This window comes from Bradyrhizobium sp. WSM3983 (genome assembly GCF_000473045.1).
In the GTDB taxonomy this organism is placed as follows: domain Bacteria; phylum Pseudomonadota; class Alphaproteobacteria; order Rhizobiales; family Xanthobacteraceae; genus Bradyrhizobium.
In genome coordinates, this window is the sequence record NZ_AXAY01000044.1 from 1 (window position 1) to 56,095 (window position 56,095).

50 protein-coding genes, 1 tRNA gene and 3 pseudogenes are annotated in these 56,095 nt (G+C 62.8%); 18 read left to right on the top strand and 36 right to left on the bottom strand.

All coding sequences use genetic code 11. The features are described 5' to 3' along the window. Nucleotides 1-196 (top strand): annotated as a pseudogene (locus YUA_RS46290) (methyltransferase); the annotation flags it as partial. Between the two features lie 42 nt (nt 197-238). Here YUA_RS46290 and sbmA read toward each other — a convergent pair. The 10 genes from sbmA to fliD all read right to left on the bottom strand — a co-directional run bounded on the left by sbmA (nt 239) and on the right by fliD (nt 10,183). Then, nucleotides 239-1,459: a peptide antibiotic transporter SbmA gene (gene sbmA / locus YUA_RS0137385; RefSeq protein WP_027535233.1), complete on the bottom strand. Its 1,221-nt coding sequence runs from the start codon at nt 1,457-1,459 to the stop codon at nt 239-241. A 520-nt stretch (nt 1,460-1,979) separates the two neighbouring features. Further along, nucleotides 1,980-2,891, bottom strand: coding sequence for a flagellin (locus YUA_RS0137390; protein WP_027535234.1), 912 nt, complete (start codon nt 2,889-2,891; stop codon nt 1,980-1,982). An 18-nt stretch (nt 2,892-2,909) separates the two neighbouring features. Then, nucleotides 2,910-4,685 (bottom strand): flagellar hook-associated protein FlgK, encoded by a 1,776-nt coding sequence (gene flgK / locus YUA_RS0137395; protein WP_027535235.1) that lies wholly within the window; start codon nt 4,683-4,685, stop codon nt 2,910-2,912. Nucleotides 4,686-4,703: 18 nt separating this feature from the next. Next, entirely contained in the window at nt 4,704-5,177 is a 474-nt protein-coding gene (locus tag YUA_RS0137400) for a hypothetical protein (RefSeq protein ID WP_027535236.1), read from the bottom strand. Nucleotides 5,178-5,186: 9 nt separating this feature from the next. After that, the gene (locus YUA_RS0137405) at nt 5,187-5,447 is read right to left on the bottom strand and encodes a hypothetical protein (protein ID WP_027535237.1); all 261 of its coding nucleotides are present in this window, start codon (nt 5,445-5,447) and stop codon (nt 5,187-5,189) included. 3 nt (nt 5,448-5,450) lie between these two features. Next, nucleotides 5,451-6,716 (bottom strand): flagellar hook protein FlgE, encoded by a 1,266-nt coding sequence (gene flgE, locus YUA_RS0137410; RefSeq protein ID WP_027535238.1) that lies wholly within the window; start codon nt 6,714-6,716, stop codon nt 5,451-5,453. Between the two features lie 31 nt (nt 6,717-6,747). Beyond that, on the bottom strand, nt 6,748-7,416 hold the full coding sequence (locus tag YUA_RS0137415) for a flagellar hook assembly protein FlgD (protein ID WP_027535239.1): 669 nt from the start codon (nt 7,414-7,416) through the stop codon (nt 6,748-6,750). Nucleotides 7,417-7,677: 261 nt separating this feature from the next. Next, on the bottom strand, nt 7,678-7,950 hold the full coding sequence (locus YUA_RS0137420; RefSeq protein ID WP_027535240.1) for a hypothetical protein: 273 nt from the start codon (nt 7,948-7,950) through the stop codon (nt 7,678-7,680). A 170-nt stretch (nt 7,951-8,120) separates the two neighbouring features. Then, nucleotides 8,121-8,549 carry a flagellar export chaperone FliS gene (gene fliS / locus YUA_RS0137425; RefSeq protein ID WP_027535241.1) on the bottom strand — a complete coding sequence of 143 codons (429 nt, stop codon included), beginning with the start codon at nt 8,547-8,549 and terminating at the stop codon, nt 8,121-8,123. Continuing rightward, nucleotides 8,549-10,183, bottom strand: coding sequence for a flagellar filament capping protein FliD (gene fliD / locus YUA_RS0137430; protein WP_245285366.1), 1,635 nt, complete (start codon nt 10,181-10,183; stop codon nt 8,549-8,551). Before fliD ends, fliS begins: the two co-directional genes overlap by 1 nt. Between fliD and YUA_RS52170 the strand changes: the two genes are divergently transcribed. After that, on the top strand, nt 10,110-10,292 hold the full coding sequence (locus YUA_RS52170; RefSeq protein ID WP_245285367.1) for a hypothetical protein: 183 nt from the start codon (nt 10,110-10,112) through the stop codon (nt 10,290-10,292). The genes fliD and YUA_RS52170 overlap by 74 nt on opposite strands. Nucleotides 10,293-10,298: 6 nt before the next feature. Here the strand turns inward: YUA_RS52170 and YUA_RS0137435 are convergent, their stop codons facing one another. The 3 genes from YUA_RS0137435 to YUA_RS52175 form a co-directional block, all read right to left on the bottom strand. Beyond that, nucleotides 10,299-11,123 carry a flagellin gene (locus tag YUA_RS0137435; RefSeq protein WP_027535243.1) on the bottom strand — a complete coding sequence of 275 codons (825 nt, stop codon included), beginning with the start codon at nt 11,121-11,123 and terminating at the stop codon, nt 10,299-10,301. A gap of 141 nt (nt 11,124-11,264) precedes the next feature. Beyond that, nucleotides 11,265-11,963 (bottom strand): RNA polymerase sigma factor, encoded by a 699-nt coding sequence (locus YUA_RS0137440; protein WP_027535244.1) that lies wholly within the window; start codon nt 11,961-11,963, stop codon nt 11,265-11,267. A gap of 178 nt (nt 11,964-12,141) precedes the next feature. Continuing rightward, on the bottom strand, nt 12,142-12,768 hold the full coding sequence (locus tag YUA_RS52175; protein WP_245285361.1) for a hypothetical protein: 627 nt from the start codon (nt 12,766-12,768) through the stop codon (nt 12,142-12,144). A gap of 66 nt (nt 12,769-12,834) precedes the next feature. Between YUA_RS52175 and YUA_RS0137445 the strand changes: the two genes are divergently transcribed. The 3 genes from YUA_RS0137445 (at nt 12,835) to YUA_RS0137455 (ending at nt 16,829) form a co-directional block, all read left to right on the top strand. After that, nucleotides 12,835-14,880 (top strand): hypothetical protein, encoded by a 2,046-nt coding sequence (locus YUA_RS0137445; RefSeq protein ID WP_245285362.1) that lies wholly within the window; start codon nt 12,835-12,837, stop codon nt 14,878-14,880. 67 nt (nt 14,881-14,947) lie between these two features. Next, nucleotides 14,948-16,279, top strand: a complete 1,332-nt coding sequence (locus YUA_RS0137450; RefSeq protein WP_027535246.1) for a hypothetical protein — start codon at nt 14,948-14,950, stop codon at nt 16,277-16,279. A gap of 13 nt (nt 16,280-16,292) precedes the next feature. Beyond that, complete coding sequence (locus YUA_RS0137455) at nt 16,293-16,829, top strand: hypothetical protein (RefSeq protein ID WP_027535247.1); 537 nt, start codon at nt 16,293-16,295, stop codon at nt 16,827-16,829. An 11-nt stretch (nt 16,830-16,840) separates the two neighbouring features. Here YUA_RS0137455 and YUA_RS52475 read toward each other — a convergent pair. Next, nucleotides 16,841-16,945, bottom strand: a pseudogene (locus tag YUA_RS52475) (acetyl-CoA hydrolase/transferase C-terminal domain-containing protein); the annotation flags it as partial. Continuing rightward, nucleotides 16,900-17,040 carry a hypothetical protein gene (locus YUA_RS50645; RefSeq protein WP_156947554.1) on the bottom strand — a complete coding sequence of 47 codons (141 nt, stop codon included), beginning with the start codon at nt 17,038-17,040 and terminating at the stop codon, nt 16,900-16,902. The pseudogene YUA_RS52475 and the gene YUA_RS50645, both read right to left, overlap by 46 nt. 1,143 nt (nt 17,041-18,183) lie before the next feature. On the opposite strand from YUA_RS50645, the gene YUA_RS52430 reads away from it, so the two are divergent. Further along, nucleotides 18,184-18,312, top strand: a complete 129-nt coding sequence (locus YUA_RS52430; RefSeq protein WP_256375404.1) for a hypothetical protein — start codon at nt 18,184-18,186, stop codon at nt 18,310-18,312. A gap of 320 nt (nt 18,313-18,632) precedes the next feature. Here YUA_RS52430 and YUA_RS0137470 read toward each other — a convergent pair whose 3' ends face one another. The 10 genes from YUA_RS0137470 to YUA_RS46320 form a co-directional block, all read right to left on the bottom strand. After that, on the bottom strand, nt 18,633-21,569 hold the full coding sequence (locus YUA_RS0137470) for an AAA family ATPase (RefSeq protein WP_027535248.1): 2,937 nt from the start codon (nt 21,567-21,569) through the stop codon (nt 18,633-18,635). Further along, the gene (locus tag YUA_RS46300; RefSeq protein ID WP_051383603.1) at nt 21,566-23,173 is read right to left on the bottom strand and encodes a hypothetical protein; all 1,608 of its coding nucleotides are present in this window, start codon (nt 23,171-23,173) and stop codon (nt 21,566-21,568) included. Before YUA_RS46300 ends, YUA_RS0137470 begins: the two co-directional genes overlap by 4 nt. A 451-nt stretch (nt 23,174-23,624) precedes the next feature. Beyond that, nucleotides 23,625-24,782, bottom strand: a complete 1,158-nt coding sequence (locus YUA_RS49325; RefSeq protein WP_156947556.1) for a DUF3320 domain-containing protein — start codon at nt 24,780-24,782, stop codon at nt 23,625-23,627. A gap of 403 nt (nt 24,783-25,185) precedes the next feature. Further along, nucleotides 25,186-25,401, bottom strand: a complete 216-nt coding sequence (locus tag YUA_RS47320; protein ID WP_027535251.1) for a hypothetical protein — start codon at nt 25,399-25,401, stop codon at nt 25,186-25,188. Between the two features lie 81 nt (nt 25,402-25,482). Further along, nucleotides 25,483-25,950 carry a hypothetical protein gene (locus YUA_RS47325; RefSeq protein ID WP_210164575.1) on the bottom strand — a complete coding sequence of 156 codons (468 nt, stop codon included), beginning with the start codon at nt 25,948-25,950 and terminating at the stop codon, nt 25,483-25,485. A 213-nt stretch (nt 25,951-26,163) separates the two neighbouring features. After that, nucleotides 26,164-27,198, bottom strand: a complete 1,035-nt coding sequence (locus YUA_RS0137500; RefSeq protein ID WP_198029575.1) for an alcohol dehydrogenase catalytic domain-containing protein — start codon at nt 27,196-27,198, stop codon at nt 26,164-26,166. 48 nt (nt 27,199-27,246) lie between these two features. Beyond that, the gene (locus tag YUA_RS0137505; protein WP_027535254.1) at nt 27,247-29,139 is read right to left on the bottom strand and encodes an acyl-CoA synthetase; all 1,893 of its coding nucleotides are present in this window, start codon (nt 29,137-29,139) and stop codon (nt 27,247-27,249) included. A 37-nt stretch (nt 29,140-29,176) separates the two neighbouring features. After that, a complete protein-coding gene (locus tag YUA_RS46310) occupies nt 29,177-30,337 on the bottom strand; it encodes an MBL fold metallo-hydrolase (protein WP_051383605.1) in 1,161 nt (386 codons plus the stop codon). A gap of 88 nt (nt 30,338-30,425) precedes the next feature. After that, nucleotides 30,426-31,538, bottom strand: coding sequence for a VOC family protein (locus YUA_RS46315; RefSeq protein ID WP_063627847.1), 1,113 nt, complete (start codon nt 31,536-31,538; stop codon nt 30,426-30,428). Between the two features lie 16 nt (nt 31,539-31,554). Further along, nucleotides 31,555-33,171: a bifunctional 3-(3-hydroxy-phenyl)propionate/3-hydroxycinnamic acid hydroxylase gene (locus YUA_RS46320; RefSeq protein WP_051383606.1), complete on the bottom strand. Its 1,617-nt coding sequence runs from the start codon at nt 33,169-33,171 to the stop codon at nt 31,555-31,557. 48 nt (nt 33,172-33,219) lie between these two features. On the opposite strand from YUA_RS46320, the gene YUA_RS0137525 reads away from it, so the two are divergent. Further along, a complete protein-coding gene (locus YUA_RS0137525) occupies nt 33,220-34,224 on the top strand; it encodes a fumarylacetoacetate hydrolase family protein (RefSeq protein ID WP_256375408.1) in 1,005 nt (334 codons plus the stop codon). Between the two features lie 12 nt (nt 34,225-34,236). Here the strand turns inward: YUA_RS0137525 and YUA_RS46325 are convergent, their stop codons facing one another. Then, nucleotides 34,237-34,932 (bottom strand): TetR/AcrR family transcriptional regulator, encoded by a 696-nt coding sequence (locus YUA_RS46325; protein ID WP_051383607.1) that lies wholly within the window; start codon nt 34,930-34,932, stop codon nt 34,237-34,239. 191 nt (nt 34,933-35,123) lie between these two features. Between YUA_RS46325 and YUA_RS0137535 the strand changes: the two genes are divergently transcribed. Beyond that, entirely contained in the window at nt 35,124-35,339 is a 216-nt protein-coding gene (locus tag YUA_RS0137535; protein ID WP_027535256.1) for a hypothetical protein, read from the top strand. A 770-nt stretch (nt 35,340-36,109) separates the two neighbouring features. Here the strand turns inward: YUA_RS0137535 and YUA_RS0137540 are convergent. From YUA_RS0137540 to YUA_RS46330, 5 genes are all read right to left on the bottom strand, one after another. After that, nucleotides 36,110-36,382 (bottom strand): DUF3551 domain-containing protein, encoded by a 273-nt coding sequence (locus YUA_RS0137540; RefSeq protein WP_027535257.1) that lies wholly within the window; start codon nt 36,380-36,382, stop codon nt 36,110-36,112. A gap of 626 nt (nt 36,383-37,008) precedes the next feature. Next, the gene (locus YUA_RS0137550) at nt 37,009-40,146 is read right to left on the bottom strand and encodes an efflux RND transporter permease subunit (protein WP_027535259.1); all 3,138 of its coding nucleotides are present in this window, start codon (nt 40,144-40,146) and stop codon (nt 37,009-37,011) included. Next, nucleotides 40,143-41,219 (bottom strand): efflux RND transporter periplasmic adaptor subunit, encoded by a 1,077-nt coding sequence (locus YUA_RS0137555; protein ID WP_027535260.1) that lies wholly within the window; start codon nt 41,217-41,219, stop codon nt 40,143-40,145. Before YUA_RS0137555 ends, YUA_RS0137550 begins: the two co-directional genes overlap by 4 nt. Next, nucleotides 41,216-42,331 (bottom strand): efflux RND transporter periplasmic adaptor subunit, encoded by a 1,116-nt coding sequence (locus YUA_RS0137560; protein ID WP_027535261.1) that lies wholly within the window; start codon nt 42,329-42,331, stop codon nt 41,216-41,218. The genes YUA_RS0137555 and YUA_RS0137560 overlap by 4 nt, the downstream gene beginning before the upstream one ends. Then, complete coding sequence (locus YUA_RS46330) at nt 42,328-43,107, bottom strand: sensor histidine kinase (RefSeq protein ID WP_084293124.1); 780 nt, start codon at nt 43,105-43,107, stop codon at nt 42,328-42,330. The genes YUA_RS0137560 and YUA_RS46330 overlap by 4 nt, the downstream gene beginning before the upstream one ends. Nucleotides 43,108-43,355: 248 nt before the next feature. Here YUA_RS46330 and YUA_RS0137570 point away from each other — a divergent pair, with 248 nt between their 5' ends. Next, nucleotides 43,356-44,018 carry a TetR/AcrR family transcriptional regulator gene (locus tag YUA_RS0137570; protein WP_027535262.1) on the top strand — a complete coding sequence of 221 codons (663 nt, stop codon included), beginning with the start codon at nt 43,356-43,358 and terminating at the stop codon, nt 44,016-44,018. A 91-nt stretch (nt 44,019-44,109) separates the two neighbouring features. On the opposite strand, the gene YUA_RS0137575 is transcribed toward YUA_RS0137570, so the two are convergent. Next, nucleotides 44,110-44,481, bottom strand: coding sequence for a hypothetical protein (locus YUA_RS0137575; protein ID WP_245285364.1), 372 nt, complete (start codon nt 44,479-44,481; stop codon nt 44,110-44,112). A gap of 522 nt (nt 44,482-45,003) precedes the next feature. Between YUA_RS0137575 and YUA_RS46335 the strand changes: the two genes are divergently transcribed. The 7 genes from YUA_RS46335 to YUA_RS0137620 all read left to right on the top strand — a co-directional run bounded on the left by YUA_RS46335 (nt 45,004) and on the right by YUA_RS0137620 (nt 50,437). Further along, nucleotides 45,004-45,210 carry a hypothetical protein gene (locus tag YUA_RS46335; protein ID WP_035972767.1) on the top strand — a complete coding sequence of 69 codons (207 nt, stop codon included), beginning with the start codon at nt 45,004-45,006 and terminating at the stop codon, nt 45,208-45,210. A gap of 39 nt (nt 45,211-45,249) precedes the next feature. Beyond that, on the top strand, nt 45,250-45,528 hold the full coding sequence (locus YUA_RS46340; RefSeq protein WP_156947558.1) for a hypothetical protein: 279 nt from the start codon (nt 45,250-45,252) through the stop codon (nt 45,526-45,528). A 656-nt stretch (nt 45,529-46,184) separates the two neighbouring features. Then, a complete protein-coding gene (locus YUA_RS0137595) occupies nt 46,185-46,784 on the top strand; it encodes a PepSY domain-containing protein (protein WP_027535264.1) in 600 nt (199 codons plus the stop codon). 490 nt (nt 46,785-47,274) lie between these two features. Next, nucleotides 47,275-48,447, top strand: coding sequence for a DUF3734 domain-containing protein (locus tag YUA_RS0137605; RefSeq protein WP_027535266.1), 1,173 nt, complete (start codon nt 47,275-47,277; stop codon nt 48,445-48,447). A gap of 36 nt (nt 48,448-48,483) precedes the next feature. After that, nucleotides 48,484-49,275: an acetoacetate decarboxylase gene (locus YUA_RS0137610; protein WP_027535267.1), complete on the top strand. Its 792-nt coding sequence runs from the start codon at nt 48,484-48,486 to the stop codon at nt 49,273-49,275. A gap of 37 nt (nt 49,276-49,312) precedes the next feature. Beyond that, on the top strand, nt 49,313-50,101 hold the full coding sequence (locus YUA_RS0137615) for a 3-hydroxybutyrate dehydrogenase (RefSeq protein ID WP_027535268.1): 789 nt from the start codon (nt 49,313-49,315) through the stop codon (nt 50,099-50,101). 75 nt (nt 50,102-50,176) lie between these two features. Next, the gene (locus YUA_RS0137620; RefSeq protein WP_027535269.1) at nt 50,177-50,437 is read left to right on the top strand and encodes a hypothetical protein; all 261 of its coding nucleotides are present in this window, start codon (nt 50,177-50,179) and stop codon (nt 50,435-50,437) included. An 84-nt stretch (nt 50,438-50,521) separates the two neighbouring features. Here YUA_RS0137620 and YUA_RS0137625 read toward each other — a convergent pair whose 3' ends face one another. Next, nucleotides 50,522-50,737, bottom strand: a complete 216-nt coding sequence (locus YUA_RS0137625) for a hypothetical protein (protein ID WP_245285365.1) — start codon at nt 50,735-50,737, stop codon at nt 50,522-50,524. Between the two features lie 101 nt (nt 50,738-50,838). Continuing rightward, nucleotides 50,839-51,587, bottom strand: a pseudogene (locus tag YUA_RS46350) (carbonic anhydrase). 284 nt (nt 51,588-51,871) lie between these two features. Between YUA_RS46350 and YUA_RS0137635 the strand changes: the two are divergent. After that, on the top strand, nt 51,872-52,966 hold the full coding sequence (locus YUA_RS0137635) for a calcium:proton antiporter (RefSeq protein ID WP_027535271.1): 1,095 nt from the start codon (nt 51,872-51,874) through the stop codon (nt 52,964-52,966). A 77-nt stretch (nt 52,967-53,043) separates the two neighbouring features. Here YUA_RS0137635 and YUA_RS0137640 read toward each other — a convergent pair whose 3' ends face one another. Both YUA_RS0137640 and YUA_RS50650 read right to left on the bottom strand, forming a co-directional pair. Then, entirely contained in the window at nt 53,044-53,346 is a 303-nt protein-coding gene (locus YUA_RS0137640) for a hypothetical protein (protein WP_156947560.1), read from the bottom strand. A gap of 713 nt (nt 53,347-54,059) precedes the next feature. Beyond that, nucleotides 54,060-54,160: transfer RNA gene (locus tag YUA_RS50650), tRNA-Ser, on the bottom strand. Between the two features lie 238 nt (nt 54,161-54,398). Here YUA_RS50650 and YUA_RS0137645 point away from each other — a divergent pair. Further along, a complete protein-coding gene (locus YUA_RS0137645) occupies nt 54,399-56,072 on the top strand; it encodes a DDE-type integrase/transposase/recombinase (protein WP_027533615.1) in 1,674 nt (557 codons plus the stop codon). The last annotated feature ends 23 nt before the right edge of the window (nt 56,073-56,095 follow it).

The following is a 56,095-nucleotide window of genomic DNA, read 5'->3' on the forward strand; positions in this document are numbered from 1 at the left end:
GCCGACGGCAGAATATCCGGTGGCTTCGATCATACGCGCGGTGCTCCCGCGTCTGCTCAAGCACGGCATCGTGACGGAGACGGACGCCGACGTCGATACGCTCGACGAGCGCCTTCTGGCTGAGCGCAAGCAAAACAATGCCACCTGTCTGTGGGAATTGGTGTTCTGCGCTTGGGCGCGGAAGCCGGCAAGATGAGAGACCTGTNCCAGTTCGTTAGAGCTGGGCTGGGATTTCGCATCATCCCAACGACAATGGCTCCGTCTCTGTCTCAATTGAAGGCAGCGGCTCGCCATGGAGCTTGGCCTCGAAACTCCGAAGCCGTTGATAGATCGAGATCAGCTCGACGATCGTGCTCCAGGCGTTGACGAGATACTGAAACGAGGTTCGGACCTGCGTGAACGCGTTCAAAATCTGGTTCATCGCTCCCAGCGTGATCTTGCCGGCAATGATCGTCGGTGCGAGCAGGACGTAGGGAAAGATGACGTCGGTCTGCAGGTAGACAATGCGGCCAATGTTGAAATACATGAAGTTCAAATAGAGGCGAAAATAGTTCCTGCGAATATCGCCGAACAGCACGCTCAGGGTCGGTGGATCGGCGCGGGCCGGATCATCCTCACCGAGCACCAGTTCCTTGCGATAGGCGGCTTCGACCCGCTGGTTGAAAAACTCGATCGCAGGCAGGCGAATACCGATCAGAGCCAGAATGCCGGTGCCAAATACCGACCAGATCACCGCAGCAAACACCAACGGATACGGGATTGAGCCGATCACGGGTAGCTCCGTGACGCTGCTCGAAAGCTTCACGAGAACGGGCAGGAAAGCCAACAGCGTAAGCACGGCACTGATCAGATTGACGCCGAGACCTTCCATGGTGCTTGCAAAGCGCATGGTGTCTTCCTGGACGCGCTGCGAGGCGCCTTCGATGGTGCGCAGGCGCGGCCAGTTTGCGACGTAGAAGTCGTTCATCGCCGTCCGCCAGCGGAAGATGTAGTGGCTGACGAAGAACCGCGTCAGCACGCCGACCACGACCGCGACAAGGGCAATTCCGGCAAAGGTCGATAATTCGGCATAGAACCGTTCGACGGTGACCGGTGCCGATTTTGAAAGTGCAGCCTGGATAAGGTCGTAGAACGGCCCATACCAGCTGTTGATGGCGACGCTGACCTGCACCTGAAAGTACGAGGTGAACAGGATCAGCGCGGAGCCGAGAATGGACCAGTTCGCCCACGGATGCGGCGCGAGCAACATCCAGGCAGCCGCGAAAACCACGGCGCACACAGCGAAATAGAGGTCGAACCAGAGAGCCGGCGCCGACGAGAACGTCGCCAACCCGACCGGCCTTTGCGGCGCTTCGAACAGATTGCTCGCGAAGCCATACCAGACCAGCATCGCCAGCGCGGTCCAGACGATAGCCGAGAGAAAAAACAGTTTGGGTCGGGGGAAAAACGAGACGAACATGGTCAGCACTGAGGTCGGAGGATCCGTTGGCCTCTTGTACTATAGGAGACTGTCGATGCGGCGAAGGGCTAAGCGCTCAAATAGGCAGAAAAGAGCATTCATCGGCAGCCAATCGACCGCCGGTCGGCTCCGATCCGACCGGCGGAGGCACTATGAGCCGCCGTAAGAAATGGCGCGACGACGTCCGCGACCTCGGCGGCGAACTCCTCATGCAGCGAGAGTTTGCCTTCCGGAAGACAGATGCTTTGGATGGTGTCGTTACTATTTGGGCAAAAGCTTCACGCCCGGCGCCGGCCATCCAGCAGAGCACGTGGCCCCGGAGTATGAACTGGCTGCCGCATCGCGCCGCGCCAGGAACACAGGCTAGCCTTCCCAGCGCGCATGTTCAGTTTCCACCCCTTCCCTGCTGAGCTTCGACCTGAAAGCGCGCGCCAATCGGCACCGACAGCATGACTCCGTCCTCCTGAAGCGATCGGCGGTCGGGCCGGGGATTGCGTTCAGTAGAGTCTTATCTGCTGTGCTATTTCAGGTAGCTCGCAAGACTCATGCTCAATATCTTGGCGAGCGCCGAATAGGACGCGGTGAGCTGCGCCTGATAGGTCGAGAGCTGCGCGGTGATGGCGGCGACATCGACGCCGGTGAGGTCGTTCGACAGGCTCTCGGCGTAGCTCTTGTAGTCGGTCTGTTGCGTGCTGGCTGTCTCGATCGAGGACGCCGAACTGGAGAGTTTTGCCTGCACCGCCGCGGTGTCGTCGAGCGCCGTGCTGACGAGATCGAGCGCGCTGGAAATGTCCGCGGACGAGAGCGTGGTGCTGTTGGCCACGAACTTCAACACGCGCATGACTTCCTCGAACGCCGAATTGTCGGCGGTGACCCCATATGACACCGTGTTGTCGGTGGCGACGCGTACCGAGGCAATCTCGTCATCGCCGTTGTAGTAGCTGGTATCCGCCGTGGTGGTGGAACCTGTCCCCGACGAAAAGCTGGTGAGGTCGACAGGCGCCGTGTCCGTCTTGCCGCCGGCAAAGACATACTGCCCGTCATACTGCGTGTTCATCAGCGAACCCATCTGTGCCAGCATCTGCTGCGCGGAAGAGATCACCGAGGTGGTCTCGCTCGAGCTCCCGGTCGAAGCAGCGCTGAGCTGGGAGCGGAGCTGCGTGATGATGTCGGTCATCGAACCGACGGCCGAATACATCACCTGGACCTTGCTGTCGGCGAGCGTGGCTGCATCGATATAGGACTGCGCGCGCGTCACCGAAACCTGGAGATTGACGACATGCTGCGCATTCGAGCCGTATCCGCCGAAATCGGTCGAGACGACGCCCGAGGATTCCTGGACCTGCTCGTTGGCCATGACCGACTCGACCCGCATTGCATCGGCAATCATCTTGCTCGACTGGGCGAAGGTGGCGATCCGCATCGCGACCATGGGCTTGCTCCCTGCGCTTTAAGACGACTGCACGGCGGTCATAAGCGCCGAGAACATCGTATTGATAGCCGAGATCAGCGCGGAAGCCGCCGAATATTGGTTCTGGAGCGTGCTCAGATTGGCAGATTCCTCGTCGAGATTGACACCCGACTGCGACGACAGCGAGCTCGCATAGGTCGACTGTGCGGTCTCCTTGGCGGTGTAGTTGGTGGAGGCCTGCGAGGCCTTGCTGGCGACGTCGGCCACGATTGTCGAAGCATAGTCGGCAAAGGAACCGGTGGTGGCAGCGAGCCCTCCGGTGGAGGAAAACGCCCGGGACGCCGTCAACGCGCTGTAGAACGCATTGACCACGGTCGCCGACCCTGGTGTCAGCACACTGCTGCCGGCCGTGAGGCTCGACGAGGTGTCCAGGGTCGCGAGCTGCAGCTCGTTGGTACCGGACAGGATGCTGCTATTGACCGCGATATCCGATGCGCTCGCGCCGGTCACGAGATCATTGAGACCGAAATAGTCGGAAAATCCCTCGCTTGAGCTGCCGACCGAACTGGTCATCTCGTTGATGGCGACGCCGTTGCCCGTGCCGGTGGCCGCGATCGAGAGATGACCGTTCGCATCGACCGACGCGGACATCCCGGAAATGCCGTTGATGGCGGTGACGAGATCGCCGACCGTGGAATAGGACGACAAATCGAGATCGCTATAAGAGACCAGATTGCCGCTCTGGTCGGTCACGGCAAGGCGCACCGTACCAGTGGCGGACAGCGCCGTGCTGCTGGTGATGCTGGTCGTTCCGGTCAGGCTCGTCGGCGCCGGCACCGAGGAGGCGTTGTTCGAGACGGTGTTGACCGCGGAGGCAAGTTGCGTTGCGAGCTGGTCGAGCTGGGACTGCGCTGCTGGCAGGGTCTTGTCGCGGAGCGTAATGAGCGCGCCGATGTCGCCGCCTGATATATGGGAGGTGATGTCGACGCCGTTCACCGTGATTGCACTGAAACCGCTTGACGATGAGCCGGCGGTGTAGGTCGTCGACGACGACACATTGGCCGCGGCTGCATAGTTTATCTTGTGCGCGGAGCTGTCGACCAGCGCCTGCCCTGTCGTGGTGTAGACCTGGAGATCGCCGTTCGACGCCGTATAGTAACTGACGTTCATCTTGGAGGCGACGTCCTGCAGCGCGGTGTTGCGCTGATCCTCCAGGTCCGCGGTCGACTGGCCGGCCGCGGCGGTCTGCTTGATCTCCGCGTTCAGATCCGCGATGGTCTGCAAGTCCGTGTTGACATCGTCGATCGAGGACGAGATGTCCTGGTCGGCATTGGAGCGGAGATTCTGGATGCCGCTCGAGGTCTCCCGCAATTGGCTTGTGACACCGTCGAGTGCGCTGACGACATTGGATTGCAGCGAGGCGCTGCTCGGTGTACTCGCCAGCGACGACAGTGCCGATTCTAGGGAGGCGATGCTGTTGGCGAGTGAGGTTCCGGTCGACGAGCTGTCGGCGCTGCTGGTCGAGCCGTAGAGCTTTTCCAGCGAGGTCAGATAGGTGTTCGTCGTGTCGGCCGAACCGAGATCGGAGTCCGCGCTGACCAGCGACTTCAACAGCAGCTTGTCGACCGTCGAGGTGATGCCCGTCACCGTGACGCCGGTACCGACGCCGTTGGTGACGTTGCTCGCCTGGTTTGCGGTCTTCCTGGTATAGCCCGTCGTGTCGGCGTTCGAAATATTCGACGACGTCACGCTGATCTGCACCGACGTGGACGACAGGCCGCTGAAGGCGATCGATCGTGCGATATCGAGCGACACGGCGGGCTCCCCTGCTCGTCAGGCGCTGCGGCTGGTGCCGCTGGAGACAGCGCGCGCGGCGACGCGGCCGGAGGCGCCATAGGGCGACACCGCAGCGATTTGCTCGCGGATCGCCTGCATGACCGCTTCGATCCGGCGGTTGCTGGCCTCGATCGCCGCGCGCAGGCGCACCAGATTCTCGTCCATCGCCGCGCGCAGCTTCAGGATCCGATCCAGCAGCTGCTCGCGCAGGATCCGGTCGCGCACGTTCAGGGTGGTTGTACCGGCCGCGCACTCGGCAACCGTCCGCTCGAAGATCTCCGCCAGGCGATTTTTCTCGTCGACCTGCTTCAGGCGCGAGGCCGGCAGGCCCTTGGCGAGCTCGGCGTTCTCTTCCGCCACCAGCGCGGTCAGGACGTCGATCAGTCCGATCAGCGACTTGATCCGGGCGTCGCCGCTTGCGGCGTTGATCCGCGTGGCTTGGCTATTGGCTTGGGCTACACTCATGGTCATCGCCTTCTTCTAATCATGCCGTTTGCCGCGAAGGACTTGCGAATTGCGCAAGTATGCGCCAATCGCAGTCGTCCTGACGGTCGTCTGTCTCATCTCGCCCTCAACTTCGGCGCATTCCTTCAACAGGCCGCGGCGGGTCGTCTCGAGATCGTCGAGCAAAGCAAGCAGCTGCTTGCGGTCACTGTCCTTCACGGTTGCGGCCCGTGCCACCAGCCGTCGCAGCCGGCGCAGCAGCGCTTCTCCGGCGGCTTTGGCCTCCTCGCTGCGCATCGCTCACCTCATCGCCGAGATCAGGGTGTCGTACATCTTGTTGACGGTGGAGATGACCTGGGAGGCAGCCGAATAGGCCTGCTGCGCCGAGATCATGCTGGAGAACTGGCTGGAGGTGTCGGTGGTCGAGGACTCCAGCTCGCTGCCGTAGATCGTCCCGGCGCCGTTCTCGCCGGACGCCTGCAGCGCGGCATTCCCCGACGTCACGGTCGCGGAATAGAGCCCATCGCTGGCGGCGGAAAGCCCGGTTGGATCGGCGAAGGTCGCAACCGCGATCTTGTAGATCGCGATGGTCTGGCCGTTGGAATAGGTGGCGTCGACGATGCCGTTCTTTCCGATCGAGATGCTGGACAGCTTGCCGTAGGACAGGCCGTCCGGAGTGATGCTGGTAACGTTGACGGTCGGCGTGGTCTCGCCGGAGGCGTATTGCGTCAGGCCGTCGGTGCCTCCGGCCGTGCCGAGATTCATCGTGATGGTGCTATCGGCCGCGCCGTCGGTCCAGCCCGTGACCGCGACGGTCGCCGGGCTCGGGCTGGTGCTCGCCAGCGAGCCGTCGCTGTTGAAGGTGATGTCGATCGTGCCCGAGGCCGTGCCGGTCGCAGTCGTGGTGTCCGACGTCGACGTCGGATTGGCGAAGTTTGCGCTCCACGTGTTGGTCCCGGTCTTGGTCCAGGCGACCTGCATCGAGTTCGCTGCACCAAGCGAATCGTAGACGGTCATGGAGCTGGTGTAGGTGTCACCGGTCGCGGCATCCGAGGGCAAGTTCGCCGCGATCGTGGTCTTGGTGGTGGCGCTGCCGCTGGTCGAGGCGACCTGGGTGTTGATGGCCTCGAGATTGCTCGCCGACTCGTTGCCGACGACGTTGCCGTCCGAGTCGGTACGCCAACCCTCGAGGTAACTGCCGCTGTTCTCGAGATAACCGGCATTGTCGGTCGTGAAGGCGCCGTTGCGGGTGTAGGAGACGGTGCCGCCCGACGTGGCACTGGTCACGACGAAGAAACCCGAGCCCTGGATCGCGACGTCGGTCGCGTTGGAGGTCGCGGCGAGCAGGCCCTGCTGGGTGATGTTGGCCCGGCCCGAGACGGTGACGCCGCCTGAGGCATAGGAGGTCGCGTTGCTCGACGCGGTGACGAGGTCGTCGAACATCGCCGACGTCGTCTTGTAGCCCGTCGTGCTGGTATTGGCGATGTTGTCGCTGATCATCGACAGCGATTGGCTCTGCGCGCTGAGCGCGGAGATCGCCGAAGAAAGGGCACCGGTGAGACTCATGATGAAGCTCCAGGGAAATCGGGTCGCAGGATCAGGACGTCACGCCGATGATGTCGGCAGCGCTGACGGAGACGCCGTTTACGGTCAGCGACGGCGTGGAGGTCGAGGTGTCGATGCCGGTCACCGTGCCGGTGACGGTCGTGTAGTTGAGCACCGAGTTGCCGGCGGAATCCGTCGCGGTCACCGAGATGGTGTACTGGCCACCGTCCGTGAGCTGGGTGCCGCTGGAGTTCTTGCCGTCCCAGGTGAAGGTGTTGGATCCGGAATTGCCGGTCCCGGTGCCGGTGTAGACCGTGTTACCGGAGGAGTCCTTGATCGTGATCGCTACGTCGGACGCGGCCGAGGACAGCGAGTAGCCGAACGTCGCCGAGCCATTGCTCAAGGTCGACGTGTCGGTCTTCGCTTCGACGGTGTGGCCGATATAGTTGACCGAGTTGAGCGTCACGAGACTCGAGAACGAGCTCGATAGCGAAGACAGGTTGGAGTTGATCGACTGCTGCTGGCTGAAATTTGCGTAGGAGGTGAGCTGATTGATGAAGTCGGTGGTCGAGGTCGCGTTCAGCGGGTCCTGGTTCTGAAGCTCACTGACGAGCAGGCTCAGGAAATCGCTCGAGGTCAGCGTCGAGCTGGACGACGTGCTCGACGACGACGACGTCGTCGTCGTCGCTGTCGTTGCAGAACTCGTTGCGGAAACGGTCATCAGAGACTCCGGCTTTCCCGCGCAGCCGGCGACAGGGATGTCGGTCAGCGCGCTTGAAATCTGTGTGCTGATGAAACGCGTGGCCGCGCGGATTCAGGCGCGGATTCACCGTTGCGAAAATCGCTTTCGACACGGCAAAATCTGCCGTGTGCGCAGTGTCCGGGAATGCTGAAAGCGCGCTTAAGAAAAAGCGCAGCCGCTCGCTCGTGTCAGCGCGAGCGCAAAAATCATGCGGATCGGAATGTCAGGGAAAAGAGCAGTTCAACTCCCTGCGGTCTCGCCTTCGGTGCGCGGCTCGGCCGTGTCGCTCTTCACTTTCGCAGCCGCGGTGGCGATACGGTCGGCGAGGCCTGCAGGCGCCCGCACTGGGGGTGCCGCGAGCGCCTGGCGCAGGGCGCGCATCTCTTCCAGCAAGGCCTGGGCAGAGGAGGAACGCTTCAGCAGCTCTTCGGCAGGCAAGCGACGGTCGTCGGGCCAGAGGGAGAGATCCTCGCCCAGCCGGTCGATCAGTTCCTCAAACTCGGTGACGTCCATCGCCCGCCGATCCCGCCTCGGTCAGGCCCGTCATAAAGCATTGCAGGTGTGGCGGAAACCGGTTTCCGGCAGCTTCACGCGCCAAAATCGCCCGGAGCACTACGGAGACCGGCCCAAACTGCGGGACGGGCGATCGCCGGAACGCTTCCGCGGTCCGGCCGCTCGTGGTTTCAGTCTGTCTGCGTCGAATCGGCCGGCCCGACCTTGCCGCGCCGCACCGTCGCGTCGACCTGCTCCCAGGCGTCCCGCAACTCGGACACGGCCGCGATGATCCGCCGAAAACTCGTCGGGGCATGCGGCCGGCCGAACGCCTTGTGGCTCGCCACGATCAGGCTATTGTAGGTCTGGAACAGGCGCTCCGCCACCGCCCCACCCTTGGTGAAGTCGAGATTGTGGCTGAGCCCGCGCAGGATCGCGGTCGCCTTCAGCAAATATTCGTGCCCTTCCTCGAAACGCCGCGCTTCCTGCGCGGCCAGCGACTTCTGGAAGGAGGTGATCGCGCCGCCAAGCAGCATCGAGATCGCCTTCAGCGGCGGCACGCTGGTGGCCGCGCCCCGGTAGGCCTGATTGGCCATGTACGCCATCGGATTATGCATCATCAACTACTCGAGCTGGAGTTAAGCAAAGCCTTGAGATAGGTGAGCGTGTTGTTGGCGCTCGTAATCGCGGCCTGGTAATTCGCGTATTGGGTCTGGAGCTGGGTCTGGTAGGCCGACGCGGCGCTGTCGATGTCGTCGACCTTCTGCTGAAGCTCGGTGTCGCGATCGGTCAGGCTGGTGATCAGCGTCTGCAACGAGCCCGAGGTCGACGAAGAGGTCTTGGACAGCTGATAGAGCTGGGTGGCGATGCCGGAGGTCGAGGTCACCGTGATGGATTGCGTCGTCGATCCTGTATAAGTGAAGGCCATGCCGGCATAGGCCGTCCCGGCCGCGCCGATGATCGTCGTGCCGCTTACCGTGAACAGCGAGGAATCGCCGCCGACCGAGGCAGAGCTGAGATTCCCGGACGAATCCACCGTCAGGTCGAGGATGAAGGATTGCGGCGACGTTCCGGTGTTGACCACGCTGAGCTGGCTCGACGAGGTCTTGGTCTGTGCCGACAGCAGCGTGGTGACGCCGCTCAGATTTGTGCTGAGAACATTGGACAGCGTCGAGGTGTCGAGTTCGAGCTCGTTCTTCTCGTTGAAGGACAGGCCGAGGTCGGCCATGGTGAGGCCGCCCACCGTGCTATTTAGGGCATTCTGGAGCTGGTCCATGATGTCGCGCATGGTGCCGTCGCCGAACAGCACCGCGCTTGAATCCGCTGTACCGTCCGAGGCGGTCGCCTGCTGCGCGATCACGGCATCACGAAACGTGTTGTAGTTGGTGACGAGGCTTTCGACCGCCGTTTCGATCTGGCTGGTGTCGGGCTCGATGCTGATGCTGAGCGACGTTCCGCTCGGCGTCGCCTGGAGCAGGTTGAACGTCACGCCCGTGAGCACATCGGTGATGTCGTTGGTATCCCGGGTCATCGAGATGCCGTCCAGAGCGAATTTGGCCGCCTGCGAGGTCTGCAGCACGTCGCTGAAGCCTCCCGAACTGTCGGTCACCCCGAGCTTGTTCAGGATGTCGTCGCCGGAGGAACTGGAATAGGCGATGTCGGCAGCATCCTCGGTCCCCGTCAGCACCATCTCGTAAGACCCGCTGGAGACCTGGACGATCGAGGCCTCGACGTTGGTGGTCGAGCTCTGGGCGTTAATGGTGTCGACGACGTCCTGGAGCGACATCGAGCTGGTGACCGTGATGTCGGCCGTGCTGCCGCTGCCAAGCCCGAGCGAAAACGTTCCGGAATAGCCGAGCGCCGAGGTCTGGCTCGACTGCGCGGTCCCGGCCACCTTCTGCGCGGTCGCGATCTGGCTGATGGTCAGCGTGTGGTCGCCGGTCGCGGCACCATTGCTCACGCTCATCGACAGTGCCGACGAGGCGCTGACGTCGCCGGTCGAGCTGATTGTCGCCGCTCGCGTGGCGAAGACGTTGGTCGCCAGCGAATTGACCACGGACGTTGCAAGCGAAGCCAACCCGGAAGAAAGCGTTTTCAGGTCGGTCTGAAGGGTCTGGTAGGCCGAAACCTTCGCCTCGTTGTTGGTGATCGTGGTCGAGATCGTGGTCGCCCGGGTAAGCTTGGCATTCACGGCCGACGTGATCAGTGCGCTCCAGTCGATGCTGGTCGACGTGGTCGTGCCGGTCGTCGTCACAGAGGTGGAGGAACTCGACGTGCTGCTGGTGCTCGAGCTGACGCTGGTCACTTCGGTGCCCGTTTCATCGCGAGGTGAGCCGGGCCGGCCTCATGCCGGCCCGGCTTGACGGTCACTAGCCGAGGAGCTTGAGCAGATACTGCGGCATCTGGTTCGCGGCGGATTCCGCCGAAACGGCGGCCTGCGTCTTCACCTCGGCCGAGGACAGCGTGGCCTGCTCGGACGCAATGTCCACGTCCTTGATCGCCGAGTTCGCCGATTGCAGGTTCTGGGTCTGGGTCGAGATCGAGTCGGAGGAGAAGTTAAAGCGCGATTCCTGGGCGCCGATGCTGGCGCGCGCCGCAGAAACCGTGTCGATCGCGGTGTCCAGGGTGTCGAGCGCCGAGGTCGCGCCAGACTGGGTGCTGACATCGAGCGAGGAGACGCCGAGCGACGATGCCGTGAGGCTCGACAGCGTGATGGTGATGGTGTCGGAACTGGACGAGCCGACCAGAACGGACACGCCGGACGAGAATACGCTGGAGCCGTCGAGCAGGCTCTGGCTGGAATAGCGCGTGCCGCTCGCGATCGAATCGATTTCGCTCGTGAGCTGCGAGAATTCCGAGTTGATGTAGGCGCGGCTGGAGTCGGTCGTGGTGCCCGAGGACGATTCGGAAGCCAGCGACTTCATGCGGGCAAGAATGTCGGAGATATTCGAGGCGCCGCCGTCCGCGGTCTGGAGGATCGCAGTGGCCTGCGAGGCGTTGGTCGCGGCCTGCTGGAGCGTGGTCACGTCGGAGGAGATGCGGGTGGAGATCGCGAGGCCCGCGGCGTCGTCGGAGGCCGAGGTGATGCGCGAACCGCTCGACAGTTTCGAGAGCGCGCTGCTTTCCTGCGCGGAATTGATGTTGAGGTAGCGGACCGCAGCGTTCGCGGCAGTGTTGGTGGAAATTGCGGGCATTGAAAACTCCTGTGCTGATGGGCATGGCGTGCCGCATCGTTGAAGACGATTGACGACGCAGACCGCAGCCCCGTCCGTTCGCTCAAACGGGGGAGCGCAAGGAGATCAGGCGCGAAAATTTCCGCTGGCCGAATTTTATGGTTAGCAATCGGTAAACGCGGTGCGGATATCGCGCTCGTGCTTGCGCAGCAATTGGCGCAGCTGCTGGCGTCCGCGCTTGAGCAGGGACTCCACCGCAGCCACCGTGGTGTCCATCACCTGGGCGATCTCGCCGTTGCTCATGTTCTCGTGGTACGAGAAGATCACTGCGATACGCTGCTGCTCGGGTAGGCGCTGCATCGCGAGCTCCAGCATGCCGTTCAGCTCGTTGCGCTCGATGATCTCGACGGCGCCAGGCTGACCGTCGGCGACCTCCGGCACGGTCTCGACATTCTCGTTGCGCGGCTTGCGGCGCAGATCGATGCAACGATTGGAGATGACGCGGTAGAGCCAGGTCGAGAACTTGGCGCGGCCGTGCTGCCAGCGCCCGCGATGGCTCCAGATCTTGAGCATGGTATCCTGCACCACGTCTTCGGCATCCGCGGCGTTGCCGACGATACGCAGCGCGATCGCATAGGCGCGATCGATGTGACGCTCGACCAGCATGCGGAACGCAGCCTCATCGCCGGTGGCAAGCTTGTCGAGAAGTTCGCTGTCCTCATCGAAGACGATTTCGGCAGCGACGGGCGTGCTGTCCGGCGCCAGTGGCACCGACGGCATCACAGGCACGATCTCTTCAGCCGGCAGCGTCGTCGTGATCTCGGCCTCGGCGGGAGCCCAGACATCAGCAGCGTAACTCATCCCGCAATCTCCAACCCGCAATGCCGGCAGCGCACATGCCACACGGCTTCCAGGCGTTGAACGCGCGACCGAAACAATCCAGGCGAAGAATTTTTGTTATTTTTCAAGACGTTAGTCGGTATCTTTTGCCGAGTGTCGGGCAATAATTGCCGAGCGCGCGAGCCCTTTGCGCCTATCATCACATCGTCTCGCGCCATGGCGGATCATCCATCCTGAACAGATGTGGTTGAGAGAAAACGCTGACATTACGCGGCACTGGGCGATCAAACGCGACGCGCGCAGAGCGCATCAAAACGAGATTGTTTCCGAGTGTGAATGAACGCGAGACAACCTCCGCACCCGGCAATTTTTTCCGAATCACCTTTTCGAACCTAGCGATTTTTTTGAATCTGTCAGTCGTGACGAATGCGTTTTTGAATCGCGCGTGAATTATTTTCGCGCTTGTGGCGCCTGACATGGTGAACGTGCACGTTAATTGATCTGATTGGCGGGGAATCTGCACATGATGATCGCAACAGCCGACATCGAGCGCCGCGCGAAAATTGTTTCTGCTTGGTCGTTCGACGTTTTCGATACATTTCTGCTGCGCGCCTGCACGACGCCGGATGGCGTATTTGAAAGGACTTACGAGCTTTCCGGTATTTCGCGGACTTGTCCGAATGTTTCTGCGAGTTTCGTTCAGCATCGTATCCAGGCCGAAGCACGTGCGCGGAGGACCGCGAGGGAGAAGCGCGGCGGCAGCGAAGTTCGCATCGATGAAATCTATTCCTGTTTTCCATTCAAGCTGTTCGGTCTCGCGCGCCATCACCTGAACGATCTCGTCGAATCAGAGTTCACGGCCGAGCTCGAGCTCTGTCGCGCCAATCCGGACATGCTTCGGCAATATATGGACATGAAGCGTGCCGGCCATCGCGTTGGATTCATCTCCGACACCTACTGGGATTCCGCTTCGCTGGCGCGGCTGCTGCGCGCATGCCGCCCCGGGTTGACATGGGACTTCCTCTACGCCTCCTGCGACCATGGCAGCGGCAAGAGCGAGGCGCTTTTCGCAAAGTATTTGTCCGAGCAGGATATCGACCCGAGCGCCTCCTTTCACGTCGGCGACAACGATAAGGCCGACATCAGGGGCGCGAAGCGTCACGGCATTCGGCCGCGCTATTATCCGCAGGCGACGCTGCAATTGGCCTCAAAATTCCAGCGCGAGACGGCGCTGCTCGAGCTGCTGTGCGCCGGCGCGCCGTCCAGGCTCGATCGTGGCGCGCGGACCCTGCGGCGCATGGTCGCCGCGCGCAACGCCGAGAAGTCTCCGGCCCATCATCTCGGCATGACCGTACTCGGCCCGGTGATGACGGCATTCGATGCCTTCATCGCCCGGCTCTGTGCGGAGATTGCAAGCCCCGGTCGAAAGGTCGCCCTTGCCTTCCTCGGCCGCGACGGCTTCTTGCCACACCGGATCTGGCAGGGCTTGCACGGCACCACATCGGCCTATCTCGAGATCAACCGGCGCGTCAGCCTGATCGCCTCTGCCGACACCATGCAGCCGCTGGTCGATCTCCTCAGCAAGGTGTTGAAGATCGACGCGCCGACCTTCGGCGACATGATCAAGATCCTGCCGCCAGAGGTCGCCGCATTCTTCGCGGCTTATCCTGACGGAGTTGCTCCGGGCGAAGACCTCGCCAAAGCTCTGCCAGAGCTGATGGATGCCAGCGAGATCATCGAGCTTGCAGCAGCCCTGCGCGCGCGATTGCTTGCCTATCTGCGCCACACGATCCCCGGGTTCGACGAGTGTACCGACCTCGTGCTCGCCGATCTCGGCTATTCCGGGAGCGTGCAGAAGGCGCTGCGCCGGGTCTTCGACATGGAAGGCATCAAGATCCGTCTCCATGGCGCCTATCTGATCTCGCTCGACGATGCCTTCGACGATCTCGCCGAACACGACAGCGCGGCGGGCTTCATCTCGGACCTCGTGGTGACGCCGCATGTCAAGCGCATGCTGATCCGCAACATTGCGCTGCTGGAGCAGATCTGCTGTTCCGCCGACGGCTCGGTCCGGGATTATGACGGCGACCAGGTGCTGCGCGAGATCAATCCGCGTCCGGCGGGCCAGATCGCGCTTGCTGCGGAGATTCAGGCCGGTACGGTGGCGTTTGCAGAGAGCGCCGAGGATGTCGCGCTCGACTTCTGTCTCAGTCCTTATGCCGCGCCGGATGTCGCTGCGCGCTGGTGCACGGCGACACTGGCGCGGTTCCTGCTGCTGCCGGATGAGGACGAACTGGCGCTGCTCGGCGGATTGAAGCACGACGTCAATCTCGGCACGCATGCGCTGGCGCCGATGATCGACAGCGACTTCATCCGCCGGCAGATCACGGCCCGCGGTTTGTCCGCCGCCTGCGCGTCAGCCGCCCCGCCGATGTGGCTCGCCGGCAGCTTTGCCCGGCTGTCGCCGTCGAACGCTTATCTCTACACGCTGTTCGGGGCCAACCGCCTGCCCGCCGACGTCTTCGAAGAGAGCCCTTGCGGCCAGGTCCAGATCGGGCTGTTCCGCGCCAACGCCGAAGCGACGCTGGAGACCGCAACCCTCTACCGCACTGGCCTCGGCGAGCTACGCCTGCATATCCCGATTTCGCGCACGATGGCCCTCGCCATGATCGCACTGCCGTTGCCGAAACTCGCCGCAGAAGGTCTCCTTCATAGCGTGACCATCCAATCCGCCGACGACATTCGCGACGCCGCCGAGAGCCAGGACGTGATAGGGATCGCCGCCGAAAGCTTGGTCTACGCCGGCGTGCGGCACAACGGTGCCCATTATCGCACCGAGAACGACGACGCCTGCCTGCTGATCCCCGTCGCCCCAATGGCGAATGACTTCGCAGTCTATTCGGTCGCGATCACTTCGCTCCATTCCAGCCCCAAATAATGCGCCTGATCGCGCCGCCCCGGCCGTTCAATTCCAAGGGCTGACCGGCGACGCGAGGGGCACGGAATTGACGGACGGGACGCACGCAAACCTTGATCATTTCCTGCAATCCGGCGGCATCCGGCTCGGCCGGGCCCAGCGCGATCGTCTGGGCTGGCTGACCGGCCAATATGGCCTGCCGACGCTGGGCGATCTCGCTGGCAACGGGCGCAGCGGCGTCATCATGATCAAGAAGCCGCCGAGCGGCGCGGCGGCCGAGCTGTTCTACCGATCGCTCAATCCCGGCTGTGCCGTGGTCATTCCGACCAGCGAGAATCCCGGCTTCGACTTCCTCAAGTCCAAGCTGACCGAGTTCGGCACGGTCGGCCCCTGCGGCGCCGACGGCCCGCATGAGATGTGGTGGGGCGGCATCGGCTGGTCGAAATTCCTCGTCGCCGCCGATGCATCGACCGCCCGCCCGCGGATCGTCTCCTGTTACCCGCGCGGCGGCGACGCGACCGCCGCCTTCGCGCTCCGGCACTCGCTCGAACGATTTGATCTCCCCTGCCATATCGAACCGATCGACACCCAGTTCAGCGAGCGCCTGCTCTGCTTCGAAAAGACGGAGTTCATGCTGCGGATGTGGAACAAATATCGCGAGCCGCTGCTGTTCGTCGAAGCCGGCGCCGCGCTCCGCGAGGCACCGCTGCTGCCATCCTTCCTCGGCTGCGACGTCGCACTCCACAAGTGGAATCGCTGGGAGATGTCGGCGCGGACGCTCTATCTCGGCCGCACCAAGGCTGCGGAGATGCTGCTGCGAACCTGGCAGCATCTCGCCGCGTTGTACCCTGCCATCTGGGAGGGCTATCTGCTCGACCAGGCCTGGAGCTTGACCTCCTCTCAGTTGCCGCTCGACACGGTGTGGCTGCCGCGGTCCTATCACGCGCTGACGGGCGACCTCGCCGCGGCGCGTGCCGTGATTTTGCATGATCGGCCGACGACGACGATGGAGCTCGGGCCCGATCCCGGCTTCGCAAGTCTCGTTCGCGCGGCCCGCCGCGCCGGCCGCACCGGGGCGCGCGATGCCTTCATGGTCATGACTTCGAAAGCCGCAGCGGGTAACGGCATCGCCGTGATCCTGCGCGACATCGCGCAGAACGACGCAAGCGCAGTCGCCGCTACCGTGGAGGCCGTGACCGGCGTCTATGCCGCCGATTGCGGTGGATACGGTCGGCTCGAATTGTCGCTCTGTGCCTCGCAGGAGGACATTGGCGCCGCCCGCGACGCCGCAATGCTGGCCTGCTACCGCATCCTGGAGATCGCACCGGGCCAGCGGATCGCCAATGATTTCTTCGCCATCCAGGCATCGCTCGGGGCCGCGGACGATCCGGTCATGACTGCTCGCACCCTTTTCCCCTGACGGACAAAACACGATGCTGAAGACCATCATCCTGCTCACCAACACTGTCCAACAACAGCCGCCGCTGGCCAACCTGCTGCGGGGACACAATCGCGAGCTGTCGTTCTGCTCCGCGCTGAGAGCCGAGGACCTCGCCGCCATTGACGCGGACGTGTTGCGCGATGCGCGCCTGGTGTCGTTTGCGAACGACATCGCCGTCCCGGAAAAGTTCCTGCTTCAGCTCGGCTGTGGCGCCTATAGGTTCTATCTCGCTCCATCGCAATATCCGGGCCTGCTACCCGCCCCCGACGAGACCGAGGACGATGTGTGCTGTTTCTCGGCGATCGCGCAATCGATGACGATCTGGCCTGATTTCAGGAAGGTGGTCGGCCTGGAAACCGTGACCGTTCCCGACGGAACGGGCATAACCGAGCGCGAGCGGATGGTGTTTTCGCGGCTCGCCCATCTGTTCTGGCGGATGTCGGGCCTGATCGCCGGCGAGGCCACTGACCTGCCCGGCGTCATCGAAGCCTGCGAAAGCCAGCGACCGACGTTCGCGATGATGAACTGAGGCGGTGACCTGGCGGAGCCGCGTAGCTGCGCCGACAACGCGTCGCGGTGTTCCGGCGCCGCGATGGCGATCATGCGGCGCGCGCGCTCGGCGAGCCCACGGCCGCGCAGCTCCGCGTCTTCGCCGAGCCGAGATCGAGCGTCGCGGAGATCAGCGATTTCAGCAGCAGCTTGTCGACCGTCGAGGTGATGCCCGTCACGGTGACCGGCACCGCAAAGCGAGTCGTCCATCGGTTGCTCTTTCGTAGTAGCCTTCATTTTGGCACCAGCGCGACATCGATTCCCAGGTCGTCGCTAGCGCTCCCCGAAGGGATCCTCACCGCATGCAGTGCGCTAAGGTAGCGACGGAAGAGCGAAAGAAACTTCGTTTGCAATTTTCAACGATTTCTCACACGCAAGTCGCCAATCCGACAGAGTGCGCATTTACCGACTGCATTGGGTCTCGAGAAGCGGAAGCGATGGACAGTCCGATGTGCGATTTCACAGTTGGTGACCGATTGCAGCTCAATGAACTGGGGCGAAGTCGAAACCCGCGCAAGGGGGTGATCTACTGTAAGTTCGTCAGGTATGGAGCCACAGCATCACAGGTCCGGGTGTTGTTCGAGGGGGCTCGCGGCCCGGCTACAATACACGCGAGCTATCTGGAGTTTGATCAGCGGGATTCGTCGGAGGCGCCACTATCCGGCAACGTGCGGTTACAGATGTTAGCAAGACCAACCGCGTAGGATTAGCCGAGAGGACTATCTGCTCCCAATTCGCAGCGGGCTGTCCGCGACGCTCCACGGCTGAGCGATCCCAGCCTCCAGAACTGCAGCGGCCCGCGAATGGTCTAAGCCTGCATTGACGAAATGCAGCGAACACAACGGAAGCTCTTTTGGGCGCCACTGGATGATCTCCTGCCTTCTGCGCGGGCGGCCACGGAGTTCGCAAAGATCGCGCCGTTGGGCGCGCCCGATGACGGCCGACGACATCTCATGCCCAGGCTATGTACCTGCAAGCCGATCATTTCGCGGCTGCGCGGCAAGTGCGTCGCTTTAGGCGCAAAACGGACATCCATTTCGTTGCGCCACGCAACCGGGTTTATGCGGACACCGCCTCGCGTTGTGCACAGACGACACAGCATTGATTGAAACACAGTAGCAATGTTGAAGGGTATTCGCGTTCGAGCTTCTTCTTGGTATAATCATTCACAGCTTGGGCTTGGGCAAAGGTTGTGCTGGGGCCAGGACCGCGATTCGCTGCTCAAGAAGTTCGAGTTGAACAAGGCCGCGAAGGAATCCATTTCAGGAGCACCTACAAAAGCGGCAGCAACGCTAGGCTTCCACGATAACGGGTTGGACAATGGAGTTCGACGAATGCTGGCCGAGAAATTCTTCCTGGTGCTGGAGATGTTGCTTAAGGGCCAGCCGACCTGCACTGACGGTGCTCCGAGGGCGGTAAGCTCGGCACCCCACGTGCCGGTGAGGCCTGCGCAGAGCCCCTAGCCCTCCTCAAGATCGGCAGAGAAGAGGTCCTTTGTCGAGACCGCCGGAGCCAAAAGGGTCGAAGCGTTCGGGACGCCTGCAGGGGACTAAAAGGTCGTACGTGCCACCCGCAATTGAGTATTGCGATGTGCACACATGGGCTCAGCGGCGTCTCCGGCATGACGCCAAAGCGTACGTAAGCTCAAACTTTATGGCACCAGTTTTGTCGTCTTCGCAGCAGGCATTCTCGAAGGGGCGCGCACGGCAGCACGGCACCAAACCGGGGCTGTGGTACCTGCCGCATGAAGCGATGAGGGAGACTGGTGGTGCGCCTCGGCTATTCAAGGCGACGGCACAGCGTCCGCTAAATGCCGCGCAAAGAGGCGCTCGCCGTTCTGCGCCGCGCGACGCTCCTGTTCGGCGATTTCGGTGCGGGCCTCGTCCTGGCGGCCGAGCTTGACCAGCGCCTCCGCCCGGAGCGCACCAAACCAGGTCTGCCAGGTCTCGAAGCCCGTGGCCTTCCAAGCGGCAATGCCCTCGTCGAGGCGCGCAAGGCCACTCTCCACCGCGCCATCCTGGATGTCGGCCCAGCCGGACGCGACGTCGGCGAAGGCGACGAATTCCGGGAAACCCATCTCGACGCAGAACGGGCGGCAGTGCTTCGCCCACTCGCGGGCGGTCACGACGTCGGCGCGCAGCATCGCGATAATGAAATTAGCGAGCATGGAAAAACCGCGCGAATGCGGCTGCCCGAGCGTCTCCGCAAGCCGAACCGCATCTCGCGCATGGGTCGCGCCGACATCGCCCGCGCCCGTCAACAGGCAAGCAATGCCGAGATAGAAACGGCCGAACACACCAAAATCCATCATGTAGTGCGGATAGAGCGGCGCGTGGCGCTCCGGCCGGTAGAGCCCGACCGTCTCGCTCAGCCGGTTGCGCGCCTCCATCGCGTCGCCGAGATGCAGGCGGATCATGCCGTTCATGTTGCCGGCAGCGAGCGTGTGCTCTTCGCTGGGATCGTCGGCCTTCATCGCATCGAGCGCTGCGGCAAGCGGGAGCGCGGTGGCAAATTCCGCCTTGCCCCAGTGATACAGCGCAAGGCCGTAGGTGATCCGGAACAACGACGGCGTGTCGGGCAGCGCGCGGCAGGTGTCGTAGGCGCGCCGCTGCACGGCGCCGAAGTCAGGACTGCCGGGGCCCCTCATCACCATTTGAGCCGGGCCGAGCACAGCGAGCAGGCCGAGTTCCTCGCGGCGGCGCGCCTCGTCGTCGGGCTGGTCGGCGAGCGCATCGAGACCCGCCTGCAACAGCGCCGCCGCCTCCTGCGCGCTGCCGCGCCCGATCGCGGCGGCGCCCGCGCGCAGCCACCATCCCGCGGCCGCATGCGGCTTGCCGCCGAGGGTAAAATGGCGGGCGACGATCTCCGGCTCGCGCTCGGCGATCTCCGCGAAGTCCGAGATCAGCCGCAGCGCGACACGCTCGTGCAGCTCACGCCGCGGCCGCGCGAGCAGCGAGGCGTAAGCGGCATCCTGGATCAGCGCGTGCTTGAAGCTAAGGTTCTCGCCCGGACCCTGGCCAACCAGGCCGGAGGCAAGGATCGCCTGCAAGGGCTCGTCGAGCTCTTGGAGAGACTGTTCCGTCACCGCGGCGAGCAGCGCAGGCGCGAACTCGCGCCCGATCACGGCGCAGACCTGGATCACGCGCCGGGCCGGACCGAGCCGGTCGAGCCGCTCGGTCAACAAGTCGGAGAGGGTTTCGGGCAGATCGCCGCGGCGGATGCGATCCGGCGACTCCAGCATCATGCGCGTCATCTCTTCGACGAACAGCGGCACGCCATCGGTCTTGGCGACGATGCGCGACACGTCGGCGGGCGACAGCCCGATGTCGCGCCCGATCGCTTCGGCAAAACGGGAGGAATCGTCCGCCGTCAACCGGTCGACCGCGAGCGTGGTCACGCTCTCGCGCGCGGCCCATTCGAGCCGCGATCCGGGCCGCGTGGTCGCGATCATCATCAAGGGCGCCGCGGGGCTTGCCTCGACGAAGCCGGAGAGGAAATCGAGCGAGGTGGGATCGGCCCAGTGCAGATCCTCATAGACGACAACCAGCGGGTTCTCCCGCGCCTGCGCAACCATGAGCTCCTGCAGGATCGCGAGCGTGCGCGCGCGCTGCTCCGGCGGGCTCATGCGGACCGGCGGCACATCCTCGCCGGCGATGCCGAGCAGGCTCGCAAGCAACGCCGGCGCATCGGGATCGGTCGCCGGTCCGTCGTCGAGAAACACGCGCAGCTTCTGGAGCCGCAAGGCGTCTTCGTCATGGGCCGCGATACCGCACTGCCGTTGCAGCAGATCGATATGGGGATGCAGCACGGTGTTGGTGAGCGCCGCGTTGCATTGCAGGTTGACGGTCTGGAACGCGGCGTCCGGCGCGGTTTCGTTGAGCACGTGCGCAAGGCGGGACTTGCCGATGCCGGCTTCGCCCACGAGATTGATGAACTGCGCCGATCCCCCGCACGCCACGTCGAACAGGCGCCTGAGCGCATCGCGCTCGACATGGCGATTGATGAGCGGAGCGCGGGCGATATCGAGCCGGCGCTCGAAACGGCTGCGGCCGGCACGGATGCCGGTGGGCACGAACGCCGCGATCGGCTCGGCGAAACCCTTCAGCGTCTGCGGCCCGAGCGCGCGCGTCTCGAACACACCCTCGACCAAACGCGCGGTCGACTGCGCCATGATGACCTCGCCTGGCGCAGCCAGCGACTGCAGCCGTGCGGCAATGTTGAGAGCAGCGCCGGTGAAATTGTCCTCCATGCGCGCGGTGGCCGCATTGCCCTCCCCGACGATCACACCGGTGGCGATGCCGACACGAACCTGAAGCGGCGTGCCGGCGACCGCAGGCGCAAGCCGAGCGACCTTGTCGACGATGGCGAGACCGGCGCGGACCGCGCGCTCGGCAGCATCCTCATTGGCGATCGGGTAGCCGAAGCAGACCACCACGCCGTCGCCGAGATGATGCAGGATGAAACCGCCGCAGCTGTCGATGGTCTCGCGGATTGCCATGCGATAGGCGGCGAGGCCGTCGAGGAGCTCTTCAGGGTCGCGTCCGTCCATCATCTGGGTCGAGCCGACGAGATCGGCGAAAAGCACGGTCATGCTGCGGCGCTCGCCGAGCGCAAGCCGAACCGTCACCGGCTTCGCCTCCGGAACCCGCGTGCCGCAGGCGCCGCAGAACTTGACGCCCTCGCCGAGCGGCGTGCCGCACTCGGTGCAGAAGCCGGTCAATGGACCGGTGTCCGCTTCGGCAGCAGGGTAAAACCCTGGCTGCTCGTCTGCGCGTTGCCGATGGCGAACATCAGGAGCATGTCATAGTCGAGGCCCCGCGGCACCTTCGTCAGGGCGCGGTGGATCGCCTGCGGATCAACCGGCGTCGTAGGGTTGGGTGCGAGGCGCACGAACGGCAGTGCCGTCATGCTCGCGGTGGAGACGGCCGCGGGCAGCAGCAGCGCCGGCAACAGAAGCTGGGGCTGGTCGCCCGGGCGGTTCTGATACCACTGGGCCCATTGCGGGCCGCCTGGCGTGTAGAGACAGAATGGCGTTCCGTCCGGCGGCAGGTCCGCGATGACTGGCGAGGGATACATCCGCGCCGGGACCAGGCTTTGGGCGGTGCCATGGCAGCTCAGACAGGCGGACGCATGGAAGCCGCCGGAAACATCGGTATGCTTGACATTCGGTGAGTCGCAATCGGCGTCGGTCTTGAGCTGGCCGCGCTGCACGCCCTCAACCAGGATCACGCCGTGGCGCTGGGCGATATCGATCGGACCCGACATGCGGCCGCCCCATCCGAGGGTGGCCTCGGTGTAGGCGGGCGCCGTCGGATTGTGCCAGAACTGCGTCAGCGCCATACCGGGCGGATGGCCTTCCGGATAATGATCAAATTGCGGATCGTTGCCCCAGACGGCGCCGAGCGGCACGAGCTGATCCCAGGCGCCCGTTCCCTTGGGCGCATCCTTGTCATAGACGAAGGTCGTGAACACCCAACCCGTCTCGGGCGCCGCGTCGGTGTCCTTGACGATGATGTCGAACTGCATCACGCGCAGGTCCGTCATCTGCAGCGTGTAGGGCGCCTTCGAGCCGTGCAGGCGATGGTCGAGGATTTCCTTGAGCGGCGGCCGATACACGCGCCAGATCGCGGCGCCATCGACCACCGGCCACTCGGCCGGCGTCGCCGCCACGCCTCCGGCCTTCACCACGAGCCCGCCCTCGGGAAAGCTCGCGGCATCGACGAGGGGATTGCGCACGTCCTTCCAGATCTTGTCCAACATCGTCGCCGCCATGCGGTCGTAATAGACGATGGTATGGTTTTCGGTATCGCCCTTGAGCCCGCTGTTGGTCTCGCTCGCTCCGATGATGATCTGCCCGGTGAATGCACCAAGGATCGGATCGCGTCCGCTGTCGTAGTTGCCGGGCGCGTCCGCCGGCCCCATCCAGGGCATGTCGTACCAGCCGCTCGACGCCGGATCCCATTGCGCGGGCGCCTCGATCATCTTGCGCAGCGACGGCGCGACATAGTCCTTCAGCCGCGCCATGTAGTCGGCGGCGTTGGCGACGGTGATGCGGCCCTTCGGCTTGACGTCGCGCCACGACCGCTCCGGCGGCTGAGCAGGATAGTCGTGGCTCAGTTTGCGGAATTTGTAAGGCCCTTCGAACGGCGGCGGGTTGGAGTCCGCTGGCGGGTAGACGCCGAAATTGGAGGCGAACGGATCGGGCGCGTCCGCCGCGACTGCCGTCCCAGATAGGAGCGCAGGTAATAGTGCAAGTTTCAGCGCTAGCGCCGTGGCGGCTCTGGCGACGACCGCCCAGCTCGACCGAGATCCAGATCGCGGCATGTGCCCCCCTCGTGCCCGTGCGACTGCTACTCAAGCGCGCATGCCTGCACGACACCGATTCCGGCGACCAATCTGACCCGGAGATGCCGTTTGCGCAAGCGTGCCGGCAGAGGCCCTCATTCAATTTGCAGAACTTTGGAGTTTGCAGAAAATTTGAGACTTTGCCGAACCGACCTTGGCGGGAAATTGATACATTCAGAAACAACCGCGCCCCTTAGTCGCCAAGCGTAGCATGGGATTGCAGGAAGATGTGTGACATCTATCACAATTTGACGATTAGGATTTTCTTCGAGTCTTGGAGGGGGCGAAGAGATTCGAATCGCTGGCTCTCCTGTCATTTCCATCCGCGCGGACGAAGTACTCGCGATCTCCCTATCAGGAGCAACGGCAACCGCTAAGGTATCCCAGCGCGGTGACCGGTCGCGTCGCTCGGCACACTATGATGACCCGCTCAAGTTAAGCCCTCGGCTAGTCGCGCCTGCATATCCGCTCCCACCCGCTTGAAACCAAGTAGGCGAGCCACTGTTCTGACAAGCTCCTCGTCTTCACCCCTGGCGTTATCTTCACGGGCTATCCTGAACGCGGCTTGTATTTCCAGAATTGAGCGCTGAGCGATTTCTTCCACATGGATCGGTCCTTCGGCATCCACGATCCTTCGAGCCAGATTCGCAAGCATGGAAACGGGCGCCTCATGCGGCTCGTTCGAAGTGCTGACGCGAAAGGCCGCCCGCTGATATGGAGGCATCTGCCGAACAACGACCTCGGGAACTAAAATCGGCGCAGCTTCCACTTCGGCTGGTCCGATCAATCGTGCCTGATTTGCTCCCTCGACTCGCGGCCTCTGGTCAGACCTATCCCGCGCTTCCGAAAGCGCCGTGCGCAGTCGCTCTATCTCAAAGTGGCGATTATAGAACCAGTCGGTAATCCAAATACGATGAAACCGCCAACCCAGGTGTTCAAGCACGTCCTGACGTAAGCGGTCTCGTTCTCTGGCCCAAAGAGCGCTATGGTATGTCGCGCCATCACACTCGACGGCGAGGATGTAGCTGCCCGGCCTGTCAGGATGACGAATACCCAGATCGATTCGGAAACCAACAGATCCGACTTGCGCGTCTGCGAGGAAGCCGTCCCCCCGGATCACGTCAGCAACATCTTCCTCGAAAGGCGAATCTGCATCGAGGCCCGTCGGCGAGTCTACTTCCAGACGACCATTCTTTGCAAAATCAAGAAAGCGCTTGAGGATTCGCGGACCTTCTCTCGAGGTGCGGTTCAAATCAATGTCACCGGGATCGAACGATGCAAACACCTCGCAGCGTATCCGAGCACGGGTGAACAACACATTGAGTCGTCGTTCGCCGCCTTCGCCGTTAACCGGACCGAACGACATGCTGTTCAAGCTTCTGCCGGCGATAACGGGGCCATAGCCAACACTAACGAGAATAACGTCGCGCTCATCGCCCTGCAGGTTCTCGATGTTCTTGACGAACAGATCTTCCGATTGTCCTTCGCCACTCGCTAAAGGACGTTGAGGCCATTCTCGACCCGCACTACCTTCGTCGCGATATTCAGCTTGCTGAAGCTGCAGTGCTGAAGCTCGAAGCGCGAACAAAACTGTAAAATGACCTGTAAAATGAGGCCACTTACCGCCTCCCGATTGATGCTAAGTGCTTGATTTTATTGGTGGGCACACCAGGGCTCGAACCTGGGACCCGCTGATTAAGAGACAGCTGCGGGTTCAGAACAATCAATGACTTGCTGGTCGCGCCGCTGGGCTTATCCGCCCGAAGATGGGCATTCGTCGCACGATGATGGTGCTTAGTTGCACTGCGCTTATCCGAGTGGGCCGGCTCCGAGGTGGCGGCAGTCTCCCAGATCGGCTCCAGCACTGCGGCGACACTTGGCGCCGAGCGATGAGATCAGGGCAGATCGTTACCGGACTTCAGGCTTGCGTTTGGGCACGATCGTTTGGACCGACCCTGCTGGGATTTTCCAAGACTCAGATTTTGCAAGACTCAATCGACGTCCATCACTTCGACCACCCGCGCCGCAAAAAGGTCCTCTTGGTCCAGTTCACTTTCGAGCCTGTGCATGACGGTGTCGTGAATGCGCCCGGAATTGAAGAGCTCCAGGAGCCTGTTGCCGGCTTCCACCGCGATCAATATGGCGCGGTAGTGCTGAAGTCTTCGTTCCTCATGGGAGCCCTTGGCGAGGACATGGTCTTCGGCCACCGCGGGCGATGCCCGTAATGTTCGACGAGCCGCGGGTGGAAATGCTTGCCCTCCGCTCCGAGAGAATGCGCGCAGATGGCATCAAACTCGGCGCGCGCGATTTCGGCCCAGACAGCCTCTTCGGACAGGGTCCCCTCTCCGCGGAGCAAGAACTCTTTCCCGGCCAGCGTCTTCGCCACCCAGACCCAGCGTCAGTCCGAGCGCGACGATGGTTGCGGCAACGACGCAGAAGGTCACGAACAGGATGATATCGCGGCCCGGAAAATGCTCGGGCAACGACGGTGCGGCCGCGAGACTGACGACGCCGCGCATTCCGGCCCAACTGATCACCAGCGGAACGGCAAGCGGTGGAAATGGATCTCGCGCGCGGAGAGACGGGATCAGCGCCCTCGGAATAAAAGCCGTCGGGAAAATCCACGCGCACCGGGCGAGCACGAGTACTGCAAAGATCGTCGCGGCCGCGGGCATGAGCGAAAGGACGGTCGCCCAATCCGCGCCGAACCGGTGCAGAACGCCGCGAAGAGCCAACCCCACCAGTACGAAGACCAACGCCTCCATCACGAAGGTGACGACGGACCATACCGCTAGGGCCTGGACGCGAGACGCCGCGCTCAAGGCCTTGTACTGCAGTCCCTCGGGCCACGAGGGACATAAGTTACAAAGTGAACATTCGTTCCCGCGACAAATTAGGACACTTCCGAATTCAGCTTATCTGACGGCTAGATACGCCAGCATCAAAAGGCTATAGGATTTTGCGTCCCTTTAGGCGCTTCTGCCCGGCAGGATTAATGCGCGGCCGCGCCCTCCATTCCTCGCGTGATCGAAAGCCTCAGCTGCATTGGCTAGCGGCGCTCGCATCGCGATGGGAAGGCGGACGCACTGCAGCTCGACGAATTGCCGCAGATCGAAAAGTGCGGCTGCCTCGGGACGAAAGGTGGTCCATGCGTAGTTGTTCACATTGGGCGGGAGGGCGGCGCGATGGTGCCGCTTGTCGGACGCTGTCTTCAGCGCGCCGCGCATCCAGCCGAGTTCGTCGAAATTGCCGAGTAGCGGATGCACGGTAGTGGCATGACCCAGCGCACCGTCGCGAAGGCAGCCGAGCAGCGAGCGATCGTGTTCCCAGGACGCGAAATTGAGCGTCGCGTCGAAAATTCCTGAGACCGACGTGAAAGGCCCATCGGTGCTGTCGACCACCGCGACAGCACCGGCCGCACGGCAAGCCGTGAAATCCTCCGGCCGCGCGATTGCCGCGACCGCTGCCCCCCACGCGGACAGCATCTGCAGCGCTAGCGTTCCGAGGCCGCCGGCGGCGCCATGGACGAGCACGTTCTTTCCGGCGGCGTTGTGCCGGGTCAGTCCGGCGCCGCGCACTGCAAGCCACATGGTGACGAAGCTGTAAGGAAGCGCCGCCAGAGCCTCAAGGCCCTGTTCCGGCGGGGCCGGCAGCACGTGTGCGGCTTTGAGCACCACATGGCTGGCATACGTGCCGTCGATCGAAGGCGGCTTCACTCCATAGACGCGATCGCCGATCTTGAACGCGCTGACGGCGGCCCCCGTGGCCGAGACGACGCCAGCCACATCGTTGCCGAGAACCGCGGGAAACTTGGCGGCACGGAGCAGGGACAGCAGCCGCCGACCATATCCATGCGCACGTCGCACATCGATGGGATTGACCGCCGCGGCCGTCACCGCGACCTCGAGCTCATCAGGCCGCGGCTTCTGGCGAGGAGCTGGCCGAACCTCCAGGCGACCTTGGGATGATGGCCCGAGGCACATCAGGACCGTGCGAGACGTCAACGTCGCTTCCGCGCCAGCATTCATAATGTTCATTGCCATGACCATCAGCTATTCGACCACTTTGAACTTAAAGGCATAGCGCTCGAGCGCAGTCCTCAACAGCGCAGTCCCCGCGCTAACGCGAATGCCCACGACCTGGCCAAGCCGAGGATCGTGTTCGAACCAGATTTTGCCGACGGGTACGCCAGCCTTTGCCGCCTCGCTTCGAATCGTGCTTTCAATCTCGCGTTGCTGCAGTGCCGGCTTGAAGATCTTGCCGACCCCGGTCATCGGCAACGAAGGCAATATCTCCACGCGCTTGGGAATCGCTGCACGCTCGGGAATGTGCGTCTCAGCAAACTTCATCAGCTCCTGATCATTGACGGAGACGCCAGGCTTGGCCTGGACATAAGCGACGGGCACCTCGCCGACGTAGGCGTCGGGGCTGCCGACAGCGGCGGCGATCGCGACCGACGGATGCCTGTGCAGAACATCCTCGATCAGCTTGGGGTCGATGTTGTGCCCTCCCCTGATGATCAGTTCCTTGCGGCGGCCGGCAAGCCAGAAATAGCCCTGCGCATCTTGTCTTCCGAGATCGCCAGTGTTGAGCCACCGCGAACCCTCGATCTCGATCCACAAATCCGTGTTCTGCTGCGGATCGAGATAGCCGGCGAACACGTTCGGCCCGTGGAGGGCGATCGTCCCGATCTCGTCCACATCCGCCATTCGCAACAAACGTCCGGCATCGTCGAGAATGACGACACGCATCTTTTGGTAGGGCAGGCGCAGACCGATCGAACCGGGTCGGCGTTGCCCCTCCGGGGGATTGAGGCATGAGACGCACGTGCCCTCGGTCAGGCCGTAACCCTCGACGATCTTGACGCCGGTCTTGGCCTCGAACGCCGCGATCAAGGTAGCCGGCATGGGCGCGGCGCCGCAAATCGCGTGTTCGAGGCTAGATGCGTCGTTGTCGCCGATTGGCACCTCGAGCAGCGCGGCGTAGATGGTTGGCACGCCGGAGAATGTCGCAATGCGATAATGGGCGGCGATCTCCCAGAAACGCGCGATCAGGTTCTTGCCGCGGTATCCCTCGGGTGTCGCCAGCAGCACGTGATGGCCGTGCATCCAGGGCAACAGGCCGGTGGCGAGCTGCGCGTTGACGTGAAACAGCGGCAGGCCGCAGAAATAGGTCCGCGGCTCCTCGCGGTCGCCGAACACTTGCGCCGCGGCCCAGGCATCGAAGATCTCGTTGCCATGCGTACGCACCGCGATCTTTGGTGCGCCGGTCGTGCCCCCGGTGCAGAAGTAAGACGAGACCGAATGTTCCGTGATCGCGCGCGGTGCAACCAGGCGATCGGCCGGCTGGGCCAGCATCGCCGCACGGAAATCTACGATGTCGAACTTCGCATCCGGCAAGCTCGACGCCGCAGCCGCCGATCCTTCCCCGGCTCCTCCGGTATAGGTCATCATATCGACCAGCGCGACCACACGCAGCTCGGAGAGCGCGGAAAGATGCGGTCCAAGCTTCGCCCACAGATCGACACCGGGGAATGGCGCGAGCGTCGCCAGCACCCGCACCTTGGCCGCGCGAAGAATCTCGACGATCAGATCCGGCTCGAGCAGCGGATTGACTGCAAGCACCACACCGGCCGCCTCGCCGCCCCAGATCGTGAAATGAGTTTCCGGCAGGTTCGGCAGGACGTAGGCGACGGGATGGTCGGCGCTGACGCCGAAGGTGTGAAGGGCGTTCGCGGCTCGCGTGATCTCCGCCAGCAGTTCGGCGTAGGTCCATGTCTGCGCGCGCTGATAGGCATCCGCCGTCAGGAAGAAGGAGAGCGCTTTGCGGTCGCGCCAGCGCTTGGCACCGCCGACGAACACGTCATACGTCGTCCGTGGTAAGCCACGATCGCGCAGCGGCAGCGCTTCGATCGCTTCGATGTCCGAGAGGCCGCGTACCGCCATGACGTGTTTCCTTCGTTGATTGAAAAACTGGAAAAGCCTACGGCGCCGCGTCTGAGCCGACCGGCAGGGTCAAGTGCAGGCCGTCCTCGGCGATAAGGACCTTGCCGTGGAAGGCCTGATCCACACCTTTCAGGAAAAGGCGGCGCAGGAAGAAATTCTGTGGTCCGGTTCCGAGTGGCGGAATGATGTGCGTGAGCACGAGCGTCCGCACGCCGGCCTTCTCGGCCGATTCCGCAGCCTCAACCGGCGTCGTGTGATAGTGCTGCGTCAGATGCGCGATCCGGAGCACCTGCCGGGTGTATGCGGAATCCGGAATCTCGTTCTGGAAGCTTAGGGTCCGGTTGACGATGTCCTTGTTGTAGGCCTCGTGGATCAGCATGTCCGCGCCCTCGGCATGGCGCGCGACATTCTCGGTCTTGCGCGTATCGCCGCTGATGACGACGATGCGGCCCTTGTATTCAATGCGATAGCCGAGCGCCGGCTTCACCGGCTCGTGGTGAACCAGAAATGCTAAGACCTTGACGCCGCCACGGCTCTCGTAGACCAGCGTCCGCTCCGCTCCCTCCACCGCCACGTCATGGCCGACCGCAAAAGCCACGTTTCCATAGGTTCGCAAGGAACGGCCGTCGCTGGAAGGCGCCGAATTCGCAATCGTCGCCGCCTGGCTCTGCCCCACATCGACAGCAGCCGATTGCGCCACCTCATTCTGCGACCGAAAGGCGACGTCCGGGCCGAGCGCCTGATTGAAGCCCGCGACGACCTCCGCCGTGCCGGCGGGGCCGAACACATTCAGGGGCTGCTGGCGCCCGTAGCGCCAGCTGTTGTTCATAAAGACCGGCAAATCACTGATGTGATCGGAATGCAGGTGTGTGAAGAACACTGCGTCCAGATTCGCCAGCGGGAGATTGCCCAGGTCCGCCTTCAATCCCGAGCCGGCGCCGGTGTCGAACACGAAAAACGAGCCACCGGCGAGAATGGCGGTGCATGACTGGGCGCGATCACGCTCGACCTGCGGCGAACCGGTTCCGCAGAACCAAACGTGGAGCGCGTCGTCGTTGAGCAGCCCCGTCTGGAAGCGCGTTGCGATCGTGAGCAGCGACGATTTCATGACATGCTGCAGAATTCTGTCCGACGCCAACCAGATCGACGCGGACAGTGCCGATACGAGAACGAGCGCGCCAAGAGCGAATTTCTTCATTTACGGTCCCCCTGGCAGCACGCGCCGCCGACAGCGCGGCCACGCGAAGCTTTACCGTTGAGCTGCTCGATCCTTTCGCCGTCCAACGTTACCGCTGCCACTTGCGGCCCGGGCTCGCCATGCTGTTCTTGAGTTCGACCAACAACTTCACGCGCGACTTGTCCTTGATTGCGAGTTTCAGCACCCGCCAGAGCCGCGCCGGCGTCATGCGGGTGTCGATGAAATCGTCGGGCAGGTCGGGCCCCCACTGGTAAAGGCCACCGCGATCCATCAGGTGATAGCCCGCCGGCTGGGCGGCATCGAACAGGTCGCCGTCGGCGTAGTGCTCATGCTTTTGGCCCCAGGGATCGCGCCAATAATCGAAGATCTGGCTGCCAAGGAGGTGACGGCCGACCCCCCAGGCGTGGCGATAGCGCTTAGCCATCAGCACCTGTTGACCCATCTCCACAGCGTCCAGATCGACGACCTCGAACGCCACATGGTCAACCTTCGACTCCATTCCCATGGCGATGAAGATCGTATGATGGTCGGTCGGCTCGCTGCCGCGGTCGAGCCGCGTGAATGAGCCAACCGGTGTGCCGTCGGCGAGGCACAGCACGTCCGACGGGATGACGCCGAACGTGTCCATGTACCAGCGCATACTGCGGTTGAAATCGGGCGTCTCCAACACGAGATGGCCGAGCTTGGTGACCTGAGGCGGCTCGAGCTTCGGTCGTTGGGTGTCGTTGACGCGCACGGTCTGACTTGGTGCGTTGTGCAGGATCTGCGGGCGGACCGGCAGCGGCTCTCTCGGGGTGAAGCCGTGATGAACGTGGACCGCGACCCCTTCCGGATCGCGCAGGTGCACCACCGAGCCGCCGCCCGGCCCATCGGCGCGCTCGACCCGGCTGCCGAGCTTCTGGGCCAGCGTTTCGAGATCCTCGGGCTTTGGCACGGAGAGGCCGATGCCGAGGAAACCGGGATAGCGGCCCCGCGTCACGCGGTACACGTATGGCACGGACCCGGTGCCCCGCATGAACAGCTCATTCTCGGTTCGCGCGACGCGCAAGAGGCCAAAGTCGATGAGGTATCGCTCCGCCGTTTCCAGATCGGGGCGCCCGAAGTGTGCGTACAGGAGCTGGTTCGCCTTCACGAAGGGCGAGGCGCTGCGCCGCAGTTCGGTGCTGCCGGGACCGTTCCGAACCACCAGGTTGGCAGACATATGGACCTCCTCTAGTTCAAGCCGCGATCGGCGGCGCGGTGACGCCGCGCATCCTGGCGAATTGTGTGAGAACCGGCAGATCGCGTCCGCGCGAATCGAGCCGGTCGGCGATGAAGCGGTCTGGGCGCACGAGCACTGCGCGAAGGGCGTGATGCTTCGCCCAACTGTTGAACACGGCGTCCTCGCACCGCAATTCGAGCGTCTGCGGCCTTTCGCTGCGGCCGTTGATGCAGACGAAACGCACGTCGAGCGCATCGAGAATGCCGAGGTCGCGCCCCGAGAGCATCGTCGCCGGATCGGTGCCGATGGCGAGCACCATCCACTGATGGCACGCCTGAAACGTGTCCAGCGGGAACGAGCCGTCCGGCGTCTTGACGCTGGGTTGCGGCAGCATCTGGCCGATCAGGGCATCGCTCCCAACTCCCGTCAGCGCACTGCGGCCAATCGCCGGCGACGGCACCACGCCACCGCGGCCGATGAAGTCGCGGAAGGCACGCGACATATTCAGGCAGGCGAAGATCGCGTCGCGTAGCGCGGCGGCGCCGCGGTTGGTCGGCATGATGACGGCACCGAGACGGCGCGACACCTCGACCATCTTGCGCACTATCGGCGCGCGTTCCGCCTCGTAGCTGTCGAGGATTGTCTCTTCGGCAAGTCCCTTGAGCACGGCCGAAAGCTTCCAGGCCAGATTGATCGCGTCCTTCATGCCGCCGTTCATGCCCTGGCCGGCGAATGGCGGCATCAGGTGCGCGGCGTCGCCGGCGAGAAATCCGCGGCCATTACGCCAGCGGTCGACGACTCGGGCATGGAAGGTGTAGACCGCCTTGCGCTCGATCTGGACCTCGCGATAGCGCGTGGTCTCGGCGATCAACGACTTGATCCGCCCGTCGTTCTTCAACTCCTCCTCGGTTTCCCCCGGAAGCTGCATGAACTCCCAGCGCACACGATCGCCTATCGCCGGCAATTCCACACGCGGACGATTGGGGTCGCAGTAGAAGCTGATCTGGTTGACGTCGTGTCCCCTGAGGATCGCATCGACGACCAGCCAGCGCTGGGTGTAGGTCGAGCCGATCAGCTTGGTGCCGAGCAGGTCACGAATCCGGCTTGTACCGCCGTCGCAGCCGACCACGAATTTCGACCGCAACGTGCTTGCGCCCTGGCCGGTTGCAATCGATACCGCGGCATCCTCGTGACTCTGCACCAGATTGGTAACGGTGTGCCCGAACAGCACCCTGACATTGTCGAACCGGCTCAGGCCACTGAGCAAAACGCGCTCAAAGTCCGGCTGATAGAAAGTGCCCAGCGACGAATGGCCATACGGGCCGCAAGGCGGCAGGTCCACCTGCATCAGCGCGCGACCGCGCGCATTGAGATGGCGGACATGGGGGTTCTGGATCAGTCCGGGCTTAATGTCGTCGAGCAGCCCGATCTGTGAGAAGAGGCGGAGCGTTTCCGCATCGTAGGCAATCGCCCGCGGCAATCCGAGCAGACCCTCGTTGGCCTCGAGCACCGCGACCTTGATTCCGGCGATGCCGAGCAGGTTCGCCAGCATCAGTCCCACCGGTCCGGCTCCGACGACCGTGACCTCGACTTCGCGTAGCGGCGCTCGCGCTGCGACGCTTTCCACTGCCATGTGAGCTTCCTCGCTTCAGGTCGACTGGGTCGACAATTATTTTTGAACATGATAGTCAAAACGACTAAATCGTCAATACGAGAATTTTGGGAGGACGCAGTGGCCGTCAATCTGGTGCGATTCGAAACGGGTAACGGACCCCGTTGGGGTGTAGCGATGGGTTCGGAGATCGCCCCGCTCAGCGGCGACTACCCGACCACGGCAGCGCTGATCGAACAGGGCGAGGCCGATTGGCGTGAGGCACCCGCCCGCGGCGAGCGCATCGCCACCGCATTGGTGAAAATCCTGTCGCCTGTGACGGCACCATGCCGGCTCTATTGCCAGGGTGCCAATTACCGGCAGCACATGATCGAGTCCGGCATGAATCCGGACGCCAAGCTGTTCAACATGTTCTTCACCAAGGCCGACGCCTCGGTCTGCTCAGGCCGCGAGGCGGTGACTCGTCCCGCTCACGTCAAGCTCCTGGACTACGAGATCGAACTAGCGCTGGTGTTTCGGCGCCCGATCTCGTCGGCCGTCGCTGTGACAGCCGAAACGCTGCCCGATTACGTGTTCGCGATCACCATGGCCAATGATCTGAGCGCCCGTGACGTGCAGCTGCCGCAGACTCAGTTCTTCAAGGGTAAGAGCTACCGCGGGTTCTGCCCGATCGGGCCCTGGCTCACGGTGCTGGAGCGCGACGAATTTCCCCGCATCGATGACCTCATGCTCGAACTCGACGTCAACGGCGCGGCACGGCAGCGCGACACCACTGCCAACCTGGTGTTCAAACCCGCCGAGACGATCTCCGAGCTCTCCACATTCGCCAACATCGCCCCCGGCGACGTGCTGTTGACCGGCACGCCGAGCGGCTGTGCGCTGCGGGTACCGCCGCCACCGGTGCGTCGGCTGCTCCAGGTACTGCCGGAGCGCGTGCTCTGGAAGCTGTTTCTCAATGGACAGGGGCGTCGGCCGCAATATCTGAAGCCGGGCGACCGGGTCAGTGCACGGATCCGCAGCCGCGACGGCGCAATCGACCTTGGCGAACAGGCTACCGACATCGTCGGTTCGTGAGAGGCTGAGCGTTTAACCGCCAGCTGCGTGGCGGAGCTTGGCCGGTTTTCCGCGCAGCTCGGCGGGTGCCACGTTCGCCGACTTCGGCAGCCGCGCCAGCACCGACTTGACTTGCAGTGCCTCCAGGCCGATCGCCCGCAGGATCGCGGCAAGGGCGCCCTCTCGATGCCTCGACGACAGCCGGCCGTCGGCAATAGCGGTCAGCACCTGGAGAAGAATGCCGACCACGATCTCCAGCGCGAGCTCGGTGCTGATCGCGCTGCTTGGCGGCAGCTCCTTGACGTACCGCCTCAGGTCTTCAAGCAGACGCCGACGCGCGACCTTCCCGACCGTCGCCTCAGCTGCGGCCATCCGCACCACCACACCAGCCCAACTGGGATCTGCAAGTGCCCGATCGATGAAGCAACTGCAGCCATAGGCAACACGGAGCGCTGGATCATCGATCGAGAGCCGGATCGGTTGCAGCAGATCGTCGATGGCCTTCACCAACTCGCTTGCCACGGCAGCTGTCAATTCACGCAGGTCCTTGAAGTGGACGTAGAACGTTCCTTTGGCGACTTCTGCTTCCCGCACCACGTCGTCGACTGTGAGAGAGTCAACCGTCTGCCGAGCGAATAGCGCATTCGCGGCTGCAATGAGCTGAGCACGGGTCTTGGCCCGCTTCTCGCGCCCAATTTCGGCGCGACGGATCGGATCGATGTTGGCCATGCGCTTGCGATTCGAGGCTCAACTGTTCATTGGCTCAAATTGACTAGACCGTCCAGAGCGAAGATGCAAGGCAGACGTATGAGGAAGGGATTTTCGAACCCCAGCATCGTGGATATCGAAGCCATCGGCTAAACCTGTCCTATTCCTGCCTTAAGCTGATAACATGATGCTTGGAAAGCAGGGAAACGATCATGCCATACACAATTGTTTTCAGCGCGAGCAACGTGGACGACATTTCAGGAATCTATGCCAAGACCGCTCTTGAGGCCCTCATGACGATTGGCGCTCTCCAAGGGAGAGGCGAAGAGCTCAGGTACATAACCTCACCCCAGGAAGGCGAGATAGGCATCGAAATGCTTCGCATCTTGGCGAGAGAGGAAGAAGAAGAGTTGCAAGCGAGCGCTTGAACGTTCCTCGTATCGATCTGGTTTGATTGCGAGCCTCGGATCGTTGAGCGATCGGCGGATGTACCTGATCTCGACGATTCAAAAAGCCCCCGGAGACCTACTGGCTCCGGGGGCTTACCTTTATTGATTTAGGTCCAGATTGCGCGGAAGCTGAGATGCGGCCTTCAGGCCGCGTGTTGCTGTTGCCGCTGCTGCTCGACAGGGCTTTTCGCCTCTCGTCGACTCACTAGCAGTGCGTGTTGCTGCAGGCCTGTTATTGGCTTCGCTGTGCCGTCCAATATCCGGAACACCGCTCGGCTCCCGCGTGGCCAGTCCACGTTCCGCGGCCTGTATCTTTGCTCAGCCTCCCCACACCCGACGCATATTTTTCGTGCACGGTCACCGACGCTCGAACCGCGCCCGATCTCGCGACATATCCCCTGAATTTCACCAGATTGGGATGGCTGACAACTCCGTTGGTTACGTTGACTGAAAAAGTGTAAGTCGGGTCGCAGTTTCCGCGCTGTGTGACAAACACAAGGCTCCAGGGTCCGTCGTAAGAGGTTCGGGCTTCGGCTGCCGTCGCCAACGCGAGGCAACCGCAACAAAGGGCGCTCGCGATCAGGTGTTTTTTCATGGTCTCTCTCCAGCAGAATTCGCAGCCGAGGGTGACAGTTCTAGTAGCCAAGCCTGATGGTAAGGGCGGCCCCTCACCCCGCTGGATACCTTCAACCAACTAACGGGGCCGCGGGACGCGCAGAAGTTGCCCTCAACAGCCACAACTCCATTCACTATCGATGGTGGCGGGCACGGCTTTTCGGAGCGGAAGCATAGGATCTGCTCGTCTCTGCCAGAAGGGGATTGCGCATGCAGCTTCCGCCACGGCCGGAGATCATGGCGACGCACTGCTCCATCGTTTCGAAGCCGCATGACCGCATGGCCGACGAATAATCCTGCTGACAGAATTCGTAGTCCTTGGCCGCGGCCGGACCGGCATCACTCAGGAAGACTGCACCGACCAATGCGGCAGCGGTAATGGTGGCGAGGACGGTGATTTTGTTCACAATACTTTCCTGCTTGTGTTCGGCGATGAGATGGACTGGGAGCTAGTAGCGCACGCAGGAAGTCAGCCAGACGCGGGGTGACGATGGCTAATTGCACACCAGAACGCGCCTGTTGCGCCTATAGACATAGTAGCAGTCGCTATCGGAGTAATATCCATAGCGCGAGCTGCCATACGCGTAGCCGGTGTAGGCTCCGGCAGCATAGGCACCGGCAGCGTAGGCCGCACGGCCGTATCGCGAGCCGCCGTAGCCATAGCTTCCGGAGCGGCTGTAGCTGACCGACGCCGAACGAGCTGAGCTTGCAACTGCCGGGCCGCGGCCACCGCCACGCGCACCAGCATACGCGCCGGGATTGCCGCGGGGGCCGCCCGCGCCCAGGCGAGGACCCGGGCCGCCAAGGCCGGCACGAGGCCCGCCACCGGGTCCCATGGGAGGACGACCTGCGAACGCCGGAGGACCTCCGCCGGCCATGGGCGGAGGGCCGCCCGCGCCCATCGGAGGAGGCCCGCCCATCGGAGGAGGCGGAAATTGCGCGAACGCAGCACCTGGCAGCAATGAAAGTGTTGCGAGCGTGACGCTGGCGGATAGCGCCAAAAGGGTTTTCCGGGACATCGTGTTTTCCTTTGCTAGAATTGCGGTTCGGGGACCGGCGCCGGGCTCAGTGCCGGCGGAAGATCGTCGGCCACGGGAGCCGCCGTCCCGTGCGCGGGCGGCTGATTGCTCGGAGCAGGATAGATTCGGAACCAGGCCACATAGAGCGCCGGCAGGAACAGCAGCGTCAGCAGCGTGCCGACGATGATGCCGCCCATCATTGCGTAGGCCATCGGGCCCCAGAAGATCTCGCGCGCGATCGGGATCAACGCGAGGCTGGCGGCAGCCGCGGTCAGCAGGATCGGCCGCATGCGGTGTTCAGTCGCCTCGACCACGGCCTCCCAGGCCGGCCGTCCCTCCCGCTCCAATTCCTCGATCTGCACGATGAGGATCACCGAGTTGCGGACCAGGATGCCGATCAGTGCCAGCACGCCGAGGATGGCGACGAAGCCCAACGGCGCGCCGCTCGGCAGCATCGCCATGACCACGCCGATCACGGCGAGCGGAGCGACCGCAAACACCAGGAACAACTTGGAGAAGCTCTGCAGCTGGAGCATCAGCACCGTCGCCATGACGAACAGCATCAGCGGAACGACGGCCACGATCGGCGCCTGGCTCTTGGCACTCTCCTCCACGGAGCCGCCGATCTTCAGCGTGTATCCCGCAGGCAGCTCCTTGGTGAACTCAGCCACTTTCGGCGCGAGTGAATCAACGATCGTCTTCGGCTGGGCGTTGGTGGTGACGCCTGCCTTGAGCGTAACAGTAGGAATCCGTGCGCGCCGCCAGATCGTCGGCTGCTCGAGCTCGTAGCGGAGATTGGCTACGGCGCCGAGCGGCACAGACTGGCCGCTGGCTCCGGGCAGTTGGAGATCGCGCAGCGTATCGATCGAGGCACGTTCGGCCGCCGTGGCGCGCGCCATGACGTTGACGAGATAGATGCTGTCACGGATCTGGGTGATCGAGGAGCCGGCGAGCACCGAATTCAAGGCGCTGGCGATGTCTTCCGACGTCACGCCGAGCTGGCGCGCCTTGTCCTGGAGCACATCGACCTTGACGACACGTGCGGGCTCCATCCAGTCGAACACGACGTTGCCGAGATCGGGGCTGCTTCGAACGACGCCGGCGAGCTTCTGGGAGAGCTCCCTGACCTTGGCGAGGTCCGGGCCGCTCAGGCGATACTGCACGGGACGGCCGACCGGCGGCCCGACCTCCAGCAGCTTGACGTAAGTGTCCGTTCCGGGGAACGTCTTCTTCAGATAGTCCTCAAATTGTGCCTTGACCTTGTCGCGCGCCGCAATGCCGCCCTTGGTCACGATCACCTGCTGACCGAACCAAGCATTTGAGGGCTGCACGTCGAATGACAGCACGAAGCGCGGCGCCGCCGTCCCGACATAGCTCGACCAATGCTCGACCGAATCATTGCCCTGGAGCTGTTCGCGCTCGAAGCGCGCCATCTGCGCATTGGTATCGGCAATCGATGCGTTCTGCGGTAGGCTCCAGTCGACCACCAGCTCGGCGCGGTCAGATGACGGGAAGAACTGCTGCTGTACGAATTGCATGCCGAACACCGCCAGCAGGAACGCCGCAACCGTGACCGCAATCGTGCTCCAGCGGTGGTTCATGCAGAACAGGAGCAGGCGCGCAAACATCTGCCCGATGCGCCCCTTCTGCTCATGATGCCCCTTCACCTTCGCAGGCAGCATGGTGACGCCGAGCAGCGGCGTGAACAGCACGGCCACGATCCACGATACGATCAATGAGACCGCGATCACCACGAAGAGCGTGAAGGTGAACTCACCGGCGCTGCTGCTGTTGAGCCCGATCGGGATGAAGCCGGCAACCGTGACCAGCGTGCCGGTGAGCATCGGGAAGGCGGTCGAGGTATAGACGTAGGTTGCCGCCTTCTCCAGCGGATCGCCGGCTTCGAGCCGCGCCACCATCATCTCGACAGCGATCATGGCGTCGTCGACCAACAGGCCGAGCGCGATAATCAAGGCGCCAAGCGAGATGCGCTGCAGCGAAATCCCGGCATATTCCATCACGACGAAGGTGATGGCCAGCACGAGTGGGATAGCGATCGCCACCACGAGCCCCGCGCGCACACCCAGGCTGATAAAGCTGATGGCGAGAACGATCACCACGGCTTCGAACAACGCCTTGGTGAAGCCATGGACCGCTTCCTCGACGACGACCGGCTGATCGGCGACCTTGTGGACGCCCACGCCGATCGGCAGATCGGCCGTGATCTTTCTCATCTCCTCCTGGAGCGCCTCGCCGAAGTGCAGCAGGTTTGCGCCCGACTTCATGCCGATGGCGAGCGCGATCGCGGGCTGGCCGTTATACCTGAACAGCGATTGCGGCGGGTCGACGTAACCACGCGTGATGGTGGCGACGTCGGTCAGCGGGAAGAAGCGGTCGTTGATGCGAAGATTGACCGCCTTGAGGCTCGCCTCCGACGTGAACTGGCCACTGACGCGGACACTGATCCGCTCCGGGCCCTCCTGGAATACGCCGGAAGCCGCAACTGCGTTCTGCGCTTGCAGGGAGTTCATGATCGCATGAACGTCGAGGCCGAGGGCAGCGATCTTGCGGGTGGAGAATTCGAGATAGATCACCTCGTCCTGCGCGCCGAGAATGTCGACCTTGCCGGCGCCCGGAACGGTCAACACCCTGGCGCGGATGTCCTCGACCTCGTCGCGCAACTGCCGCTGGCTCAAGCCGTCGCTGGTGAAGGCATAGATGTTGCCGAAGACGTCGCCGAAGCGATCGTTGAAGACCGGCCCGAGCACGCCTTGCGGGAAATCGCCCTTGATATCCGCGATCATGTTGCGGACGCGAATCCAGGTCGGCTTCACGTCAGCGGCCTTCGTGCTGTCGCGCAGATAGACATAGACGGTGGTCTGGCCCGCGACCGTCACGCTCTTGGTGTAGTCGAGCGATTCCAGCTCCTCGAGCTTCTTCTCGATCCGGTCCGTGACTTGGCGCGTCATCTCCTCCGGCGAGGCGCCCGGCCATTGCGCCGCGATCACCATCGTCTTGATGGTGAAGTCGGGATCTTCCTGGCGGCCGAGCTGAAGGTAGGAAAAAAGGCCTGCCGCCATGAAGGCGATCATGAAATACCAGACGAGGGAGCGATGGTGGAGCGCCCAGTCGGAAAGATTGAACGACTTCATGGCTGCTGATCCTGTTCGGTGCGGACCTTTTGGCCCTGCTTGAGGCTGTGGACGCCGGCGGTGACGATGCGCGCACCGGCATCGACTCCGCCGGTAATGCGTGCGCCAGCCGGATCGACGGCGAGATCGACCTTGTGCAGCGACACGGTGTCGGCAGGCTGATCGACGACCCACAGAAAGTTCGCGCCGTCCTGGGCGAGCACCGCCGAGGCAGGTACCCGCAGATTGGAGGCGAGCGCACTGCCGGGCTTCACCGTGACGGTCGAGCCAAGGCGAAAGCCTTCAGGCGGGTTCGTGAGCGCGATGCGGACTCGCCGCAACCGGGTGACCGCGTCGGCTTGAGGTGCGATCTCGCGTATCTTGCCCTCGACCTGAACGGAAGGAAGCAGTTGCGAGGCGACCGTAAATGGCATGCCGACCTGCAGCGGAGCCGGAAAATCCTCGCCGATATCAACGACTGCCTCCCTGATATCCGGCCTTGCGATCGTCAGGACGTTCTGGCCAGGCGAGACCACCTGTCCGACGTCGGCGCTCACCGCCGTGACCACGCCGGCGAAATCGGTCTTGAGCTGGGCGTAGCTCAGTTGCTCCTTGGCTTTGGTCAGGTTTGCCTGCGCGCTCGCAACCGAGGCCTCCGCCCCGGCACGGGCCTGCTCGGCATTGTCCACGGTCTGCTTTGTGGTGGCATCGGTGACAATGAGCTTTCGCTGCCGCTCCTCGGTCGATAGCGTCGTGGCAAGCTGCGCTTCGGCCTGCGCGAGGCTCGCCTTGGAGGCGCGCACGGCCAGCTCGAGCGCTGTGGCATCGATCGTGGCGACGGTCTGCCCTGCACTGACGAGGTCGCCGACATAGAACGGACGCGAGGTCAGGCGTCCGAGGACGCGGAAGGAAAGATCGGTCTTGTAACGGGGCTCGACAACGCCGACCATGAGGCCACCGTTCGATTGGTTCGGTGCGAGCACCATCGACAGCACGGGCCTGACAGGCTCCGGCGCCTTCGCCTCCTTCTCACAGCCAGCGAGAATAAGCGCCGCGGCAAGCGTGCCAGCTGCGAGCAAAGCGCGTTTGGTCATGACCGGTCTCCCTCAAAGGTGACGTGCTGCCCGATGCTGAGGAGCTTGCCGCCGTCGATCACGACGCGTTCGCCGGGCTGAAGGCCTGCCTTGACCAGCACCTCTCGGGCCTCGTAGGCGGAAACCGTGATCGGCGTCAGCGAGACGGTCCTGGTCGCCGGATCAACAGTCCAGACCGCCGGCTTGTTGCCAGCCGCCATCAAGGCGCCCCAGGGCACGGCGATCTGCTCCTGCTCCTTCCCTTTCACCGTTCCCGAGACGGCGCTGCCAAGCGTCATTGCAGGCGGCGGATTCTCGATCGCCACTTTCACCCGGATGGTCGAGCTCTTCGGGTCGACCACCGGCGACACTTCCCTGACACGTCCGATCGCCGTCATGCGGGGGTCGGAGACCAGCATCAGCGAGACGCGGCCAGGATCTGTGTTGCCAAAGAAGATGGACTCGTAGACGTAGAAGACGGCGTCGCGTTCGCCATCCTGGGCGAGCGTGAACACGGACTGCGCAGCCTGCACGACCTGCCCGGCTTCGACGTTGCGCGCAGTGATGACGCCCGCCGCCTCGGCACGTAGCTTGGTGTAGCCAAGGGCATCTTTCGCAGTTCCGAGCTGAGCCCTTGCTGCTTCCAGCGCACCTTCAGCAGTTCGCAGCCCTTCCTGGGCTTGGTCATAAACCGAGCGGGTGGTGAAGCCGCTCGTCATCAGCGACTTCTGCCGATCGTAGGTTGCCTGTGCCACGCGCAGCTGAGCTTCCGCGGAAGCGACTGCTGCGGTTCCAGCATCGAGGTCGGCCAGTTGTTCGGCAGGATCGAGCAGCGCCAGGACGTCGCCGGCATTGACGTGATCGCCGACTTCCACCTTGCGCGCGATTACGCGACCGGCGACACGAAACGAAAGATTGGCGCTGAAGCGGGCCTGGACCTCTCCGGTCAACGTCACGGAGGCTTGTCGATCCCGCGGTTGGACGACCTCCGTGCGCACGAAAGCGGCGCGCGCTGCTGGGGCGGCGGTGTGATCGTTGCATCCGCCGAGCGCAGCCGCGGCAAGCAAAGCCGCGATGCCGCCGAGAGCGTTGCGCGGCCGCTTGGTTCGAACCGGGTTCAAAGAAGGTTTCATTGCGCGTCCATGCGGTGGGAGGGGGACAACAGGTCGCCCAGCGCATCCGCGCCGCCCTGGTAGCGGGAGGGCAATTCGGCTTCGTGCAGGGCCCGGACTGTTGGCCGGCGCGGCGACCGCAGCCGGCGCGTCGCCATCGCCCGGTTCGCCTGCCGTTCGCGTTCGGTCAGCGGAAACGACAGCACGACGGAGGTGAACTCGGCGCCAAAACCGTGCTCGACCCGGCCGCCGAGCGCCTTGGCGAGATCATTGCTGATGCGCAGCTCGCGCGCCGAGACGTCCCTTGCCGCGCGCGAACCGTTATCCAACACGACGCAGTTCACAAGCGCGCCGATGCGCGACAGCTTGATCCTGATCGCGCCCGCCCGCGTATCGAAGCAGGCGTGCTTGGCGGCGTTGGTGACGAGTTCGTGGGCGATCAAGCCGAGCCGCCAGCAGCGCTGCGACTGAAGGGGGATTGATTCCGTGGCGAATGCCAGCCGGATGTTCATTCGATCCAGCCATGAACGGCGCATCCCGGAGCCCAATTTGCGGAGGTAGTTTGCGGCGTCGATGAGGGCCTTGCCCTCCGGCATTGCCAGCGCCCGATGCAGCTCGGCATGTCCTTGCAGCAGCTCGACCACGTCGCTCAGGGCCGCCTTGGCTTCCGTCCCCTCCGCCCGAACGGCCGCAGCCGAGACCAGGTCGATCGCCGCCGCGACGCCGTTGTTGACCCTGTGATGCAGTTCGCGCAGCAGCACGCCTTCCTCGATTGGCGGCGAATCCGGGCTGAGCATCGTCACGACAACCTCCTGAATCGGTGCGGATAGCCGGGCCGGCCTCCGCCTGGTTTCGGCCGTCGATCGCGGCCCCTCGCGCCTCTGGCCCTGCGGGTAGACGTCTGCCGGGCGACGGTCGAGTACACCTTTGCTCATCATCGCTCGATGAATTACACTATAACGTATATTTTCTTTTTCTTGCCTTTCCTGGAGAGCCGTGTCAAGCAGGAATTGGACACGCACAGACTCGTGATCGGAGGTCGACGATGATGAAGAAGAAGAGCCCGAAACGGGGCAGACCGCCCAAGGATCTGGCCGGAGATGTCCAGACGCGGATCCTCGATGCCGCCGAGCACCTGTTTCTTCAGAACGGCTACCGGAGCGCAAGCATCGACGAGATTTCTGAGATGGCGCCGGCAAGCAAGCCCACCATCTATGCCCACTTCCCCGGCAAGGAGGCGTTGTTCGCCGCCGTGGTATCGCGCAAGATCAACGGATTGACGCGGTTCGAAGGGTTCACGCCCGAGGGCCGCACGATCCAGGACAAGCTGATGAGCCTTGGGGCGACAATCGTCGAGAACTTCATCGAGGAGTCCCTGGGCATGGTGCGCGCCACGATTGCCGAGGCGGACCGATTTCCGGAGTTGAGCCGAAATGTCGGGGATGCAGGGCGCGATCGTTCAGTGAAGGCCGTTTCCCGGCTTTTGAGTGAGGCGACCCAGAAGCTCGCGCGCACGCCCAAGGGACCGTTTGGCGACAAGCGGAGCCTGGCAACCGCTCAGATCTTCCTGGATCTGATCCTGCTGCCGATGCTGTTTCGATCCCTGCTCGGGGAGACGCCGAAGGATCTGAAAAAGGAGTTGCCGACCTTCATGCGGGAACGGGTCGGCTTCTTCCTGGCGGCCTGCGAGGCGGACTGGCCGCACTAGCGGCCTCGGTACTCGTTCGGGTGGCGCTTAAAGCGCCACCCGGCAGCTTCCAAAGCAATATCAAAGCAATGTTGTCGGCCGCGAGATCTCGTCAGCGCGACGGAAGGCTCAGCAATTCCCGGCGACAGGCTTCGCCGAAGTCGCGCAAAGGGTCTATTTCCTTGTCCAGGGACGCGGCCAGTTCGGCAAATGTCGGGTTGGGCGCCAAGTAGGTCTCGATGATCAGGCGCCCGGTCCTCTCGGCGGCGGCGACCACGTCGTTGCTCGAAACGATCCTCATTCGCCCAATCAGCGCATGCAACCTGACCAGTTCGGAAATCTCGGATTCGTTCCTGACCAGCGCGTCGGCGTAGAGCCGGGATGCTTCCTCGACGAAGCTTCGGTAGAGGCTTTCGCGGCTGGAGAAGGAGCGGAGGTGATGACGCTCGCGCTTCTTGCGGCGCTGGGCGGCCCATCCGCTCACGATGCTCGAGACCGCGCCGAAAGCCGAACCTCCGAACGCTGCCAGGGCGGGAACGTACATTGTGCTCACGTGATGACCCCACTCATTGCGCTGATAGATGGCTTAAACTATACGGTATAGTATATATAGTAGAGGATTGAGCGTGTCAACGCAACCCTGTTCCGCACGACGATCCTTGGGATGGTTTTGCTGCTGCAGAGCAGGTCCCGGTCGGAGCCGTGTTGCCGTGGTGAACGGCACTACGCCGAAGTGACATCAGTCCAACGAGGCGTTTCTTAGGGAGGCAGTCGCTCCCCTTTTTGCAAGAACTGTCAGCCCCCGGAGATTCCGGAGGAGCCGGCCCTGGTGAAAAGCACACTTGGCTGCGACCGATTGCGGTGATGCATGGCGGACATGTCCCGGTCCTAGCCCTCTGAACTCCGCATCCGGAGCGCAACTACAAGCATGATCTCCCTGCTTGACAAGGGCGTCGATGTGCGCTGTATATGAACTATACGGTGTAGTATATTTCGGAAACTGACAATGTCAACGTTCTTGCTGACGCTCGCAAAGGAAAACCCCTGGCCGGCGCTTGCGCTCGCCTCACTCAATCTCGTCGTCGCCTTGTCTCTGATGGGCATCGCATTGGCGCTCGGCATTACCGTTTCGTTGCTAGCCTGGATCCATGCTCATTTCGATAGGCAGATCGTGCCGATCGCGTCTCGAGCCGGGCGGAGCGCCGCCCGATGACCGCAACTCGTTTCACCTTGCTCGGGACAGCATCACGTCATGACCAGATCTCCTGAAGTTCTGCCCCTTGTCGAAGTATTCGACGTGATGCGTCTGGATCCGCCCGCCGGACACGTTGTGTGGACCGGTCTCACGGGCACGCGATCGGCCCTCAAGCGTGACGGGTTCGAGATCGATCCGGAGCGGACGGCGTATTGCCCAAGCGAATGGCTCGACGAGCGCGGCTATCTCGACAGCGAACTCGCGCGCGCATCAGCGCGCCTGGGGCATCTGACCATGAGACGAACTGATTTTATCCTCAGGAGCCGAGTGCCGTGAGCAGGAAATTTGCTCTATCAAATGCGCGCGAGCAGCTCGGCCGAATCCGCAATTCCCCTGCGCGGCTATTTCCTGTCGGTTGGAGGAGCGTTGCTGTTGCTGCTGCTCGCCGCCGACTGGGTGCTGCCCGCGCCCGCGCCGATCCGATCTGATGAATCGCATTCTGTGCGCCCGCAGATCCGGATCCTCTCCGAGATGAAGCCGCCGGAAATGGTTGTCATCGATACCAACAGGGCCGCCCCGACCCCGGTGCCCCCGGACGAGATCGCCTCGAGCAGCTGGCAGTTGCCGAGCTCCGAGTTAGCAAACGCAGCACAGCAGCCGCCTCCGTCAGTCTCTGAGCAACTCGACGAGGCTGAGGGTAGCCCCGTAACATTGCCCCAAACCCACTCCCCTGCTCGCGAGAGCTTGGCGCAGCTTGAACCGGCCGTTCGCGATGAGGCTGGTCCGGGCAAAAGGCACCGCGTCGTCAAATCGGAACCGCAGCGCAGGTTTGCCCAGGACCGGAGATGGAGCCGGCAACCTGCTCGGCATCCAGCTCTCGATACTGATCTTGGGTCGTGCGATTCCCCGGGCCATCAGCACGGCTCTTGCCGATACGCGTTTATGCAGCCCCGGCGAACGAAGCCCCCCTTCACAGAAGCGCAGGATACCCGATGACGAAGAAGCGGCTATTTGCCATCATGCTTTGCTCCGCCACGCTTGCCGCCGCCGACGTCGCTGCTGCCACGCCGCCACCTTTGGACGCCGCAAGTCTAGGTGCAGCCGATCAGCACGATGCCGAGGATGCAGCGCTTCGCCGCATGCTCGAGCAATTTCGCGCCATACAGATATCGCTGACCGAGGCGATGGCTACCGCGGAGCGTTTACACGACGGTTCGCGGACCGCGGACATCAGCTTCGAAATATCGGGTCCGCCCGTCTATCGCGTGCGGACGGTGAAGAATGAACGAATTTGGGAAAACGTCATCGATGCGAACACCGGGCGCGTGCTTCAGAAGGAAACGACATCGTCGCTGAAGGAGCTCGATCGAGGCGATCTGGCCAATATCATCGCCCTGAAATGGATCAAGCAACGGTTGTCTGATGCGGTGCGCGTTGCCGAGAAGGCCGCGGCCGGAAGCGCGCTTGCCGGCGGTCTGATGAAGCAGGATGGCAAACTCAATTTCGTGGTCGTCATCGCCAACGGCGACCGCTTGAAAGAGGTCATGCTCGAGCCGCCCAAACTCGCCACTGAGGGGGCGATCCATCAGTAGCGGCCTCATGGTCGGGGGCTCAGGCACGATCTTGTGAATTGCCTGATGCGGCGGACTTCACTAGATAAAAAATACACCGTATAGTTTCTTTAAGGCTGAACGATGCTGACCCGTCGACGTAAACTTAGACCCGAGCCACGCATCGCTTGCATCACCTTCCTGCTGGCGGCTGTGCTCGCGGGCGCGAGCTTGCTTCCGGGCACGAGCCACGGCCATGCGCTGCACGGCCTCACCACTCGCCACACGCATCATGGCAATCTTGGTTGCAGCTCAGTCGTTCGGCAGCCGCAGCACCACAGCAGAGCAGCGGAGGCCGCAGCCGGCAAAAAGCAGCCCCGGAGCGCGGTCCCGCATGCAGTGACCCGCACCAGTCTGGCCGACGGGCACCGCCCGCTCTCGCTCGGCTCGTCGGGCCATCCACTCTCTACGCGCCGATCAGCCTAGAACATCCGCCTCAGGTCACCACAAAAAACCAACAGCAGGCCAACTCATGAACTTCCAGCCCAGAGCAAACCTCACTACCGCGCAACGCCGGCTACCATTTGATTGCATCGCCTTGCTCCTGCAGGGCGGCGGCGCTCTGGGCGCTTACCAGGCCGGCGTCTACCAGGCTCTCTCCGAGGCCGACATTCATCCGGATTGGGTCGCCGGCATCTCGATCGGCGCGATCAACGCGGCCATCATCGCAGGCAATCCGCCCGAGGCGCGCGTCGACCGGCTGCGTGATTTTTGGAACGAGGTGACCTCGCACGGGCCCTGGCATTGGCCCGGCGCCTCCCTGTTGGATTCGTTTCAAGGCGATGAGACTCGCAATCTGCTCAACCAGATCAGCGCGAGCTTTGCGCTGGCCTGCGGCGCAACCGGATTTTTTTCGGCACGCCCGACGCTGCCCTGGCTGCAAGCCGGCGGGAAGATCGAGGCCACCAGCTTCTACGACACCCGCGCGCTGAAGAGCACCCTGGAGCGTCTGGTCGATTTCGATCGCCTTAACGCCGGCATGACGCGCTTCAGCGCGGGTGCGGTCAACGTCAGAACCGGCAATTTCGTCTATTTTGACAATACTACGCACAGGATCCAGCCGGAGCATGTCATGGCGAGCGGCGCGCTGCCGCCGGGCTTTGCCGCCGTGGAGATCGACGGCGAGCACTACTGGGACGGTGGCCTGGTGTCCAATACGCCGCTCCAGTGGGTGCTCGAGGGGAGCGCTCCCAAGGACATGCTTGCGTTTCAGGTCGATCTCTGGAACGCGCGCGGTCAGCTTCCGCGCAACATTGCCGAGGTCGCTACGCGCCACAAGGAGATTCAATTCTCGAGCCGCACGCGGGCAAATACCGATCAGTTCAAGCACGTGCAGCGTCTGCGCCACGCGCTTGCCGCTTTGCTCAACCGCCTCCCTGAGGACCTCAGCCAGCACGAGGATGTAAAGCTGCTCAGCACGGCTGCTTCTCACAGCGTCTATAACATCGTTCAGTTGATCTATCGCGCGCGCAGCCACGAAGGTCCCTCCAAGGACTACGAATTTTCGCGTCCTTCGATGCAAGACCATTGGCGCGCCGGCTATCACGATGCGCTACGCACGCTGCGCCATCCCGAGGTGCTCGCTCGCCCCACCACGCCGGACGGCGTCTTCACGTTCGATCTTGAACAGGATGGCCGCGAGTGACCAGGCACATGATTGTGGACCGCATGGAGAAGGCGAATGCGTGAGAGTGAGGTCGTCAAGCAGGCGTTTGCAATGCCGCTTACCAGCCCGGCCTATCCGCCGGGACCGTATCGGTTCGTGAACCGCGAATACCTGATCATCACGTATCGCACCGATCCGGCAAGGCTGCGCGCCGTGGTGCCTGAACCGCTGGAGATCGACGAGCGCGAGGCATTCGTGAAGTATGAATTCATTCGCATGCCGGACTCCAGTGGCTTTGGCGACTACACCGAGAGCGGCCAGGTCATCCCGGTGACCTTCCACGGGCGCAAGGGCGGCTACAATCACTGCATGTTCCTCAACGACGACGGGCCCATTGCGGGGGGACGCGAGCTTTGGGGCTTCCCGAAAAAGTTCGGTCAGCCGGCATTGCGGACCGAGATCGACACGCTCATCGGCACCCTCGACTACGGCCCGCTGCGGGTTGCAACGGGCACGATGGGCTACAAGCATCGCGAGGCCGACCTCGGAGAGGTCGAGGCCGCTCTCAAGGAACCGAACTTCCTGCTCAAGATCATTCCGCACGTCGATGGCAGTCCGCGGATCTGCGAGCTGGTCGAATACCGCCTCGAGGACATCGTGCTGAAGGGCGCCTGGAGCGGGCCCGCGGCACTGTCCTTGACGCCCCACGCCTTGGCGCCCGTCGCCGAGCTGCCGGTTCTGGAGATCGTCTCCGCGATCCATATCCGGACAGACCTGACGCTCGGTCTCGGCCGGGTGGTCCACGACTATCTGCAACAGCCGCTCCGGCGTTCGCTCAGGGCCACCGAGAGAATCCTGGTGACGTGATCGATCTCGTGCGTCAGAAACCAAACAGGTGAATATGATGGGTATTTTGAACGGTAAGACGGCCGTCGTGACCGGCTCGACCAGCGGCATAGGCTTGGCGTGTGCGCGTGCGTTTGCAGGCGCAGGCGCCAACATCGTGCTCAACGGAATGGGTGCGCCGGCGGAAGTCGAAAGCGAGCGCGCTGCGATCGAGAGCAATTTCGGGGTGAAGGCCGTCTACTCGCCCGCCGATATGGCCAAGCCCAAGGAAATTTCCGAGCTCATCGCGCTCGGGGAGAAGACCTTCGGCAGCGTCGACGTCCTCGTCAACAACGCCGGCATCCAGCACGTGTCGCCAATCGAGGAATTCCCGGTCGAGAAATGGGATGCGATCATCGCGATCAACCTCTCCTCCGCCTTCCATGCCATTCGTGCGGCCGCGCCCGGCATGAAGCGACGCGGCTGGGGACGCATCATCACGACGGCCTCGGCGCATTCGCTGGTCGCCTCCCCGTTCAAGTCGGCCTATGTCGCGGCCAAGCACGGCATCGCCGGTCTCACCAAAACCGTGGCGCTGGAATTCGCCAGATCGAAGATCACCTGCAACTGCATCAGCCCGGGCTACGTCTGGACGCCGCTGGTGGAGAAGCAGATCCCGAATACGATGGCAGCGCGACACATGAGGCGGGATGAGGTCATCAGCGAGGTCCTGCTCGCGGCCCAGCCCACCAAGGAGTTCGTCACCTCGGAGCAGGCGGCCGCGCTCGCACTGTTCCTGTGCAGCAACGACGCCGCACAGATCACCGGTGCCAATCTCCCGATCGACGGAGGCTGGACGGCAACCTAGGCCGCGGTCGATCTCAGGTCTTTCCCAGGCCGGAAGGCGGAATCACGGCAGGGGCTCACACGCGGATTGCATACCATGTCATTTATCGAAACTTCTTCCGACAAAACCAGGAGCACCGGCTTTGGCGAGCACGGCCACGCACCGCGCGATGCTACGGCAAAGCCGCTCGATCTCGGCGGAGATGAAAACCTGGCCGACGCTCTGCGCCGGTGCGAGGACACGTTCAACGAGGATGTGTTGCCGCTTGACGCCCGGCTGCAGGAGCCGCGCGAGTTCTACTCCGCGCTCGACATGGGTTGCCCGCCGCGCAGCCGGAAGCAGGCGAAGTCGAAGTAACCCGCTCTTCGCGCGACGTCAACGCTCCATGCACATACCGCTGCTTGAGCGCCGGCCGCCGCGGTCTGGCTCCTTCCCTACGGCCTAGGCTCCCCTTTTGTCCTGGCTGCCGAGCACGCAGCGCCATGCCGCGAGGCGTTCGGCCGGATGTTGTTTCATCCATTCGGCGAGCTGGGGTGCTCCCATCAGGCAGGACTGCATCGAGATATCGGCGAAGTCGGAGGTGGTGACGATCTGCTCGTGGCAGTTTGCCGGAGAGGCCAGATTGCACAGCACGGCAATGATTTTGATCGTGACCACAGGCCCTTTGTTTGCGATTCAAGCCTCAGCTTCAAATTCGTTAGCAGTGACATCGGGAATAAACAGCTCGTGACCTCCGGGCGCGGCATGTCCGTTCAGCCTCACTCGGATGAGAGGATGAACCGGCGATCCCGACTCTGCACCGGACGTGCGTTCATCGGGTACAGTTTGGCGAAGCGCGCGATGTCGCGTTCGTCGACTTCGACCGGGCGCGCGAGCACGATCCAGTCCACTGTCTCACTGCACGGCGGCGTCGTTAGCGATCCCTTGTAATGATAAAACGCACGCCGGGCCGGCATTAGGCGTAGGGGATCAATCGCAGGATCAATTGCGATTGGGGAACCTTTTTCCGGCGGCATCGTCGCGACGATTTTCGTGAAAGTATCGTTTGCCTTACCAGCAACCAGGAGCACCCCGATCACGGCGAGCCCGTCGCTACCGGCATGAACGAAATGTGCTTCCATGGCAAACCGCTTGCCGTCGACAAGATGCTCGCTTGGATGATGAAAGTGGAGCTGCTTCAGCACGTATTCGTCGTCGCCCAGGTGAAGCGTGTCGCCTGCGGTGTAGTTGAGCTGAATGGTGTGGCCGTTGTTGACGATCGCGACGGGCGCTTGCTCCAGCTGATCTTCAATGATTCTTTTCGGCTTATGACCGGAGCGGTAATATCAATGGGAGACTGCTGGTCGCCAGCCGAGCACACCGCAGATGCCGGGTCGAGGCCGCCCCATTTCTCAGGGCCTGCTGCTTCTTCGTAGCTCCAACTACTTTCCGCCGCGAACCCGGTGGTGGCACACAGCGGACACAGCGCCAGGCCGGTCAACAGCCTGAGTGCCTGACGACGCGGCATGGCCGCACTCACATCGCGCTCGTGATCCTCGCTCGTCTGCATCCTGACTGCTCCTGCGGTCATCAATTGCTGTCGATTGCGCGCATCAGCGCTTGCGGGACTGTAGCGGAGCTGCCTGCGAAGCAAATTCTACCGCCGACGCGCCGCACTAAGCCAACGCTTAGTACACTCTTCGCTGCAGCTATTGCTTCGTACGCTCGCTCAATGGATTCTCGTGGTGAATGATTTGAGGGTGCGTGGATGTTTGCTCAGGCGGACGCATGTTTCAGCAGGTTTGCCAGTTCATGAGCGCGCACGGATCAATTCCGAGATCGACGTGGATATTTCCCGCTCTTGCTGCCCTGCTCTACGCAGGGATCGTCGCCACACATTATGAATTTGCGGCATCCTCGATCGCCGTCCTGTTCGCGCTGGTGCTCCTGGTCGTCCTGTTCGGCACTGTGTTCGCCGCCGTGCACCACGCGGAAGTGATCGCGCACCGGATTGGCGAACCATTCGGCACGCTCCTGCTCACGCTGGCGGTGACCATCATCGAGGTGGCGCTGATCGCAACCATGATGCTGGGCCACCGTGAAGTGCCGACGCTGGCGCGCGATACCGTGTTTGCCGTCGTGATGATCGTTTGCAACGGTCTGGTCGGCCTCTGCATCTTCATTGGCGGCCTGCATTATAAGGAACAGGACGTCCAGGTCTCCGGCGCCAGTCTCTATCTCAGCGTGCTGTTCACGATCGCGACGATCACGCTCATTCTGCCGAATTACACCCTGACCGCGCCGGGTCCGGTCTTTTCAGAGGCTCAGCTGGAATTCGCAAGCGTGGTCACCCTGCTGCTGTACGGCGTCTTCGTCTACATTCAGACCGTCCGGCATCGGGACTATTTTGTGAACAGGGCTGATCAGGGCGGTAACGGCGCAACGATTTCGAGCGGGAGGCTGGCGTTGAGCGGCCTGCTCCTGCTGGTGTCCCTCCTCGCCGTCGTGCTGCTGTCAAAGAAATTCTCACTTGTAGTCGAGGCCACCAGCGCCGCAATCGGCGCCCCGCCCGCCTTCGCCGGCGTGGTCGTCGCAATGCTGATTCTGCTTCCGGAAAGCGTCTCCGCGATTTCGGCAGCCCGCAGGGACAATCTGCAGAAGAGCATCAATCTCGCGCTCGGCTCTTCACTCGCAACCATCGGACTGACCGTTCCTGCGGTGGCGATCGCGGCCTGCGTGCTCGACAAGCAGCTTGTCCTCGGACTGCCGCAGCAGAACATCGTAGAGCTGGTGCTGACTTTTGCGCTGAGCGCACTGACCTTCGGCACCGGACGAACCAACATCCTGTTCGGACTGGTTCACATGATGGTCTTTACCGTGTTTTTGTTCCTGGTTTTCGTCCCGTAAGCCGTATGGCGAGCAGCTCGCCACTGCGCCGGGGTTGCGGAGGCAACCCCGGCGGAGAAGGAAACCGGCGGGACCGTTCAGGGGATCACCCCGCAGTCGAACATCTTGTTGGCGACCGGGGCCGCAACCTTGTTGATGAACTTGACCCGCAGGGAAGGATTGCTCCTCAGGAAGCCAACCGCTGCTGCGACGATCTCCGCCGGCGGCTCGTCCTTTTTTGCCTTCAGATCGTCGCAGCTGGACGATTTGTATTTTTGAATGACCATGCCCGCCACCATCTCCAGCATGGGTCCATCCGGCGGCATCTCCGGCGGCATTTGAGCTGTAGCTGGGACAATCGACATCATCGATATCATCGCCGCGCCGATCAAACCTTTCATTGTCATCTCACGCACCCGGGAAAGAGGCGAGGTCGGCGACTGATGCGGGATCGTTCTTGATCCGATCGTCACAAGTGGGGCGCTCATCCAGCGCGAGCGCACCAGCGGCTGAGTACATCAAGGGGATCTCCTGTTTAATTATACTATACCGTATAGTTTATTTATATGCAGTCTCATTGGTAACGTGTCAAGCCCGGAGCATAAGCGAGGCCGGAGCGCTCACGCGATTGTAAAGGTACGGGTGAAACCAATGACCAGGGAAAATTCGAGCAGCATTTTGGCGCGACGCCGCTGCAAACGAACCTTTCCCACCTTGTGCAAGGAACCGGGTTCGCGCCGGCGGACTGCCGTTCCCGTGCGGAGCGCAAAATCACAAACGATTGTAGCCTGGCTAAGAAAATCGTTCGGTTGGTAGCGGGGAGTAAATAACCCCTGACTCGAGCATCCGGCTCTGGTTCTGCTGCAACCAGTACCCGGCGACGGGCAGAACAGATTGGTCAATTTATTCGCGCCAATATCCTATTCTACGACGAGCACGTAATCGATCTGTACCATCGCATCTGCGCGCGCTATCGAACGGGGCGAAAATACGGAAGCAAACGAAAAGTCGCACAGTAATCCGGGTGACGTCGGGCCACAAAAAACGTTGCACGAGACCCGGTCAGTTCTCGGCCGCCATGTCGCGAAGATCTTGAAAAATAAGGATTTTCCTATGGTGGGCGCACCAGGGCTCGAACCTGGGACCCGCTGATTAAGAGTCAGCGACGGGTTGAGAATAGTCAATGACTTAGCAGTCGCACCACTGAGCTTATCCGGCCGAAAATGGGCATTCGTCGCACGATCATAAAGCTTCGCTGGATCGCCTTGTGATTAGGCCGCCGTTTGACCTGCGATCGGCTTCCAAGCTTGACCCCGTTGCTTATCACTCAAGTATTTGGATAGCCGTCGAAAAAGCCTCTGCACGCTGGGGCGCATTGCCTCATTCAAAATGTTACTGGAAAACTTCTCGCCCATGATTGGGTCGGTGCCACCGAATTGGTTCGGTGGCCACTATGGCGGGAAAGATCAGCATGGGCGCGCGGCGCGAAGTGGTGTCAGCGGTGACGGAGCAATACCAGTCGGCCAAGCGGGCGGAAAAGGGACGGATCCTCGACGCGCTGTGCGCGACGACGGGCTGGCATCGTAAGCATGCGGTGCGCATACTCCGGCGGCGCACGACGGTTGGGCCCAGCGAGGCCGAGAAACCGCAAGAGCGTAAACGTAGATATGGTACGACGATCAAGGACGCGATGACGGCGCTGTGGGAGGCGTCGGATCGGGTGTGCGGCAAGCGGCTCAAGGTGATGGTCCCGACCTTGCTGCCGGCGCTCGAGCAACATGGCCGATTGCGGCTTGGCCAGGCGGACCGTGATCGTGTTCTGGCCATCAGCGCCGCCACCATTGATCGCCTGCTCGTCGATGTGAAGATTGCGGCGAGCGGCGGCAGGCGGCGCCGTGCCGGATTCTATTCGGCAATCCGGCGCGAGGTCCCGATCCGCACGTTCAATGACTGGAACAGCCCGGTGCCCGGCTTCTGCGAGGTCGACATGGTCGCCCATGGCGGCACGTCGGTGGCCGGCTCGTTCATCCAGACCCTGACGATGGTCGATATCGCCACTGGCTGGACGGAGTGCCTGCCGTTGCTGACGCGGGAGGGTTCGCTGGTCGTCGAGGCGATCAACCGCGCACAGAGCCTGTTCCCCTGGTTGTTGCGCGGCGTTGACTTCGACAACGACAGCGCCTTCATGAACGATGTCGTCGTGCCATGGTGTCGCGAACAGAAGCTCGAAGTGACGCGCTCGCGCGCGTACAAGAAGAACGATCAAGCATTCGTCGAGCAGAAGAATGGTGCCGTCGTCCGCCGCCTCATGGGCTATGGCCGCTTCGATGGCGTCGAGACGGCGCGCGTGATGGGCCGCCTCTATGCGGCCGCGCGGCTCTACGTCAACTTTTTCCAGCCGTCGTTCAAGCTGAAGGAGAAGCGTCGCGAAGGGGCTAAAGTGATCAAGCGCTATCATCCCCCATCGACGCCCTACGAGCGTGCATTAGCGCATCCCAAGGTGACCGCCGCCGTGAAGAAACGGCTGCGCGATCAGTATCGCTCGCTCGATCCGGTCGCGCTGTTGGCCGAGATTCGCGCAACCCAGGACGAACTCGGCAATCGCGTCGATCGTCGTGCCGGACAGGCGCGTGGCCTGCAATCCGTTCACACGAGCAACGCGCCGGTGACCGCGGCGACGTTCGCGAAGACGCTCGGCAAGAGGGTGACCGCCGGCGAGCCGCGTGCCACGCACCGGCGGACTCGTCGGCCCTATAAAACCAGGGTTCGCATGCCGTCCAAGCTCGACCCGCATATTGCTGCTGTCGAGGGCTGGCTCGCGGAGCAGCCGCAACTGACGGCGCTCGCAATCGTCGGTCGGCTGAGCGAGACTCACCCCGAGGAGTTCGGGGCGAGACAGCATTCGATCGTGCAGCGCCTGCTAAGGGCGCTTAGACAAAAGACGGCCGAGCAGTTGGTCGCGGAGCGGCCGCTTGCGGATGCCCCGACCGCCGCTCCATCGCCCGGGGTTGTGGACGGCTCGGGCTATGTAGGGCCCGACCCGCCCACAGCCCCTCTCGTCGAGCAAGCCGGGAAAGCTACCTGGCGCGGCCGATCAGTCGACCTCGCATCCGTGCCATCAGGGTAACAGTTGCTGATGCGGCAATACGG

Bases quoted from the DNA above. Each gene is read 5' to 3' on its own strand.
- sbmA (WP_027535233.1), bottom strand. From the start codon at position 1,459: ATGTTCGTCTCGTTTTTCCCCCGACCCAAACTGTTTTTTCTCTCGGCT.
- YUA_RS0137390 (WP_027535234.1), bottom strand. From the start codon at position 2,891: ATGGTCGCGATGCGGATCGCCACCTTCGCCCAGTCGAGCAAGATGATT.
- YUA_RS0137400 (WP_027535236.1), bottom strand. From the start codon at position 5,177: ATGACCATGAGTGTAGCCCAAGCCAATAGCCAAGCCACGCGGATCAAC.
- YUA_RS0137405 (WP_027535237.1), bottom strand. From the start codon at position 5,447: ATGCGCAGCGAGGAGGCCAAAGCCGCCGGAGAAGCGCTGCTGCGCCGG.
- flgE (WP_027535238.1), bottom strand. From the start codon at position 6,716: ATGAGTCTCACCGGTGCCCTTTCTTCGGCGATCTCCGCGCTCAGCGCG.
- YUA_RS0137415 (WP_027535239.1), bottom strand. From the start codon at position 7,416: ATGACCGTTTCCGCAACGAGTTCTGCAACGACAGCGACGACGACGACG.
- YUA_RS0137420 (WP_027535240.1), bottom strand. From the start codon at position 7,950: ATGGACGTCACCGAGTTTGAGGAACTGATCGACCGGCTGGGCGAGGAT.
- fliS (WP_027535241.1), bottom strand. From the start codon at position 8,549: ATGATGCATAATCCGATGGCGTACATGGCCAATCAGGCCTACCGGGGC.
- YUA_RS0137435 (WP_027535243.1), bottom strand. From the start codon at position 11,123: ATGCCCGCAATTTCCACCAACACTGCCGCGAACGCTGCGGTCCGCTAC.
- YUA_RS0137440 (WP_027535244.1), bottom strand. From the start codon at position 11,963: ATGAGTTACGCTGCTGATGTCTGGGCTCCCGCCGAGGCCGAGATCACG.
- YUA_RS52175 (WP_245285361.1), bottom strand. From the start codon at position 12,768: ATGGCGCGCGAGACCGAACAGCTTGAATGGAAAACAGGAATAGATTTC.
- YUA_RS0137445 (WP_245285362.1), top strand. From the start codon at position 12,835: ATGCTTCGGCAATATATGGACATGAAGCGTGCCGGCCATCGCGTTGGA.
- YUA_RS0137455 (WP_027535247.1), top strand. From the start codon at position 16,293: ATGCTGAAGACCATCATCCTGCTCACCAACACTGTCCAACAACAGCCG.
- YUA_RS52430 (WP_256375404.1), top strand. From the start codon at position 18,184: ATGCTGGCCGAGAAATTCTTCCTGGTGCTGGAGATGTTGCTTAAGGGC.
- YUA_RS46300 (WP_051383603.1), bottom strand. From the start codon at position 23,173: ATGCCGCGATCTGGATCTCGGTCGAGCTGGGCGGTCGTCGCCAGAGCC.
- YUA_RS0137505 (WP_027535254.1), bottom strand. From the start codon at position 29,139: ATGGCGGTACGCGGCCTCTCGGACATCGAAGCGATCGAAGCGCTGCCG.
- YUA_RS46310 (WP_051383605.1), bottom strand. From the start codon at position 30,337: ATGAAGAAATTCGCTCTTGGCGCGCTCGTTCTCGTATCGGCACTGTCC.
- YUA_RS46315 (WP_063627847.1), bottom strand. From the start codon at position 31,538: ATGTCTGCCAACCTGGTGGTTCGGAACGGTCCCGGCAGCACCGAACTG.
- YUA_RS46320 (WP_051383606.1), bottom strand. From the start codon at position 33,171: ATGGCAGTGGAAAGCGTCGCAGCGCGAGCGCCGCTACGCGAAGTCGAG.
- YUA_RS0137525 (WP_256375408.1), top strand. From the start codon at position 33,220: ATGATAGTCAAAACGACTAAATCGTCAATACGAGAATTTTGGGAGGAC.
- YUA_RS46325 (WP_051383607.1), bottom strand. From the start codon at position 34,932: ATGGCCAACATCGATCCGATCCGTCGCGCCGAAATTGGGCGCGAGAAG.
- YUA_RS0137535 (WP_027535256.1), top strand. From the start codon at position 35,124: ATGCCATACACAATTGTTTTCAGCGCGAGCAACGTGGACGACATTTCA.
- YUA_RS0137550 (WP_027535259.1), bottom strand. From the start codon at position 40,146: ATGAAGTCGTTCAATCTTTCCGACTGGGCGCTCCACCATCGCTCCCTC.
- YUA_RS0137555 (WP_027535260.1), bottom strand. From the start codon at position 41,219: ATGACCAAACGCGCTTTGCTCGCAGCTGGCACGCTTGCCGCGGCGCTT.
- YUA_RS0137560 (WP_027535261.1), bottom strand. From the start codon at position 42,331: ATGAAACCTTCTTTGAACCCGGTTCGAACCAAGCGGCCGCGCAACGCT.
- YUA_RS46330 (WP_084293124.1), bottom strand. From the start codon at position 43,107: ATGCTCAGCCCGGATTCGCCGCCAATCGAGGAAGGCGTGCTGCTGCGC.
- YUA_RS0137570 (WP_027535262.1), top strand. From the start codon at position 43,356: ATGATGAAGAAGAAGAGCCCGAAACGGGGCAGACCGCCCAAGGATCTG.
- YUA_RS46335 (WP_035972767.1), top strand. From the start codon at position 45,004: ATGTCAACGTTCTTGCTGACGCTCGCAAAGGAAAACCCCTGGCCGGCG.
- YUA_RS46340 (WP_156947558.1), top strand. From the start codon at position 45,250: ATGACCAGATCTCCTGAAGTTCTGCCCCTTGTCGAAGTATTCGACGTG.
- YUA_RS0137595 (WP_027535264.1), top strand. From the start codon at position 46,185: ATGACGAAGAAGCGGCTATTTGCCATCATGCTTTGCTCCGCCACGCTT.
- YUA_RS0137605 (WP_027535266.1), top strand. From the start codon at position 47,275: ATGAACTTCCAGCCCAGAGCAAACCTCACTACCGCGCAACGCCGGCTA.
- YUA_RS0137610 (WP_027535267.1), top strand. From the start codon at position 48,484: ATGCGTGAGAGTGAGGTCGTCAAGCAGGCGTTTGCAATGCCGCTTACC.
- YUA_RS0137615 (WP_027535268.1), top strand. From the start codon at position 49,313: ATGGGTATTTTGAACGGTAAGACGGCCGTCGTGACCGGCTCGACCAGC.
- YUA_RS0137620 (WP_027535269.1), top strand. From the start codon at position 50,177: ATGTCATTTATCGAAACTTCTTCCGACAAAACCAGGAGCACCGGCTTT.
- YUA_RS0137635 (WP_027535271.1), top strand. From the start codon at position 51,872: ATGAGCGCGCACGGATCAATTCCGAGATCGACGTGGATATTTCCCGCT.
- YUA_RS0137640 (WP_156947560.1), bottom strand. From the start codon at position 53,346: ATGAAAGGTTTGATCGGCGCGGCGATGATATCGATGATGTCGATTGTC.
- YUA_RS0137645 (WP_027533615.1), top strand. From the start codon at position 54,399: ATGGCGGGAAAGATCAGCATGGGCGCGCGGCGCGAAGTGGTGTCAGCG.